Here is a 48,099-nt window from a genome sequence, read left to right as displayed (position 1 = left end):
TGTTCACCTGGGCCTATGCCCGCGACCCCGCCACCGCGGCGGTGACGATCGGCTCCTACAAGGATTGCACCGTCGAGAAGATCGACGACCTCAGCGTCCGGGTCCTGTTCGACAAGCCGACGCCGTACTGGTGCGATGCCTTCGTGGGCATCGTCGGCATGGTGATCCCCAAGCACCTGTTCGCCGCCTATACCGGCGCCAGATCCCGGGATGCGCCGCAGAACCTCGCCCCCGTGGGCACCGGGCCGTACCGGTTCCTCGAGTTCCGGCCCGGCGACATCGTCCGGGGCGAGCGCAACTCGAACTACCACCTGCCCAACCGCCCCTATTTCGACACCCTCGAGATGAAGGGCGGCGGCGACGCGGTCTCGGCGGCGCGCGCGGTGCTCCAGACCGGCGAGTACGATTACGCCTGGAACCTTCAAGTCGAGGACGAGGTGCTCAAGCGCCTGGAGACCGGCGGCAAGGGCCGGGTCGACGTCGTCTACGGCGGCAATCTCGAGTTCCTGCTGCTCAACACCACCGACCCGAACGTCGAGGTCGACGGTGAACGGTCCTCGCTCAAAACCAAGCACCCCGCCTTCTCCGACCCGAAGGTCTGCCAGGCGATGAACCTGCTGGTCGACCGTAAGTCGATCGAGACGTACATTTACGGCCGCACCGGCAAACCCACCGCCAACACGGTCAACGGCCCGGAGCGCTTCGTCTCCAAGAACACCAGCTTCGCCTTCGACTTGGCCAAGGCCAACGCGCTCCTCGACGAGGCCGGCTGGGCGAGGGGCTCGGACGGCGTGCGGGTCAAGGACGGCAAGCGCCTGAAGCTGCTGTTCCAGACCTCGATCAACGCCCCGCGCCAGAGGACCCAGGCGATCATCAAGCAGGCGGCGGCCAAGGCCGGCATCGAGATCGAGCTGAAATCGGTCACCGGCTCGGTGTTCTTCTCCTCCGACCCGGCCAACCCCGACACCTACCCGCATTTCTACGCAGACATGGAGATGTACACGAACAACATGACCCAGGCGGATCCGGCGATCTGGCTGCTCCAGTACGTCTCGTGGGAGATCGCCACCAAGGAGAACAAGTGGCAGGGCCGCAACGTCGTGCGCTGGCGCAACGACACCTACGACGCGGCCTACAACGCCGCTCAGAGCGAGCTCGACCCGGTCAAGCGGGCAGCGCTTCTGATCAAGTGCAACGACCTCGCGGTCTCGGAGAATGTGCTGCCACTGATCCACCGAGCGAAGGTATCGGCGGTGGGCGCACGACTCGCTGCCTTGCAAAGCGGTTGGGACAACGACCTGTCGTTCCTACCCGACTGGTACAGGGAGGCCTGAGCAGTAGGCGAGCGCCATGGGCACCTACATCCCGCGACGGCTTCTGATCGCGCTTCACAGCGCAATCCGTCGTCGCTCCACGTTTCCCGGGCTTGGACAGCTGCTTGTCATGAGCGGCTGGCGATGAGTGCCGCATGAGTGTCGGAAGCGATCCGGCGTGAGCCGCCTCGTAGCTTTCGGCGTCATGGCGCTGATCTGGGGAGTGACGTGGTTGCCGACGAAGATCGCCACGCAGGCCGTCCCGCCGATCTTCCTCGCCACGGCACGCTTCCTTCTCTCCGGCGTCCTGTTCCTCATCATCGTACGCGTACGGCGCCTACCACTGCGCATCCGGGGGTTTGGCCGGATCGTCGGCGCTTCGCTCCTCATCACGACGGGCTGCTATAGCTTCGTGTTCTGGGGTGTCGCTCACGCCCCCAGCGGCCTATCGGCGATCGTCAATCTGTCGCTGATGCCGATCTTCCTCGCATTCATCGGTTTCCTCTACGGCCAAGAGCGCCTCAGCGCGCGTCGGGTCGGCGCGATCGTACTTGGTATCAGCGGGCTCGTGCTCCTGTTCTCCGGCCGCGCTGAAGCCGCGCAAGATGGCGCCACGATGGTGCTCGCTCTCGCTTCGGTGGCACTCGGCACGGTCTGCTACGCCTGGGGCTCCGTGATCAGCCGGCCCTTGACGCAGTTGATGCCGCCGCTGGTTCTCGCTTTCTGGGAGACGATCATCGGCGCGATCGGGCTCGTGCCCGTGTCGTTGCTTATAGAGGGCTACGACCCAGGCCGCTTCGCCGCCCTGTGGGATGGGCGGGTGCTATTCTGCCTCGGCGTGATGGTCATTGGCGGCTCGCTCACCGGCTTCTCGATCTTTCTCTGGCTGGTGCGGGACTGGGGCGCCTTCCGCGCCGGCCTGTATGCCTTCGTCAGCCCGGTGATCGCGGTTGCGATCGGCGTTATCTACGCGCACGAGCCCTTCGGATGGGCGGAGGCATCGGGTATGGGAATCATGCTCGCAGCGACCGCGTTGGCGCTCACCGATCGGCCACGTGTGCAGGTCGACCGAGACACCTCTTAATCCGTTCGTGGTCAAGGCGCAGTCTGATTACTCCGAAGTTCGATCGCGCCGCCATCACGGCTTGTGCCGCAAGAACGCATTTGACTGCAGTGAGTCGGGAGCGGTCGACCGGGTCTCGCCGTAAGCAGAATCACAGTTCTGGACTAGAGGCGCCGGAAAAACGGACGAGCCCCTTTCGACCTAACAGGTCTCTGGCGACCTCACCGCAGCGTCAGGGCGCGGGGCAGGTCCGAGAGGGGTTCGGCCCCATGCTCGGTGACAATGACGGTCTCGGATGCGCCGACGGTCCAGGCGCCATAGCTGCGCAAGGTCGCTGGCAGGTGAAAGACCATGCCTGGCTCGATCGGCCGGTCGACGCCGGTGAAGAGGCTGAGCAGACCACCCTCGCCCCAGTCAGGCGCGAAGGCGATACCCATCGAGTAGCCGATGCGCTTGCGGAAGGCTGGGCCGTAGCCCGCCGCGTCGATGATGGCTTGGGCGGCCTCGTGAGGGACGGAGCAGGGCCGGCCCGGTCGTATTGCGTCGAGGGCCGCGTCGAGGGCTCGCAGCGCGCAATCCATCATCCGCCGCGCCTCGGACGGCGGCTCGCCGATCCAGACGCTGCGCATCATTGCCGCATGATAGCGGGCATGGCTGCCTGCAAGTTCAAGGAACACCGCGTCGCCCGCTTCCAGCCGGCGCCGGCGCCACGTCATGTGTGGCAGCCCGCTACGGGGGCCCGACGAGATCAGGGGCTCCATCGCCATCGCCTCGGACCCGGCCGTCGTGGCGGCAGCGAGCATGGCGGCAGCGACCGCATTCTCGTCGTTGCCTACTGTGCAGGCGGCGATGCCGGCCGCGAGCCCGGCCTGCGCGTAACGGGCGGCGGCCCGGATCGCCTTCAGCTCGACCGCTGACTTCACTGTCCGCAGGGGGCCAAGGAGGCCCGACCCGTCCGGAACCGGGTCGATGCCGAGCGCCATGCCGATCCGCGCCGCCAGGGCAGGCGAGACGAACCAGCCGTCCCGCTCCAGCGCCAGCCGGGCGAAGCCCCGGCGACGCACGAGAGCGGCCAGGGCGTCGGCCGGGTCGGTCCCGTCCGGATAGGCCTGGATGTCGTCGAGCCAGGTATTGGCCGCCGCCCCCGGCAATTCGAGCTGGCGCACCAGCAAGGCCGGCTCTCCCTCCACCGGCAGCACGAGGGCCTGAAAGGCGAAGTAGCCCGCCGTCTGGCGGCCGGTCAGCCAGTAGATCGCCTCCGGACCGGTCACCACCAGGGCATCGTGGCCGGCGGCGGCGATTGCAGCCCGTGCCGCCATCTGCCGCGCGGCGAACTCCGCCTCCGGGAAGGCCGCCTCACAGCCGCGCAGGTTCGCAAATTCATCCATCGCGCCGCCAAACCTTAGAATTCGCTCAGGCGGCGAATGATGCCCAGCTTGAAGTTTTCGAGATGAGCCGCGATGGCATCGGCGGCCGCCGCCGTGTCCCCGGCTCGCAGGGCGGCGACCACCGCCAAGTGCTCGCGATGCACTGCCTCGAACCGTTCGGGCATCCGGCTCAGGTTGAACATCTGCGTCTTGAGCCGCAGATCCTTGATCGTTTTGGCCAGGATCGCATTGTGACTGTGATCGGCGAACAGTTCGTGGAAACGGCGGTCGACCTCCCAGTTGCCCGGGGCATCCGGATCCCCCGCCGCCAGCAGCTCCTCGATCTGTCCCTGCAAATCCTCCAGCACGGCGTCGGCGATCCGGCCCGCGGCGAGCACGACGCTCTCCCGTTCCAGCAGACGGCGGACGTGCAGGATCTCGATCAGCTCGCGCAGGGAGAACTCCTTCACGACGAGCATCCCGCCGGGCTGCCGCTCGATCAGGCCCTCGGTCTCCAGCCGCGACATCGCCTCGCGGGTCGGCGTGCGCGAGATGTCGAGCATCTCGGCGAGGCGACGCTCGTGCAGCACGGTCCCGGCCGGCAGGTCGCGCCGCACCAGCATGTCGAGCAGCTTGTCATAGGCCATCTGACCCAGGCTCTGTTCGCGCCGGGCGTTGAGCGCCGTCGTGTACGACGATGCGTCAAGGGTCTTCATTGGTTCCTCCCGGAGCGGCCGGCCGGGCCGCCCCCGTCTTCTCGTCGGTATGCCGTGTCGCCGCGGCCTTTCACATGGCGTTCGTGCGGATCGGCTCCTTCGGCGCCGGGTCATAGCCGATCAGCGGGGTGATGAGCTTGGCATAGGTGCCGTCGGCGACCATCTCGGCCAGGGCTTTGTTGACGGCCGCATGCAGGTTCGGCTTCCCCTTCTTGATGGCAAAGCCCTTCTGGATGGTGCTGAGCGGGGTCTCGATCATCACCAGCGGCAGCTTGCGGGCCTTGATCGCGTAGTTGCCGGCCACCGCGTCGTTGATCACCGCGTCGATGTTGCCACCGACGAGGTCCTGCATGGCGTCCGCGGCGGTCTTGTAGCTCTTCAAGGTTGCGCCGTGGTCCTCGGCGAGCTTTCCGAAGGTCGAGGCCGAGAGGGCGCCCACATTCCGGCCCTTTAGATCGTCCGGACCCTTGATGCCCGTATCCTTGCGGGTGACGATCCGCGCCCCGGATTCGAGCCACCCGTCCGCGAAGGCGACCTGTTTCTGCCGGGCGGGCGTGATGTCCATCGACTCGCTGGTGATGTCGTACTGATCGGCCATCAGGCCGATCAGCAGGGCATCGAACTTGACGTTCACGGGGCTGTATTCGAGCCCGAGCCTGCGGCAGACCTCGCGCATCACCCGGACCTCCAGCCCGTCGAGCTCGCCGCTCGGCGTACGCATGCTGAAGGGCGCGAAGGTGCTGTCGGTCGCCACGATCAGCTTGCCGGGCTCGATCAGTTCCAGCTTGCCCTCGGCCCCGCGGACCGCGGGAGCAGCCAGCAGGCTGGTGCAGAGGGCGGCGAATGCGAGGAGGTGTCGGCGGTTCATGGCAATCTCCGATGTTGGGACGGGGCGAGAGGTGTGAGCCGCGGCCCGACCCGCGGCAGGCGCTGCTCAGGACAGACGGGCGTAGCGCCGCTCGAAGTAGGCGGAGAGCTGCGACAGGATCGACGTGAGGCCGAGGTAGATCAGCGCCGCCGCGATGTAGAAATCGAACGGGCGAAACGTGGTGGCGATCATGAGCTGGGCGTAGAGGGTCAGCTCGACCACCGTGATCGTCGAGAGCAACGACGTGTTCTTGACCGACGAGATCGCCTCGTTGGTGAGCGAAGGCAGGATCATGCGGAAGACCTGCGGCATTACGATCCGCGCCATCATGATCCGCGGGTTCATGCCCAAGGCCAAGGCCGATTCCATCTGACCCCGGGGGATCGCCGCGAGGCCGGCACGGATGGTCTCGGCTACGTAGGCGCCGCTGCTGACGCCCAGCGCGATGATCCCGGCGGTGATCGGCGACAGCTTCACGCCGATCTGCGGCATGCCGAAATAGACGATGAACACCTGGACAAGGGTCGGCGTACCCCGAATAAACCAGACGTAGAAGCTCGCCAGGGCCTGGAAGGGAGCGAAGGACGAGCGCTTGCCCAGCGCCCCGAGCAGGCCGCAGACCCAGCTCACAAGAATACTCGCCACCGTGACGCCGAGAACGACGATGGTCGCCGAGAGAAAGCCGGGGCCGTAGGTGACGACCTCTTCCGAGAGGCTGAGCCACCAGTCCTGAATTGCCGTGACGCTCATCACCGTCCGAACTCCCCGCTGGATATGCGGCTGCTCACGCCGAGTGCCCGAGGACGGTCGGCTCGTGCAGCACACGCCGGAGGAAGTGGCGCAACCGCTCGCTCCGAGGGGCACCGATGACTTCCTTCGGCGGGCCGTCCTCGGCGATCACGCCACCGTCGAAGAACAGAGTGCGGGTGCCGACGTCCCGGGCGAAGGCCATCTCGTGGGTGACGACCAGCATCGTCATCCCATCCGCCGCGAGGGAGGCCATCAGCGCCAGCACCTCGCCCACCAGCTCAGGATCGAGGGCCGAGGTCACCTCGTCGAACAGCATCACCTTGGGTGCCATCGCCAGGGCGCGCACGATCGCCACGCGCTGCTGCTGCCCACCCGAGAGCTTCGACGGGTAGGCTTGCCTCTTCTCGTAGAGGCCGATGCGCTGGAGCAGCGCCTCAGCTTCCTCCACCGCCTGCCGGCGCGGCATTCGTCGCACTCGGATCGGCGCCTCGACGACGTTCTCCAGCACGGTCATGTGCGGCCAGAGATTGTAGCTCTGGAAGACCATGCCGATCCGCGCCCGCAATTCGCAGAGCTGCTGCGGGGTCGGCTGACGACGGGCGCCCAGCTCGTAGTCGAAGGCGAATCGCTCGAAATCCATGAAGCCAGAGGTCGGCGTCTCCATAAGGTTCAGGCACCGCAGGAACGTGCTCTTGCCCGAGCCGCTCGCGCCGATGATCGACACCACTTCGCCCTCGTGGATATCAAGGGAGATACCCTTCAGGACCTCGTTGGCGCCGTAGCTCTTGTGCAGCTTCCTGATCTTCAAAAGCGGCGTCTTGGCGACTTCGATCTCCGTCATCGTTCACCCTAAACCGTTGTCATGGCTTCAATCTTGATTGCAATACTGTGACATGACTTGAACATATCGACATATTTGCTGTACCGCTCAAGAACATTGCCGTGCTCTGCTGATCTGTATTTGATTTTCATGTTGCCAGTATCGGGGCGATGCGATACACTCTTAGGTATACCACCGGCATTCAAGCGGTATTTATGAGCAGGGCTGCCTCGTACGTGTCCACTGAGCCTTCCTTCCCCAGTTCCCCCTCCGCGGAACCGTCGGGCGTCTGCCTCATCGTTCAGCCGATCCACGCAGCCGGGCTGGCCCGTCTCCGGGCGGCGGGGCTTGAGCACCGGATCGCCACCGACCTCGCCCCCGCGACTCTCGCCCGCGAGGCGGCCGACTGTGTCGCGGTGATCACGCGCAACGGCGGCTTCCCCGCAGAGGCGGTGCTGGCCGCGCCCCGGCTGAGGGTGATCGGGGTTCATGGCACCGGGACTGACCCGGTGGCCGTCCCCGAGGCGACGAGGGTAGGAATTCCGGTCGTCAACACGCCGGGGGCCAATGCCCAGTCCGTCGCAGAGCATGCGATCGGCCTGATCTTCGCCCTGGCGAAGGCGATCCCGCAGGCCGACCGGGCCATGCGGGAAGGCGACCACAATTTCCGCTACGGGGCGCGCCTCGTGGAACTCGCCGGGCTGACGCTCGGTCTCGTGGGGTTCGGTGCCATCGGGCAAGCGACCGGCCGACTGGCGGCGGCCCTCGGCATGGAAGTGCTCGCCTACGGCCCAACACGGCCCGACTCTGACTTCGAGGCCATAGGAGCCGAGCGCGCCGTCTCCCTGCCGGACCTCCTCGCCCGGGCTGACGTGGTCTCCCTGCACCTGCCGCTCACGCCCCAGACCCGTGGGCTGATCGGTTCGGGGGAGTTGACCCGCATGAAGGCTGGCGCTTTTTTGATCAACACCGCCCGTGGCGCCCTGGTGGATGAGGGCGCCCTGGCCAAAGCTCTCGCTGCTGGGACCATTGCTGGCGCGGGGCTCGACGTGGTGTCGGGGGACGCGCTGGCGCACGACCATCCGCTCCATGGGGAGCGGCGGGCGATCCTTACCCCCCATGTCGCGGCATCCACCGAGGCGGCCCTGATCCGTGCAGCCGAGCGGGTCGCCGGGCAGGTGGTCGACGTGCTCGCCGGCCGCCGCCCACCGAACCTCGTCAACGCGGAGGTCTGGAACCGGCGGCGGCAGGGTGAACCGTCCGCGGAGTTTCCGGCATGAACGGGTTAGGGGCTGCAACGGGCGCAGATTTGATCGCTATCGACCCGGACTTCTGCGCCGGACTGTTCGCGCAGCTCCTGTCCTTTAGCCACGACGAGCCCGGGGTCACGCGGGCTGCCTACGGCGAGGGGGAGGAGCGGGCCCACGCCCTTATGCGAGCGACCGGGCTCGCACTGGGTCTGAAGCCCGAATGCGATGCCGCCGGCAATCTCTTCCTGACAATGGTGGGACGCGACCCGGCATTGTCACCCTGGATGGTCGGCTCGCATGTGGATACGGTACCGCACGGTGGTAACTTCGATGGTGCGGCCGGGGTGATTGGTGGCCTCGCAGCCCTTGAAGCCCTGCGCCGGGCGGGCCTCGTGCCGGCGCGCCCGGTGACGGTGGCGGTGTTCCGAGCCGAAGAGAGCGTGTGGTTCCCCGCCTCCTATGTCGGCAGCCGCGCCGCCTTCGGCTTACTGCCGCCCGACGTGCTCGACCTGCCCCGCGCCGATTCCGGCCGGAGCCTGCGCGAGCACATGGCTGAGCTCGGCCTGCGGCCGGAGGCTGTAGCGCGGGGCGAGCGGCTGCTCGACCCGACGCGGATCCACGGTTTTGTGGAAATGCATATCGAGCAGGGTCCGGCGCTGGAGGCGACCGGGGTCCCGGTAGGCTTCGTCACGGCGATCAGCGGCAGCTTCCGCTACCGCAAGGCCGCCTGCTTCGGCCGCTACGGCCATTCCGGCGCGGTAGCGCGGTCCGAGCGCAGCGACGCCGTCTTCGCCCTCGCCGACCTGATCACCGGCCTCGATGCCCTGTGGGGCACGCTGGAGGCGGAGGGGCGGCCGGCCACGATCACGCTGGGCGAGGTCGGCACTGACCCGGTCCAGCACGCCTTCGCCAAGATCCCCGGCGAGGTCCTCTTCTGCCTCGACGTGCGCAGCACCGAGCCCGCCGTTCTGGACCGGATCGAGGCGGCCTTGGCCGAATTGGTTGCCGCCATCGAGGCCGCCCGCGGCGTGCGCTTCGTCCTGGGCGAGCGCACGGGCAGCACGCCGGCCCGAATGAGCTCAGCGTTGGTCGAGGCCCTGTCGGGCCATGCGCGCCGGCTCGGGATGCCGTTCCGGACCATGCCGAGCGGGGCGGGACACGACACCGCGACCCTCGCCGGCCAGGGCGTGCCAAGCACGATGATCTTCATCCGCAACCAGAACGGCAGCCATAACCCGCACGAGGCGATGCGGATCGAGGATCTGTGCGCCGCCGCGGCCTTGGTGGCGCACCTCGTCGCAGAAGCCTGACCCCGCAGACAGAACCCACGCGAAAGGATGCACCGATGATCGTCGATCTGAACTGCGACATGGGCGAGGGCTTCGGCGTCTATCACCTCGGCGACGACGCCGAGATGCTGACGGTGGCGACCTCGGCCAACATCGCCTGCGGCTTCCACGCGGGCGACCCGCTGGTGATGCACGAGACCCTGCGCGGCGCCGCCGCGAACGGCGTGCAGGCCGGCGCGCATCCAAGCTTCCTCGACCTCTGGGGCTTCGGCCGGCGGCCGATCCACGGCGAACGCCCGGCCGACATCGAGAAGGCGGTTCTCTACCAGGTTGGCGCCCTCCTGGCGCTCGCCCAGGATGCCGGCTGCCCGGTCCGCCACGTGAAGACGCACGGGGCGATGGGCAACATGGCCAACGAGGATGCCGACCTCGCCGTAGCGGTGGCGCGGGCGATCCGCACCCTCGACCGCGACCTGATCTTCGTGGTCATGCCGGGCCTGGAGACCGAGAAGGCCGGCGAGAAGCTCGGCCTGCTGATCGCCCGCGAGATCTACGCCGACCGCGCCTACGCGGATGATGGCTCCCTCGTCTCGCGCAAGCTCCCCGGCGCCGTGCTGCACGATCCTGCCTCCGTCTCGGAGCGCGTGATACGGATGTTGGAGGATGGGGCGATCACCAGCCTATCCGGCCGGCGCATCCCGACGCGGATCGACACGATCTGCGTTCACGGCGACACGCCCGGCGCCGTCGCCATGGGACGCCGCCTGCGCGAGGATTGCTCCGCCAAGGGCATCGGTCTGCGTCCAATGGCTGAGGTGCTTGGTGTCTGAGCCTGGCTATCGCCTCCTCGATTGCGGCGATCGTGCCCTGACGGTCGAACTTGGCAAGACGGTTGATCCTGCGGTCAACGCGCAGGTCATCGCCCTGGACGAGGCGATCCGCGGCGCTGGACGACCGGGCCTCTTGGAGACGGTGCCGACCTATCGCTCGCTCCTCGTCCTCTACGACCCTGACCGGTTGCCCCGGGTCGAACTCGCGGCGCTGATCGCCGCCCATTGGCCGCCCCCGGAAGCAGGGGCCGGCGCGGGCCGCCGCTGGCGGGTACCAGTCCACTATGGCGGCGAGCACGGGGCCGACCTCGCCTCGCTTGCGGCCGGGGCGGGCTTGAGCCCGGAGGAGGTGGTCGCCGTCCATGCCGGCCGCAATTACCGCGTCTACATGATCGGCTTCGCCCCCGGCTTCGCCTATCTCGGCGGCCTCGATCCCCGCATCCATGCGAGCCGGCGCACCGATCCCCGACCCAAGACCCCGGCGGGCAGTGTATCCATTGGCGGGAACCAGACCGGCGTCTCGCCGCCCCTGGAGCTGCCGAGCGGCTGGCAACTCATCGGCCGCACGCCCGCACGCTCCTACGATCCAGCGCGTGCCGAGCCGTTCCTGTTCAAGGCCGGAGATCTGATCCGGTTCGACCCCATCGGCCGCGCCGAGTTCGATTCTCTCAGCGAGGCCGCCCGTGCCGGTGAGACCGTCGCCACCTTGGAGCGAATCGATGGCTGAAGGTCTGCGCGTCGTTGCCCCTGGTGTCGCCTCGACCCTGCAGGATGCCGGTCGGCAGGGCTACCTGCGCTACGGTATCTCCGGGTCCGGGGCGATGGATCCCGATCTGCTGGCCCTGGCCAACGCCCTTGTCGGCAATCCGCTCGACACGGCCGTGATCGAGATGGCGATGGTCGGCCCCACCCTCGTCTGCGAGGCGGAATCTTGCCGCATCGCCCTCGTCGGGGCGCCCTTCGGGATGAGCCTAAATGGGCGCATACTCGACCTCTTCACCGCCCACGACCTACGGCGGGGGGATCGGCTCATCCTGGGCGCCCCACGGCAGGGCTTACGGGCCTTCCTCGCGGTCGCCGGGGGCTTCGCCGTGGCGCCGATGCTCGCCAGCGTCTCAACGCACAGCCGCACGCGCCTAGGCGGCCTGGACGGCAATCCTCTCGCTGCGGGAGACCTGCTACCCCTCGGCGCGCCCAAGTCCAGCGACCGACCGCTGACCCTGCCGCCGCTCCACCGGCCACGTTTAGGCGGTCCGATCCGGGTTGTTCTCGGGCCGCAGGCCGACAGCTTCACCGAAGAGGGTCTGCGAACCTTCCTTTCCGTGCCCTACACGCTCACCGCGCGGGCGGACCGGATGGGCTGCCACCTCGACGGGCCGCCGATCGCCCATGCAGATGGCTTCAACATAGTCTCAGACGGGATCGTGAACGGCTCGATCCAGGTGCCCGGACACGGACGTCCCCTCATCCTGCTCGCCGACCGCCACACCACCGGAGGGTATCCAAAGATCGCCACGGTGATCTCGGCCGATCTCGGTCGCCTGTCGCAGGTGCGGCCGGGCGAAACGATTGTGTTCGAAGCCGTCACCGTCGAGGAGGCCCAGTCCCTCGCCCGCGGGGCGAGACATACCCTTGCAGCGCGACGGGCGGCCCTCGTACCGGCCGGCGGCGCAGAGCTCGACAGCGCTTTCCTGCTGTCCTGCAACCTCATCGGTGGCGTCATCTCGGCGAGCACTCTCGAACCGGCCGCCTGAGGGCGCGACGGCCCCGTCAATACACAACGAAAAGGCTTATCGATGCTCACGCCATTCCACCTCGCCTACCACGTCACCGACCTCGACGCGGCGCGCCGCTTCTACGGCGGTGTGCTCGGCTGCCGGGAGGGGCGCAGCACGGAGACCTGGGTGGATTTCGAATTCTTCGGCCATCAGATCTCGCTGCATCTGGGTGAGCCCTTCGCGACGACCCGGACCGGAAAGGTCGGCACCCACATGGTGATGATGCCCCATCTCGGCGTGGTGCTGCCGCTCGACGCCTGGGAGGCACTGGCCGCCCGCATTGAGGCGGAGAGCGTTGCTTTTGACATTCCACCGGTAATCCGTTTCGCGGGGGAGCCCGGCGAGCAGCGCACGATGTTCTTCTTCGACCCAAGCGGTAACCCCATCGAAATCAAGGGTTTTAGGGATCTCAAGAGCGTCTTCGAACACTGACTTACATTCGCAGTTAGCCCTCACGCGCCTGAATGCCGGCTCGCTAGTTCCGTGGCGCGGTCGAGCAGGCGGAAGGCGGAGCATGATGGCGATTCGCTGTTGAATGTCCGCTTTGAAGCGAAGAAGAGAAGCGCCTGGATGACTGAAATGGGCGCAAAGCCGAAGGCACGCTTCTAGATGCGGACCCAATCTTCGCTCCACGGCAGAGCGAGCCTTAAAGTCAACGAGACTCTTCCAGCTACGATCGGGCGTTCAGGCGGACCTGTATCAGGGGCCCGGAAGGGGCAACCGAAGGACTAATCTTTTCCGTTTTATCTAGGGCTTCGAGCACATGGCGGGGGCTGAGCCCCCGCCATGTGGCAGTACGGACCGCTTAGATGAGCCGACGCAACATAGGCCGGTGAGGAACCTTGCCAGCGCTCACGTTGTGAAGGAGCAATCGGTCCCATAATGGCCATCGTTCTTGGAATAGATCTGCTTCGTCGGCGAAAGAAGGATGTAGGACATTGAATTTCGGTCGCTTATTGGATGGCATATCGTGGTCGTAACTTCGAGCAAAGATGCGATGCTTAAAATCGTAAGACAGCATATGAGGCTTATGTAGCACTGGATTGATACCGAAAGATTGACAAAAAGAGCTGCCGGGTTTGTATATATCGGTGATACGGTCGAAATTATCTTGAGTGATCGGGCCGGAAATAAGCACACAGCTTGAAATACGCCATAGTGCAGCTATTCTATCCCGGATGCCGAGGGAGACGTCGATACCACCGATTGCGACGGTACCTGGTATCGCTTCGCGCAAAACTTGTTTTTGATGATCGAGCAGCTTTCCAAGATCAAAATCGACGAGCAGGCCTTTCGCTACTAACGCACTGGGCGGAGTCCACCACAATTGGACCCATGGATCATTTTCCCCAAGGATATGCTCTGCTTGCGGAAGGAGTCGCAGCCGATATCGTAGTGCGCATACAGGGCAAACCCCAGAAAAGCATCGGCTGCCCTTTCGGCAGCTTTTCAGACGCTCAAGGATCCCTTGAGCCGCTCGGCCCCTGTTTTTTGCCAAGCGCTCTATGGTGCGATTGGCTGCTCGCCGGCAGATTTCGAATGATTCGTGGCGAGATAAATACGTTTTGAAGTCGGTCATAAGATGCCTCCAGATAATGGAGGTCAATACAAGCGACCGTATTTTGTTAGTGTCAAACCTCAGAAAATATCGTTATTTGTCCAGTAACGTCCATATTTGACCGCTACTATCCGGGTACGACTTGATCAAGTTTGCGTGATGGGTTTGATTTCTAAGTCATCATCATCGAATGAAACCACGCGTCGCTCGTAGTCGCGGCGAACGGCAGTTCGTTCTAAAGGCCGAGTTTCACCGAATGGAGCAGTTCCCTTGGTGACGAGGGCAAGGCAAGGGGCAACGTGAAACGACTCGTCCTGTCCCTCGCCAATCGGATACGGATCTCGGACCTATCGATGGCAAACGCGTCGCCGGTGAGGACAGCGACATTGCCCCTGTAGCCCTTCAGCCCCGATACTTAAGGTTGCCGCTGTTCCCAAGCCCGAAACGGCTTCAGCGCTTCATCCCGGATCGCCCGCGCGAGGGCGGTGCCCTCGCGGTTGCCGAACAGCAGACCATCGAGGGTGCGGCCGGCCATCACGTCGAGCAGGCGAACTCGATCACCGGTGCGCAGCCAATCCTTCTTGATCCGCCAAGCCCGGGTGTCGAAACCGGTCAACTCAGATTCCCTCGAGACAGCCCGCAGGAAGGCGGTGCGGTAGACCTTCTGCGGGCCCTTCAGAGCGTAGACGAACTGGCGCATGAGGTCGTCGTCGGGCACCTCCTGAACGTGCACCGAGGTAACCCCGTCCTTGATGCTGGCATGCCGCTCACGAAGCGGCTGGAGGATCCCGTTAAGTTCGTCCTGTGTAGCCCCCCAGGCGAGGAGGTGGCAGTGCCAAGACACTGAGTCGAACACGGCCCAGCCAGATGACGACCAATTCGGGAAGAGCGCGACCTCGACCATGCCGATGAAGGGCAGGTTACCGAACGCTTGTCGGGCCACTTGCTGCAAGTGGTGGATCTTACAGTGCGCGGCCTCGCTCATGCACCGAAGGTCGGATCGAAGCCCGCGCCCCGGCGCTAATCGATCTCGGAGGGGAAAGGCGAAACGCGCTGGGGTAATTGTCACGAAGCAGCGCGGACCATAAACGATGCCCTTCTCAGCAGCGACGTGCTTTAGGGCGATTTCAGCAAAGGCGATTCGGGAGTAGGCATTGTTGGCGTAGAGGGCGTGTGCGTTGGCCCGCTGAAGCTCGTCAAACGCATCCCAGCAGGCAACCTGCTTGTAGTTCCTGCGCGGGTATTCGAGGTAGTCCTTGATCCGGTCGTCGGTCCGCAGGTGAACTTCGGCAAAGGTTTCCATATCGACGATGGTGGGTAGGGGCGAGCGGGGGTCATATGGCCGGGGGGGTCGAATTTCAAAAACCTGCTTTGATGGCCTGTACGAGCGGGAAGGTGATAGGAAATGGGCATATTCAAGCATGAGCTGCCTGCCTTAATGAGGTGATAGGTGCTATAAGGCTTGTGTATAGTGTAGATCTCAAAGCATTCTGCCGGACAGTTTGCCTTTTCAAATCTTGTTTTGTCCTGATATCTAAGCCATGTCCGGCTAGTGAGGGACGAGTGTTCATCACTAGCCGGCCAGCTTTTACGGCTTGGGGTGTACTTCAGTTACGATGATACGAACGAAGCCTGAGGAAGTCTCCTCGCACTCGTAGTCAATTGAGCCGCGTTTGTAGGCAGGATCATTGAATACGCGAAGCGATATCTGATCCGTCGATACTAATCGTAGATCACTCAATTTAATTTCACGCTTGGAGGCATTGTTGCCTCGCGTTTCATTATTTTGAGATGCGGGATCAGACGCTGATGATTTTGCGGATTGTTCCTCATCGTCATCTTTTTCTTCATCATTATATATTGAATCACCTTTATTTGTACAACTGTAGTCTCCTTGATTGGCGGCAGAATGATCTGGTTCGGTATTCTCATGTCCTTGTCTTTCGGCTCTAGCTTCCTGTTCAAGTTCATCTAGACTCTTTTCTGAAAGAGCTTCTGTGACCTCGGCTTGGCTTGCTTGACGCATGAAAAACGGTCGGATCGCACGTTCGTAGCTCAGTGCCTGCCCGTAGTTGCTTCCTTCGAGGCTTCCGAATATATAGCACATAGTCATCCGAAGCAGACTCGACTCATCTAATTTGTATTTTCGTTTAAGAAAGAAGTCTTGGTTGTAGAACTTTTTGATAAGCCTTTTGCTTTTTTTTAGTTTTATGGCGCAAGCGTAAGCATGCGCAATAGTGTATTTCACGCGCTTGTGATGTCCCTTCAGCGATTTGCGATGAAACCCACGAAGTAGGTTGACAGCTTTGATCGGACTTTCATCGATCATGGGTCTAATCTCATCGAAGAATTCCGATTCGTTGTTCCAATTCTGACCAATTTTGGATTTCCCGCGCGTTTTTGACATGAGTCCTCCTTCGCCGCGTCTGGCGGCAATTTTTGGGATTCCGAATTTTTTGAAAACTGCCGAAGCTCACAAGAGCTTCGGCAGGTGGGATGATTGCCTGATTATGATGCTTCAGACATCAGGTTTGCCGTCGAAGAGATTTTGAATTTCCGCGGCACGCCAGCAGGTGACTCGTCGTGACAATTTTATCGGGGCCGGATAGATCCCGACTTTCACACCCGCCCAGAAGGCCGAGCGGCTGACAGGGATAGGCCCTATTGGTGCCAGGATCTGTCGAAGTCTTACTAAGCCCGTTTTTGGGAAGATCTGCTGATTTTCCACTTCAGATGATCTATTTTTACGTTTCATGTGCTCACCGTATCTCTCGAACCACTGTTGGTTCGATGAAGGACATGATGAGGCTTCTCCGCACATACTTGGACGCGAGAGCTTTCCGCGGAAGGATGCCAAGCTAAGTACCTGATTTTGCCTTGAAAAAATTCGCACCGATCCTTTTCAGTTTTGCCGTCTCGGCGGCATCAAAGGGCTCCGTTGGCAGTGCGATCGACGCGAGCCCATCAGGAAAATTCGGAAACCGGATGTGCTTTAGAGCTCGAGGGTGAAGTCGGGAGCGAAGCGTCTCGGTCGCCCAACGGCAATGCGCTAAATAGCGCTTAACGTGCACCACATTCTCAAAAATATCGTCAAATTCTTGATGAAATTCAGGCGATTGAGGCTCAAAGTTCCAATCAACTTTGTATTCGGGTTTGTTGTGCCTTTCGACAAATAAAAACGGAAATGTCGCTGCCCGTTTTGCCCAAATATCTTCGAATGTCCGTTTAGACATCACCCAAGTAGGGCCAAAAATTTCGCTTTGAATTAGATAATGCACTTCGGCGAGTTGAACATATTTATTTGATGATCCGCGCATCGCTAGCGGTGAAAGCATATATTTCGTGATGGCTCCAAAAAAATCGAGATCAGAATATCGAGCCTTGCCATGTGACTGGATGTTGAAGAAATCGAAATATGGGGCATTCGGCGTCGCAATTGAGCCGAGAAAATCCAGGTCGACGTATTTGTACAGAAATTTAAGCTCATCTCTATCCAGTTTTTGTAGATTTGGGGACGGGCAATGCTGTCTTAGGTAATTGCAAATGCATGTTATCAACATTGCCCTTTGTATATGCGGCTCGGTGGGCCATCTTATCCAAATTGCAATACGGAATAGAGCATCTCTGAGAGTCCAGCGGTCGGCGCTGTCGTGCCTATGAATTATATCTAATGCGTCATCAATATTGATATCAAAATTTTTAAATACGTCAAGCTGTATGATATCTTGATTTTGCTCCCTTTTCCAACGGTATATTGACGCTTTCGATACACCGTGTTTTTCCGCGATCTCCTCCACCGTCAGATCAGCGAGAAAATCATTTAAGAATAGCCGATTGAGTTCCAGTTTTTCCTTCGGGGTATAACGCTTGATCATCATTCCTCCAGTCGTTGATAATTGAGAATGACCTGCATCATATATAGTATTCGTGTAATAGATTGTCTCTGGGAGTAATTCTAGATTTGTTATCTGGCGACGCAAATGAGTTCTGTCAACGTGTACAACACAGCTAGATTGGCGGCAAATTTTCGTCCATCGTCTGTAGCATGATGCCTCGGCTTGTGTCGCTATAGGGCAGCTGGTGCCGATGATTGCCAGTGAAAGGCAATTCTCTAGCCACCAGTGAATCCGCAAATCTATGCCGTTGTCTAAATAATCCGCGAGTTGTTCCCGTCGTCAATCAATGATAAGTTCTAATTTATTGCTGTAACGAGCAATGTATCTAGAGATATTGCCTAAATCAACTGGACCACAACGACATGTGCGTTTGATTGCCGATCGGCGGAGTCTTAGTGATTTGTGATGCCGCTGAAATATTATGGCCCGAACAGACGCGGCGCGCCGTTCGCGATGAATTCTCGCTGCTTTGCGGCCAGAACTTTAGCGTAAGTCTTTTCGATCATCCGGACGCTCGTCCCACAATTCTCCGCCACCACGTTGAGCGGTACGACCACCTCAATGGCGCGGGAGATGTAGGAGTGCCGCAGTGCATAGAACGTACCCGATGGGTCCAGCTTGGCGCTGAGCAGCACCCGCTTCATCGGCCGCACTTGGTGACTTGCGCCCCAGGCACCTCCATTGGCGCGCGGTAGTAGCGGCGCGTCCTTAACGCGCCCATCCACCAGCCGTGAGAAAAACGCTACTGCCTCCGGTTGCAATATGACAATGCGGGCTCCTGTCTTGCCGTGCGGCACGTACAGCGTTTCGCCTTCAGCATCGAAGTGTCGAACTTGACACGCGGCAAGTTCGCCATAGCGCCCGCCTGTCAGAAACCCTGCCGTCAGAAGGTCTCGGAAGCTCATATCCTCGCAGGCATCCAACAGGCGCATCACCTCCGCGGCCGTGAAGTGTACCTCGCGCGCCCGGCCAACTCGCTGGAAGGGGCGGACTAGCCGCCAGGCGCTATCGTCGGTGAGTCCGTTCGTTGGATCGCTCACCGCGTGGTTGGCCTGCACGCTCGTCGGCGGCAGCCTCTTCACGGTCCATCTCGAGCGTTGGATAATGCGGACGCTCATCCATCGGCAGGGACCGTGTCCCGCCACGCCCGCTCAAACGGTAAGCCTTCCTCGCAGCGGTGGCTGATTTGGCATCCGAGTTGCTCATCCTTCCGGTACGCGTCCGGAAAACATTTATGGCTGAGCAGATCTCTTCACCCCTCCAGGCAGGCGTCAGAATTGGGCGCCCCCGGCTCGGCTTCGCCCTCACGGCGATCCTGATCGTCTTCTACTTCGGCTTCGTCGGGCTCGGCGCCTTCGCGCCCGCCGTCCTGGCCAAGCCCCTTGTCGATGGCGGTACGGTGACCGTCGCTTTCGCGTACGGTCTCTTCGTCATTGCGCTCGGCGTCGTGCTGACCGGGATCTACGTGCTCATCGCGAACCGCGAGGTCATCTGATGAGTGTTTCAGCGGCGCGCCGTACGCTGATCGGTCTCGCTCTCCTCGCACCAGCACCGGCGCTCGCGCAGACGGGGGGCGCCGGCGGTGGCCTCAACCTGACGGCGATTGCGCTCTTCACCACCGTCGTTATTGGCACGCTGTACATCACCTACAGAGCGGCAAAACGGACGCAATCGGCTTCCGATTTCTACACGGCCGGAGGACGGATCACGGGCTTCCAGAACGGACTCGCGATCGCCGGCGATTTTATCTCGGCAGGCGCCTTCCTCGGGCTTGCCGGCCTCGTCTACGGTAACGGCTTCGACGGCCTCTTCTATGCGGTCGGATACACAACGGGGCTGCCAATCGTGGTCTTCCTGATGGCGGAGCGGCTCCGCACGCTCGGCCGCTTCACCTTCACGGACGTCGCCTGTACGCGCCTTCAGGAGAAGCCGGTCCGCATCTTCGCGGCCTCGGCGTCCTTGGTCGTGATCGCATTCTACCTCATCGCTCAGATGGTGGGAGGCGGGCAGCTCATCCGTCTTCTTCTCGGCCTCGATTACATTTACGCGCAGTTCATCGTCGGAATTCTGATGATCTGCTACGTCCTGTTCGGCGGCATGGTCGCGACGACCTGGGTGCAGATCACGAAAGCGGTGCTGTTCATCATCGGCGGGACCGTGATCGCGCTGCTCGTAATGGCCCACTTCGGCTTCGATTACGGCGCCCTGCTTCGGCAAGCGGTCTCTCGTCACCCCCGCGGCGAGTCAATCCTGACACCGCAATTCTTGTCCCGTGATCCCATCTCGGCGATATCGCTCGGTCTCGCGCTGATGTTCGGGACCGCGGGCCTTCCCCACATCCTGATGCGGTTCTTCACGGTGCCCGACGCCCGCGCCGCCCGGGTATCCGTATTCTGGGCGTCTGTGTGGATGAATTACTTCTTCGCGCTCGTGTTCATCATCGGCTTCGGAGCGCTCGCCCTGGTCGCCAAGAACCCCGCCTACGTGAACGCCGCAGGTGGCCTGATCGGCGGCGGGAACATGGCGGCGATCCACCTCTCGCACGCGGTCGGCGGCGACCTGATGCTCGGGTTTATCTCGGCCGTCGCTTTTGCGACCATCCTCGCAGTCGTGGCGGGTTTGACGCTCGCTGGGGCGACCGCGGTGTCGCACGACCTCTACGCCAGCGTGTTCCGACGCGCCGGCGCGAGCGATGCGTCCGAGGTCCGCGTCTCACGCTACGCGACCGTGGTCCTAGGGATCGTCGCGATCGGGCTCGGCATCGCGTTCCAGAACCAGAACGTCGCCTACATGGTGAGCTTGGCGTTCTCCATCGCCTGCTCGTCGACACTGCCACTCCTGATCTTGGTCCTATACTGGCCAGGGCTCACCACGCGCGGCGCCGTGACCGGGGGATGCGTCGGGCTCGGAACCGCGCTCTTGTTCACCATCCTAGGCCGGCCGGTCTGGGTCGGCGTGCTGGGCTACGCGACACCGATTTTTCCAATCGATCCACCGACGATCGTGACCATGCCGCTCGCGTTCCTCGTCTGCTACGTCGTGTCCGTCATGGACAGGAGCCCGCAGGCGAGGATCGATCACCAGCGCAGCGCCTCGATCGGCCGGATAGCGACGCCCGTCTCGGTGCCCGCGGAATGAACCAGCTTAGGATTGCAGCACGATGAAGCTGATCAGCGCGACACCGAGCCCGTATGCCCGCAAGGTGCGGATCGCGCTCGCCGAGAAGGGCATCCCTTTCGACCTGGAGACCGAAGTGCCCTGGCACGGCACGTCCGTGACACCGCAGTATAATCCGCTCGAGAAGCTGCCGGTCCTCATCCTTGAGGATGGCAGCGCCGTCTACGAGTCGCACTACATCATGGAGTGGATCGAGGCGAAGTACCCGACGCCGCCGCTCGTTCCGGCGGATATCGACGGCCGGCTCCTGGCACGCAAGTTCGAGGTGTTATGCGACGGCACCTGCGACGCGTTCGTGCTCATGTTCTTCGAGCAAATGCGCGAGCAGGGGCGGCAGAGTCCGGAATGGATCGCCCGACAGCGCCGAAAGGTGGATGGCGGAATGCGCGAGATCGCCCGCCTGATCGGCGACCGTGATTACGCGGTCGGCGACAGCTTCGGGCTCGGGGACATCGCGGCCGGGACGGTCGTCGGGTATCTCACCGTTCGCTGGCCGGATTACGCATGGCGTGAGCAATACCCAAGCCTTGCCGCCTACAGCGATCGCATGGAACGCAGGCCTTCCTTCCAAGAGACGAAACCCACGCCGCAGCAGATCACCGAGAAGGTGGTGTAGTCTGCCATGCTTCTGTTCCGGCCGAGCACGTCATCGTGGGGAGGTAAACCATGATAGGCCATGGCCTTGAACAGGCCGCGCGGATCATCGCTGAGAACGTTGCCTCGGCCTTCGAGAGCCCACCGAATCGGAGATCGTTTCAGGTGGGCGAGCGCGAGATAGTCGTTGCTGGCCTGATTCGCGAATTGCTGCCCGTTTTACCGTTGGCGGAAAGCGATACCCTGGCCCAAGCATGCAACCGATATCTTGCGGTTATGGCGGAGGTTGGGATCTTCGGCCCACGTGTCGAGGCAATCGACCCCGGCGACGGATCAGTGACAATGCGGCGAGCGTGAACACGATCAAACCGAAAGCCGCCTGAGAATAGTCAGTCACTATTATTTGGTGCCAAGTCGCGCTCGACCTCGATCAACGCTGCCGTAGCCGAGTTGAGGCTTGTCAGATTATTGCCAATCAAGCGCAAATGTTTGCGGATACAAATTGGCAACATACGGGCAGACCCTTATGAAGAGCTCAAGTGCTTTCATTTCGCTTCTGCGGTCGTATTGATCAGATATGATGCGCAATGAGCACTAAGCCTAAAATTGTTGCTCGACTTGCAGATAGTATGGGCTAACGTTGCACTTTAGAACGGCGCCAATCAGGTGGTTCGATCGGTCAGGTTCTGGCCAGGTTCCTGCAGTTTGTGGTCGTCTTGTTCACTTCCCGGTCCGGGGATGGTTCGGGTGTTGGGATCCCGCGCGACCAGTAGGGAGGAGCCCCAAACAATTCCAGACAAGCAGATGTGGCGAGCGTCGCGTGGCCGATATCAAGATACGTATCCCATCGGGCACCTCTAGGCTGCCCTCAAACGAAGCAGATCCCAAACGTCATTGGTGAAACGCCTGCGGATGCGCTCCTTCAATGCGCTTCCCGCGTTCGCGGCTGCCGACACGCTGCCCCCGCTTTGTAGTCTGACGCCCTCTCCATCACAAGGACGAGGCGGGGCCGCGGCCCCGGAACTTTACCGAGGATCGAGATCATGGAATCTATCCCAAAGTTTCTTCAGGGCGTATTTGAATATTCCGGGGTCGGACTTGACCAGTCGGCCCTTCTAGCATCGACATTAATCTACACGGTTCCAAGTACCAAGCGGGCGCAGTTTGTCTATCTTCGCGCAGGCAATTCAGGACCCGAACTGGTCTGCCTCTCGCTGGTCATCGCCGGGAAGGCCGCCCGTTACCTACCGATCGGCGCTAAGGCCGGCATGAACGTGCCGCTGACGATCGTCGAAGATCTGCCGCCGGACACGCAGGTCGAGGTCCACTTCTCCGCCCCCGAGGGAGCCACCGGCCAAGTCGTGGTCGACGTCGGCCTTCTGGAGATCTGAACGGTCCGATCGCGCGAAGAACCGAGCAAGAGAGCCTTTATGAGCAAGCAGAGACTCGTGGTCGTCGGAAACGGCATGGCCGGCGCCCGTGCCGTGGAGGAGGTGTTGGCCCGGGGCGGCGCCGAGATGTTCGACATCGTCATGTTCGGCGACGAGCCCTACGGCAACTACAACCGCATCCTGCTTTCCGAAATCTTGAACGGGACTCAGGATACCGACGGGATCACCATGAACCCGCTGTCTTGGTACGCCGAGAACGGCATCACGCTCCATGCCGGCCACCGCGTCGAGAAGATCGATCGCGCCGCCAAGGTCGTCATCGCGAACACGGGCGTGCGGGAACGCTACGACAAGCTGATGATCGCCACCGGCAGCCGCGCCTTCATTCCGCCCATGCAGGGCGTACGGATGGAGGACGGTAGCCTCATGCCCGGTGTCTTCGGCTACCGCACCGTCGCGGATTGCCAACAAATCGTCGACTACGCCCGAAGCAGCAAAGTCGCGGTCACGATTGGCGGCGGCCTTCTGGGCCTTGAAGCCGCGCGCAGCATGACTGTGCTGGGCTGCAAGTCGCACGTAGTGCACCTCGCCGGCCATCTCATGGAGATGCAGCTCGATGTGGCCGCGGGTGGGCTCCTGAAGAAGACCATCGAGGGTATGAACATCCAGGTTCATACCGCAAAGCAGACCACTGAGGTAATGGGCACCAACAAGGTCGAGGGGCTGCGCTTCAAGGACGGCACGGAGCTGCCGTGCGACCTCGTCATCGTCGCGGCCGGGATCCGCCCTAACTCGGAGATCGGCCAGTTCTCGGGGCTGACGGTCGAACGCGCCATCGTCGTCAACGACCACATGCAGTCGGTGGACGACCGCGATATCTATGTGGTCGGGGAATGCGCGCAGCACCGTGGCCGGCTCTACGGCTTGGTCGCACCGCTTTACGAACAGGCGAAAGTCTTCGCCGAGCATGTCACCCGGACCAACGTAAACGCGGCCTATCACGGCTCGAAACTCGCCACGAAGCTGAAGGTGATGGGTGTCGAACTCGCATCGATGGGCATCACCGATCCGACGGACGACAACGACGAGGTCGTGCAGTTCACCGAGCCGAAGCGCGGCACGTACAAGAAACTGATCGTACGCGACGGCCGGTTGGTCGGCGGCATCCTGATGGGCGACATTTCCAAGGCGCCGTTCCTGATGCAGGCCTTCGCGCAGAACGCACCGCTGCCGGACGAGCGTCTGTCGTTGATGTTCGACCTCGGCACACCGTCCGCGAAGGTCACCTATGACGAGATGCCGGCGGAGACTCAGGTCTGTAACTGCAATGGCGTAACCAAGGCCGGCATCGCGGCCTGCGTTATAGCTGGCGCTAATAGCTCCAAAGCGGTGATGACCCAGACCCGCGCCGGCATGGGCTGCGGCGCCTGCAAGGGTGAGGTGACCGAACTTGTTTCGTGGCTCCTGGGCGGTGAGGTCGAGGAGGACCCGTCGGTCCACTACTACGTGCCGACTATCCCGCTGCGGAAACCGGAACTGATGAGAGAGGTGGTCGCCCGCGACCTCAAGTCGGTCTCCTCGGTGTTCCGCGAACTTGGGAACGGCGAGGTCGATGCCGGCGCTAAGCCGGCGCTCGCCTCATTGCTGATCACCGTATGGAAAGGCGAGTACGACGACGAGCGCGACGCGCGTTTCATCAACGACCGCGTCCACGCCAACATCCAGAAGGATGGCACCTTCTCGGTGATCCCGGAGATGCCTGGCGGCGTCTGCACGCCCGACGAGCTGGTCCGCATCGGCCAGGTGGCGCAGAAGTACAATGTCCCGCTTGTGAAGCTGACCGGCGGGCAGCGCGTCGACCTCGTCGGCCTCAAAAAGGATGATCTGCCCAAGATCTGGAGCGACCTGGGCTTCAAAGCGGGCTATGCCTGGGGCAAGAGCTACCGCACCTGCAAGAGCTGCATCGGCACCGATTTCTGCCGGTTCGGGCTGGGCGATTCCATGGGCTTCGCCCAGCGCATCGAGCGGCGCTACCGCGGCATCGACAGCCCGGCTAAACTCAAGCTTGCCACCGCTGGATGTCCGCGTAACTGCTCCGAAGCCTATGTGAAGGATGTCGGCTTCGTCGCGATCGGCGACGGTAAGTGGGAGATCTACGTCGGGGGGGCTGCCGGCGCCCATATCCGCAAGGGCGACCTGCTCACCACCGCCAAGGACGAGACTGAGGCGATGCTGATCGGCAGCCGCTTCATGCAGTTCTACCGCGAAAATGCGAAGTGGAAGGAGCGGACCTACACCTTCATGGAGCGAGTCGGCCTAGAGCGGGTCCGCGCCGTGGTGGTGGAAGACAGCGAGGGGATCTGCGCCGATCTCGACGCGGCCATGGAGGCCTCGATCGCTGCCTGTGTCGATCCCTGGCTCGAGGCGGTCGCCCCGAAGACTGCCAACCAGTTCACTTCGGTGATCCCAGCAAAGGAGGAAGCGTGATGGCGGCCGGCGAAGTGCTGCTCGGCGCGGTCGAGCAAATCCCGACCGGTGAGGGGCGCACCTTCCGCGTCGGCGAGCTGGAGATCGCCGTATTCCACACAGCAGAAGAACAAGTCTACGCGACACAGGCTCTCTGCCCGCATCGCCAGGGGCCGCTGGCAGACGGTCTCCTGGGCGGGACCACGCTGATGTGCCCACTGCACGACCGAACTTTCGACCTAAAATCCGGTTGCGGCACGAGCCACGAGCATCTCGGTCTCGTCACCTATCCAGCTTGGGTCGTCGACGGCCAGATCTGGGTGCGGCCGGAGCCTGTCCAGGCCGAGGCGGCGGAGTAAAATCGGCGACTTCTTTCCAAACAATCAAGGAGCCTCTGCCATGGTCTCGCAGAAAGCGATCCGCATCGAGCTCTTCAATTTTAGGACTCCGCAAATGCGGGCCTTTCACTTGACCTGGATGGCCTTCTTCGTCTGCTTCTTCGCTTGGTTTGCGACCGCCCCGCTAATGCCGATCATTGGCGCAGACCTCAAACTTACCAGCGGGCAGATCTACAACATCACCATCGCCGGCGTGTTCGCTACCATCTTGGCTCGAACGATCATCGGGCCAATGTGCGACAAGTACGGGCCACGGCTCACGTATACGATCCTTTTAGCACTGGGCTCGCTGCCGGTCTTTGGTGTCGCGTTCGCGTGGGACTACAGCTCGTTCCTGATTTTCCGCCTTCTCATCGGCATCATCGGTGCGAGCTTCGTGGTCACCCAGTACCATACCTCGGTAATGTTTGCGCCAAACGTCGTTGGGACCGCCAACGCAACCGTCGGCGGTTGGGGCAATGCCGGCGGAGGATTTACGCAAAGCGTGATGCCGCTCGTCCTCGGCGCGATCGTGGCCGCGGGTGTCAGCACAGGTACCGGTTGGCGCTACTCAATGATCGTACCTGGTGTGCTCATGCTTGTCATGGCAGGTCTGTACTGGCGGTTCACACAGGACACTCCAGAGGGCAACATCCCGGAACTGCGCCGCCAAGGGGTTTCGGTCGATAGCGGCAAAAAGGGCGGCTGGGAGGTGATGAAAACCGCCGCACAGAACTATCGAGTCTGGCTACTCGCGGCCTGTTACGGAGCCTCGTTCGGCGTCGAGTTGTTCGTGCACAGCATCGCGGTCACGTACTACTACGACCACTACCATCTCTCAGTGATCGATGCCGGGTACGCGGTCGGCGCGTTCGGACTGCTCGCACTGTTCGCGCGTGCGCTTGGCGGCCTGTTGTCCGATCGTGTCGCCCGCACCAAGGGACTCGACGGTCGCACATGGCTGCTGTTTGGCCTGATGATGGGCGAAGGTGTCTTCCTTGTAGCCTTTTCTCAGGCCATTGCCGTAAGCTTGGCCATTACGGCCATGCTCGTGTTCGGCCTATTCACGCACATGGCCTGTGGCTCGCTCTATGCGCTCGTGCCATTCATAGATCGGAAGGTCCTCGGTGGAGTTGCCGGCATTATCGGTGCTGGCGGCAACATCGGTGGCGTCGCGGCAGGTTTTCTGCTTCGCGGTACCGGCGACGTGCAGCTCTGCTTTCTTATCCTCGGCTGTGCCGCGATCGCGTGCGCGTGCGGAGCCGCCCTCATCCGATTCTCGATCAAACATAAGCAGGACGAGCAGGCGCTCTACGATGCGGCCATCGCACAGCGCTATGCCTTGATGGGCGGCAGCGCATCAGTCCTGACTTGATCTTCAGACATCCGTCGCGCGTCAAACGAAACCACACAGGCCGATACATTTCGAACGCAGATCTTTATTCTCATCAATAGATAATTCGATACAAGAACAGAATAAGTACTAGTAATTTCATCTGCACGCTTCACCGTAGTCAAAAATTATTATCATCAGGCGCTTGAGGACAGGGATCCGCCAATCTGAGCCTGGGGTGACATCTGAGATCAAATACTAATCAACGCACTTGATTTTTTAATGGCGACCGGCTGAGGTTCCCACCGAAAATCGGTGAGTAACTCGCCGCTGGCTGCGAATGTGCCTTGCCAACCCAGCTTGCCGACGATGATCGTGACCCGTGTGCTGGTAGCCCAGCTCGGGCAGCGCGGCTGCGAGTTCCTCAACTACACGGGCCAGACCGTGCCTTGGTGATGTTGGCGCTGCATGCAGCCTCGCGTTTCGAGCGCGTCGGCCGGGGACGAGCGGCTACATGAAAGGGCTTGTCAGACAGCCTCCAATCAGGGCCACCGCTACGGCGCCGCGAACGTAGTTAATTGAATGATGCTTAGCCGATGCCGGAACACGCTCAATTGTAGATTTACCATTTCAGACAACTTAAATGGCTTTGCCGAAACCAAATTCACTCAGTAATTTTTACTTAAGGTGTGCGGCTGATAAGTGGCAAACCTGCCGAATTTGCAAAGTCTCGCCGCCATGTTTGCGACGTGTCTCACCCTCTGGGTGACAGCAGTCTTACTGCTGCTCGCCTATTTGCACCTGCACGCTCGCGCCGCGACGCGGTGTCGTGACAAACTGGGTCCATACGCCGAACGCCTTGTCATCGAGAAGCGCTGGATGGAGCGGCACGCCAGAAGCAGAGCTGAGTTCGAGTCTCGCTGGGACCATGAGGTCCGGCAGCTTCATAAAGCCCACGTCTCCCGGCCAGTCCGCCTGATCTATCGCCTGAACAGCTTTAAGCGAACCCTCAACGCAACGTTCGCCCCCATCCTTAGGGATGAGGTCGCCTCGTGGACTTTCGCCGATCGGATGAGCTTCTCGCCTGCAAGCTACGAGAAGCTCATGCTGCGATGCATTCGGTCCATTGGCTGGCGGCTCGATTATCAGGACGGAGAGCACTTCGTTCTCATCCGCGATCGGAAGCGCGTCGTCGTGCACTTGGTGTGGGCGGATCGTGACCTTGAATGCCTCCCGGTTGGGGAGGTCGCGGCGGCTGCGAACCGAATTGGCTGCTCGGCCGCGTACGTGATCACGAACGGCCGTTTCAGCGGCGCTGCGAGCGCGATGGCCAAAGAGATGAACGTGGGTGCTCTGCACTGCTCGCAACTCGACCTGTTAGCGCCCCGAGCGGTAGCTCTCGCAGTAGTCCGGTCGACCGCCAGGGAAACCCTGCGCTTGGCGGCCTGATCGCACTTCATCCATGGCGCATTTCGCTCTGTCGTCGAACAGATAGCTCTTCGCGCCCTCGGCGTTGGACTTAGCGCGGAGCTTCCGAGCGATCGGCTGCATGAGTATGTTCATCGGTCGGCGAGGTCAGCGGCAGTGAAGCTCGTGTGCGCGATGGTGCCCGGCTCGACCAGGGCCGAGAGTTCCGGTGACCGACCCGGCATCAATCAGTAGACGCTGCTCGCCCGCTCGTGGGTGCTATCTATCGATACCGTCGTTATGATATACGACGCCTATCGATAGGAGTGATGCGTGATGCGTCTCGAACTTTGGCATCAGAACGTGTTTCTCGGCTCGACCGTTCGCTGCGGCGTGAGCGTCTACGCCTATGGGCCGGACTTAAGCGCAGGCCGAAAAGCTGCTCTGTCTCGTGCGGAGCGATCGCTGAGGAAAGTGCGAGCCCTCGCACACCGGTACGGCGTCTTGCTCAATCGGGATGACATGGAGGTCGCACCGGGCGGCCTCACCGATGTCCAGCGGCGTGCCTTGGCTCAGGCGCTGGCCGACCCGGTCTCGTGCGCCTTCCTCGCCAATGCCGCCCTCGCTCAGGCCCAACATGGGGGAGCCGTATGATGACGACGGTCGCTGGCCATCCGTCGTCGGATCATTTCCCAGGGAGAGGGATGGCGCGTCCGGTGATCCGGTTGGCCGATAGTTGGGGGCCGTTCGCGCCCGACCTCGAACCAGGGGAGCGCGTGGCTCGTCTGCGCATCCTACGAGCCATCGCCCACCTGTTGCTGGGCCCCCGCGGTCTCAATCTTCAGGGCTCCATCCGGGCCGCCGAGCAGCACCGCACGATGGGCCGCCTGTCCGATGTGCTCAGCGAGATCGACGCCCTGGCCGCCAAGGACCGGCGGAACGTCCTGACCAGCTACGCCGCGGTGACACGGCCGTAACCGGAGGAGCCCCATCCATGCCGGACCGGATCGTCGGCGAAATTCCAAAGAGCGCTCGCGAGAGCATCAGGGTGAGCCTGCGCGAGAAGGGCGGCAACCTCGGTTGCGATCTGCGCGTGGCCACCACCACTGGCCACGGGCCAATGCGTGAGACGCCAAAGGGGATCAGGATACCGCTGGCCCGCCTCGGCGATGTGATTGAGGCCTTGCAGGAAGTTCAGCGATTGGCAGGCCCACTCGATCAATAACGCCACCGTGGCATATAGCTTCGGGTGCCCCCCTTTGGGACAGCTGGGCCTGGTATCTCAAGCGCCTACATCTCGACCTGGGTCCCGAGTTCGACGACCCGAGGGGGCGGGATCCGGTAGTAGTCCGGCGAACGCACAGCATTGCGGGCCATGAAGGCGTAGAGCGGCTCCTCCCATGAGCTCAGCTCTGGGCGCAGCGACGGGACTGGCTTCTCCCGCCCGATGAAGAACGAGGCGGTGTCTGGATCGACCCCGACCTCATTCCGATGCAGCCGCAGCGCCGCCATGACATCGGGTTTCTCGGCGAACCCGAAGGTCAGCCAGACCAAGCTGAAGCCGGACGGTAACGGCTCGACCTTGATGCGCTCCGTCTCTGGGACCCGGGGAGCCCGTTCCGTCGTCACCTTCAGCATCACCACGCGCTCGTGCACCACCCCATTGTGCCGAACGTTCAGCGCAAGCGCCGCGGGGACGATCTCGGTCTGCTTGGTGAGGTAGATGGCGGTGCCACGCATTCGGAGCGGCGCGTCCGGCCGATCGAGGCTGGCGATGAAGTCCGTCATCGTGGCGGCATTCTTATCGCGACGGTCGAAGGCGACAGACCGGCCCTTTCGCCACGTGAGCATCAGCGTCAGCGCAACGCTCCCGACAAGGAGCGGAAACCAGCCCCCTGCCGGGATCTTATGGATGTTGGCTCCAACGAAGGTCAGGTCGAGCACCAGGAACAGACCGGCGACCGGGAAGACCAGGTAGGGCGGCCATCGCCATAGGCCGTAGGCGACGGTGGTGACGAGGAGCGTGGTCACCATCATGTCGCCCGCGACCGCGATGCCGTAGGCGTTGGCGAGGGCATCCGACGAGCGGAAACCGAAGACGAGACCGAGCACCACCGCAGCCAGCAGCCAATTCAGCTGCGGCACGTACACTTGGCCGATCGATTCCTCGGAGGTCTGCCGTATGTCGAGCCGAGGAATGGCGCCGAGTTGAATGGCCTGCTGCACTAGGGCGAAGGCACCCGACAGCACCGCCTGGCTGGCGATCACTGTGGCCAATGTCGTGAGGCCGACGAACGGAGCGAGTGACCAGCTCGGAAACAGCAGGAAGAACGGATTGGCTGCCGCGGCGGGATCGCTGAGCACGAGGGCGCCCTGTCCGAGGTAGTTGAGCAGGAGGGCGGGCAGCACGAAGGCGAACCAGTTGATCCGGATGGCGGCGCGGCCGAAATGGCCCATGTCGGCATAGAGCGCCTCACCGCCGGTGAGCGCCAAGAAGACCGACCCGAGAACCGCGAAGGTAACTCCCGCCCCCGCATGTCCGACGTAGGCCAGCGCGTATCGGGGATCGAAGGCGAGCAACACACGTGGCTGCTGCAATAGGTGGTACAGCCCGAACAGGGCCAAGGTGAGAAACCAGGCGGCCATCACCGGGCCAAACAGAAAGCCGACGCTTCCGCTGCCTCGGCTCTGAATCGCGAATAGCCCGATCAGGACGACTGCGGCGATGGGCACGACGTAGGGCGTGACGACTGGGGTCACGAGCTGGAGGCCCTCGATCGCGCTGAGGACCGAGATCGCCGGGGTGATCATCGCGTCACCGAAGAACAGCGATGCGCCAGCCAACCCAATGACGGCGAGGATGGGCCGCAGCCTCCCGGCGACCGGCAACGCCAGCGATAAGAGCGCCATGGTGCCGCCCTCACCCTGATTGTCGGCCCGCATGACGAAGACGACGTACTTGAGGGCGACGATCAGGATGACGGCCCAGAACACCATCGAGAGGACGCCGAACACGGTCGCCTCGGTGGCGGTTTCGCCGGCGGCCTTGAGCGACTCCCGGAAGGCGTAGATCGGGCTCGTGCCGATGTCTCCGAAGACCACACCGAGCGCACCCAGGAGCAATGCCGGTCGGACGGGATGCTCAGCGGCAGCTGGTGTCGAGACAGCGCCAGCGGATGAGGTCATCGAGCTTCCTGTCAGTGCCCGCTGCTACGATGCCATCTCGGTCTCGATCGCCGGCGCGAGCACTATGCAGTGGGACAGCTGAATACGCGATCAGGAACGAGCGGATCCGGAGACAGCACGACAGGCTTGCGACCCGTGCGGCCGCGTCCTTTCAGCCTGGGCTGACCTGGATCCTCGTGAACGGCGTTGCCGATGTTCAAAGGCAGCGCGAGATCGATCATGGAAGTCAGCGACATGAAGAGCCCGCCGTTCTGCGTGTTCACCTACCGCGACGGCCAGCAGGTCCTGGCGGAGGATGTGGAGACCGACATCGCCGCGCGTACCCGCTTCGCTTCGGCGATCGATCTGTGCCGGACGCGAGATGATGGCCACGCCCACCGTGTCGAACTGTGGGCCGGTTCAGACCTGCTGGACTCGTGGCCTTCGAGCCCGAAAGACGCCGCTTGATTCGAGACACGGTTTCACGATACGTTCTCGTGTCGCCATCGGCCTAAGCCGAGGTCGCGACATGCCATAGGGCCACCCGAGATAGGGTTGGCCGCGGGCCCCTCGATCCGGATCAACCGGTGGAGCCCGCCCGCATGTCGCCTGACACTGCCACCCGTGTGAAGCCTGGACGCAAGCCGAGCATCGCCAGACACCCGGCATGCGTCGAGATCGAATTCGCCTGTGCCCGTGGCATCAGCCTACGTCGCGTCGCCGAGCAGTTCGGGGTCTCGCGGGCAAGCATCAATCGGCATTGGCACGCGCTGCCAGCAGATCATCGCGCCCGCCTCGTCGGTCTGGCCACTGAGTTAGATCGGTACGAGGCCCGAATCCGCGAGGTCTACGCGGCGCTCGCCGTGATGGCGCCCCCAATCCATCGCCTCAGGAACATCGGCGCTGTGGAGCACGCCCATGCCGCGTGAAGCCATCGCCAATTGCCCGAATGCCGGAAGGGATAGGGGGTCTCGATTAAGGAGTCCAATCGAGGGAGCGGCAACCGCATGGGAAACCTTTTTCCGAGACGCGATCCGAAAAAAAATCTGCGGTGAAACAGCCCTGGGCCGCCCGGCATTCGCAAACGCGGAGCGTAACTGATGGCAACGGTCGTCACTCAGCTCATCGTAGATAGCAGCGGCGCTGAATCAGGGGCCCAGCGCTATACCAGCGCGATGCAGCGATCATCGTCCGCGGCGGATCAGGCGACGAACGCGCACGCCAAGTTGCAGGCAAAGATCGACAGCCAGTCGGCTGCCATGGATGCCAACGCGCGTGCTGCAGCTGCATGGCAGGCGCAGACCGATCGGGTCGCACAGGCTCAGACACGGGCGACGGATGCCTACGCGGCCAGTGCCCGCGCCGCGAACGACAACAGCGCCGCCCTGCAGAAGCAGACGAGCGTTTACACCGAGGTAGGGAAGGCTGCAGCTGCTCACCCGCTCTTGGTGATCGCGGGCAGTGTCGCGGCACCGGCTGACGACGGCCTGTATTAGCCCTGGCCGCTGCCCGACACGGCGGCCGGGGCTGCGCAGGAGGTGCCCGATGCTTATTGCCCTCGCTACAGCGGCCAGCGTCGCCGCGGTGTTCACGCTGGGCGGCATCGCAATCACCCGGGCGGGCCAATACGCGGGCCAGGCCACCGTGATCCTATTCACAGTCGCGACGGGGCTTGGAATGCTGGCTCTGATCGGTGGGCTCGCCCAACTCGATGCCCGCGGGCCAGCGGTCTCTCGCGCCGAGGCCCGCCCCGATCACGGGATGAGCTGGCGACCGCCCGCGCAAGCCCCGTCAGAGCGCTGAAGGCTCGGCTTCAGCTGGTGCCAGATCGGGACGGAGCCGAGCGGCGGTGGCGCTGCCGAAAAGCGGGCTGTGCTCGCCGAATACCGCACGCTGATCCGATCGGCCCCGGACCGGACTGGCCCGCGGGGCCTGGCCATGCAGCGCTTCGACGAACTCTGCCACCGCGCCTATGCCGGCCTATTCCAGAATCCGAAGTTCGAGCGAGGCGTGGACGTGTCGAAGGGGCTGCCGGGCGTGCCGGACGATCGCTGCGATGGTCTCGCCGAGATGCAGCGCCTGTCCGCCCGCATCGGCGAAGAAGCCCAGGCGCTGTTGTTTCATCGAGTGTTCGAGCGGCGCACCTTCACCGCGATGCGCGACATGGGCATGGGCGGGGAGCGCGAACTCGCGGTGCTGTTTCTGCGAGCGGTGGATGCAGTGGCGAGGTTTTACGGCCTCAGCGGTCAGTCGCCGGTGGTGGCAATGATGGAGGAGGCTCTTCTACGGGCATAGCGCCGTCGTATTCAGCGCCGGAGCTTAACGCTTTTACAGATGAGACGGCGCGCAAACGTTTTTCAAGATCGTCCTTTAGTTGTTTGTAGGTGGAAAAGAAGATAATTGGATAGTCTTTCAGATCAAAATGTAGTTTTGTCCCAGATCGCGCGATATAAATAGGTATCTTACCTTTTCCCTGTGCGTATCCGGCCTCATAGAATACGTTTGGCCGCTCAAGCGTAAGATCCACAATGACGTGTTCGGCAGCATCTATAGACTTCAAGATACGATCCGTAATGCGGTCGTTTGATTGCTCTTCATCGACCCGTTCAGCTTGAATGCCGCACCGGGTGGCCGCTTCTTTGATGGCATCCAAAGTATCGACCAGTTCGCCCTTCGTGTCATCAATAGCCATCGCTACAAAAGCATAGCCTGAGCGTACTTCATTTCTTACAATAGTCTCATCCGGTTTGGGTTTCGGTCTTTTTCTAATGGAAGGATCCGAAATGACCGCGATGGTTTTGTCTATTATGTCCCCAACGTTTTCGGTCAGATCAAGCCCATAGGTATTGTTGAATAGCGCATCAAACGGATCGACATTGCGCATCAAAAGGCCTCCGACTGCAGGAGGCGGGGAGATTGTGAACGTTGCGTACGTCCCGTTCTCAATCGTTACTTGCCTAACCCATACTGAATTTCGGACAATTTTAGACCGAGTTTCCGGAGATGCGTACCGCGTATCCTTGTAGCGCTCGATTGCGGCTTTGAACGCCTCAAGTCTATCGACGGTGGATTTCCTTTCGTCATCAAGTTCGCTCACGATTATGCTCTCTCCAAAGATTCGATCTATCGGACTTACCAAGTTATAGATTTAATTAGCAATTATTATTCATGGTGTCTCTCGCACATCATGTGCATGATCGTCCGCCCATTCCCGTGCGAGCGCGAATGCCCGAGGCTCGGCCTGCCAGACGAACAGGCTGGATTGGACGTGAGGCGGCACATCCTCACCAGTCAGCATCTTGTCGATCCGGTCCGAGCGAATGCCGGTGAGGCTGGCTTGTGATAGATCTAGGGCGGACCTCATGGATGGCAGATCACGCGCCCCTGATTTCAGCGAGCCCAGCGTCCGAGGCGCCGCTTCCACCGTTCGCCCGGTGCAAGGTTCGTGGCCGGCTTGATCTGGAGAGCGCGAAGCGCCGGTGCTGTAACCATCACAGGGTGATCCACATCCGCCTGAAAAGCAGCAGCGACTTCAGGCGTCGGCACAGGCGCGACGTCGACAAGGTCTTCGAATGACGCGCACGGGGCAGGAGCAGTTTTGCGAGGCCGGCCGCGCGGGCGCTTCACGCGGATCTCATCAGCGACCGGCACCAGCTCGACCTCGATCTCGACCGCCTCGGGTACGATGAGGCTGGGGAGGACGCGGCGCTGCTCTGGGACCGGTGCTGGCGGCTCGGGAGAGACGACCTTGCTGAACCATGGCGAGGTGACTGCTGGCGGGGCCGAGCGCCGAGGGATGATGGTCGCATGCCGACGATCGGTAGACTTGATCTCGACGGTGAACGAGCGCCGTGAATCTCTGCGCATATGGATCCAAAATTGTCACGCCGATCCAATTCGGCTGTCGCGGCAGGCTGACCATACGACGCTTAACGAAGCGATACGGCCGCTCATGGAAGCGGCGGCGGATCGGACGAATCGCCGATCACTGTCTGGATTGGAGTGTGGGCAGCATTCGCTCGCCGCCCACGTCCTGGATCCGCCTACAGCCTGGATCGATAGGCTGTAGGCGCCGAGCACCCTCACTCGGCCGCGACGGCCGCTGAAGCCTTCTTGCGGCCCTTGGTCGGCTTCGCTGCCGGCTCCGCAGCCTTCTTCGATCGGCCAGCCTTCTTCGGCGTCTCGGCGATGGTCTCGTCGGTCTGAGCGATCTTTGCCGCCGCCTTCCGCCGCTGCTGACCCAGCCCGAGACTTTTGGCGAGCGCCGAGCGCTGCGCTGAGTAGCTCGCGGCCGTCGAGGGGTAATCCTTCGGCAGACCGAAGCGCTCGCGGTATTGCTCGATCGTCATGCCGTTCCCGCTGAGGTGCCGCTTCAGCGTCTTGTATGGCTTGCCGTCGAGGAAGCTCACCAGTGCGTCGTCCTTCACGGACTTGCGGATCTGTGCAGGCGTAGGCTTCTCGACCGCCGATGTCTCCGGGGCGCCACCCTGGCCGAGCCCGGACAGAGCGGAGTAGATCCCGGAAAGCAGGGCAGGGAGTTCGGCAACCGGAACGCTGTTGTTCGACACGTAAGCCGCCACGATGTCGGCACTCAGCTCGATGTGGTTATTCTGCGGGGCGGGCGTGATCTCAGTCATGTCAAAGTCCTTCTGGGGCAATCCACACGAACGACCCAAAGCGATCGTCAAGTCAAGACGTCGCAACATATCATCCGATCTCCGACCAATTTTATTCATGCATTTCTAGTCCGGCCGATCAAAAAATGATTTTCCATTCCGTAGCTCGCTCAAACTGCTGCGGCAGAGGTCAGGGTCGTCCCTGCGTGCGAAAGCTTCACTTCTACCGGCATCGCCAGCGACCGCGGCTGCGCCGGCCTCGCAGGTAGAGGCGCACGTCAGACTTCGCGTCGGTGGGGTTCTCGGACGACATCAATATAGGCATGGGGATGATCTTGCTGACCGCGCAAAAACATTCGCCTGATCTGCAATATTCTTGCGATCGACTGTTGACGACGAAATAATTTACAAGTATTACATAGCAATCGGCAGCGAGGAACCAAACAGATGACCAAGTCCTTCCAGATCGTCGACACCAAGACCGGCAAGGCGATCATCCGGTGCAGCGAGCACGAGGCTCACAAGCGGGTCGATCTGCTCAACGCCTCCGGGATCGTCCGGTACAAGGCCCGGGCAGCCTGAACGGAGGGCCTCCGGGCCCTCCCCCCTCCGCGGGGGAGGGTGGCCTTCAGGAGGCTTTGCGATAGGCTGCGGATCGCGTGGGAGCCCAGCCATGAGCGAGCCGACCGAAGACGAGGTGCTGGCACGTGCCAAACGCACCTTCATCGAGAAGAACCACGACGATCGGGCTTGGGATGAGGCTTTCACTGATCGGGAGGCCCGCCAGGGCCATACCGTCGCCTGCCTGACGGAGCTTGAACGTCAGGAGTACCTCGATCAAGCACGCCATGAGCTTCGAACCAGTTCGCCGGCTGAGCGAACTGACCGCTGCAAGACAGGCAGGCGGGTGGTCGATTAGCTGGGCGTGCTTGGGTGCAACCCCGCGACAGCCTACTGCCGGTAGCCGACAGCCTGCTGGGGCCAGTGCCCTGTCCGGTTTTTTCATCAGCGTGCGGTTATGGTCTATCTCGACGCCTCGCTGCCATACGGGACGTCCGCTTCTCAGCCCCGCCGGCAACCGCCGCGCGGGGCTTTCTTCTTGCGCCGATCGCGGTAGAATCCTTCCGGGCCCGGCCTCCTCCTACCAGAATGGCTTGGCCTGGATCAGCCCGCCCGGTTCGCCGGCGCGGGCTTTTTCATGGCCGGTCACCCTTACTTGAGTGCGGCCACTCCTAGATCAGCAGCTCAGCTTCCGGCCTTCCGCCATCCCGACCTTCCGGTAGTGTTCAAGCCCAGACTTGATCGCTCGACCTATGACCGCCCGGCGCACGTCCGGATTGCACCGCAGATACTCTTCCTCATTGAAAGCGTAGTCGCCCCGCCCGCCTCGCGAACCTCGGTCAATGTCCCGATCGTAATCGCGGCGATCACGGTCACCGTAGCCTCGATCGCCATAGCCGCGATCTCCGTAGCCCCTGTCGCGGGAGCCATAGTCGCCGCGATCGTAGCCATAGTCGCGCCCGCCATAGGGTTGCGCAAAGGCCGGAGCTACTCCGCTTAGGAGCGCCAGGCCGAGGACGGTTGCCGAGATTACCTTCATGTCGCGTTCCTTGCCGCTGAAGAGTCGGGAACGCTTTCGACGAGAGGTGGTTCGCTGCTGCCCACTTTGCCTAGGATGAGGGGCCCGACTTCAGCCACCGGCAACCTTTTCCGCGACAACGTCCAGAACCATGGGAGGCAGATGGCGAAGGCTGTGTAGGCAAGCCGCGCCTATGCAATGGCGGCCAACAGCGGAGAGGAATGTGGTAGGGAATAAAATTACAAATCTCGCTGGAAATCACCCAAAGAGCGGCGTGCCACTTGATGGCCCTCCTAAGAGCCGCTCGATTGAGCAGCCAAAACAATAATGGGAGGGAATAATGAATACCTTAGTGAAGATGTCTCTCGCAGGCGTGGCAATTCTACTGACGGCTGCGTCCGCAAATGCCGGCCCGTGCGATAATGAATTGACTATGATGCGCTCGGATCGGCCAAATCTTTCTTCTGCTGGACACGTTGCTTACGCAGAATGCGTCAACAAGAACAAAGTAAATCTCACCGTTGATGCGCCTGCTAAACATGCGTGCGACTCCGAGTTGACCATGATGCGTTCTGATCGCCCAAATCAAGCGATGGAAGGGCATCGGCGCTACGCAGAGTGTGCTGCTAAGAACAAGATCGTAAGCGACGCTGGTCCTGCCGCAGCTAAGCATCCTTGTGACGCCGAACTCACCATGATGCGGTCGGAGCGTCCCAACTTATCCTCGCGCGGCACTCAAGAGTACGTATCCTGCATGCAGCGCACCGCTGGGCGCTGATCAACTTGCAAGAGAGAACCCGCTCGGTTAGCCGGCGCGGGTTTTTTCATGGCTGACCTACACGTCTTGTGGCCGCGGGCTGATCGTCTCGCCGCGTCTCAAGCTCCAAACCAAGCGCTCGTCGATGTCCGTAAGCTCGATCCCGACGAGATCCTGATGCGGCTCGGCGACCACAGCTTGGGCGATCTGAATGGCTTCGCCGTCGCTTGCTGCCTCAATGTCCCGGGTCTCATCGGTGACAGAGCCGTCGCCTTCGGTCGAGCGCAGGAACTGGCGAAGCGTGTAGGCGGGCAAGGTCATGATCCCGAACGGCTGATGTTCGGTCGAATGAGTCCTGTGACCGTGAGTTCTGAGCTGTGGCGGCACGCCACAACTGATTCGGTGATCAGCCTCCTGTCGATGGCTGGCGATCGCCTTTTGGCTCGATGGAGCCGGTGATTTCGACTTCCAGCTTCTCGACCGCGACGACGACGCGCTCCAGCCGGCTGGGCAAGCTGTGCACGTAACCGCTAATGCCGGCGACGAGACCTGCTGCGATGCCGATCAACGCGACGCCGTCCAATATGAAGCCCCGGATCCTGACCATGTTGGTCCTCCCCTAATCCGGGTACAACACGATCCTTAACGATCGTGGCGAGGTGGTTCGGCTCGACCGCCGGTGAGATCGGACGCCCCCGCCCCGTGAGCAGATTGGGGCGGGGCCGAGGAGGTGAGCAGCGCAGCGGCGCGCAGATGCGGAAGGCGGATTGAGCGCCTGCCACCAGCAACCTGTTCAAGGACGTGGTGCTGCGGCGTTGGTGGATGATGGCTAGAGCGGACGGCGGGTCGAAGATGTTCATCTGCCTCGATGTTTCGCAGGTACTATATTCAGCTTGTCCGCGCCATTTCCACGTCTGATTGTACGGCGTGCCTAGTGGAAGGTCCATAGGCATACGTTTTACTAGCGGAACCTTGTAAATCAACTTTTGTTGCACTGCGCGCAACTCTCACGCGAGCCACCTTAAAACCAATCATCCGCTGAAAATGCCACAAACCAGCCGGCAAATTATTTGCGCTATCGGTGTCGAGAAGATATTTAACGCCTGATGCAGATAATTTTTCGACTACTACTTGAGTAAGATAGTAACGTGCATCGGAATGGATCTGTGTTTCGCCGAGTGTTACAAATAAATCTATTATCGCCCATTGACCATCATGTGGCGTGACTGCGATTATTAGAGGCTGGCCATCCGGTCCATACCCGACCGTCCATGATTTGGACCCTACTAAGCCGCCCCAATCATTGCCTTCCAACCGGATGCGTGTTTTAGCCGGCACGTAAGCATGGAGCGTGTTGATCAATGCTCTTTGCTCTACAAGATCTGTGACCGAACGCCAAGTCACGCCTACTTTACGGGCCGCACGCACTTTCCGCCGGAGCGTCTGCTTGCTTGATCCGGCGCTGTAATCGGCGGCGTTAACAGGGATATGTAGAACGCAGGCCCCAAAAAATCCAAGCGAAACTGTTCCAAACAAGATTTTTCGATTAATTACATCTTTGATCGTCAAGCCGATCCGCGTTTGACCCAGTTCGGCAGTCAATCTCGGAATGAAAAGGTGTCCAAAAAAAGCCTTTAGGGCTATAGTAGGATTTTGAATTGCGAATTTTCTTATTCGAAGCTTCGACTCTTTGTGTTTGCGCCAGAAGTGCGACACGCAGCCCGACCAATAGTCTTCGTCGAAAACTATTTTTGAGCGCAAGCTGAGTTGGCGAAGTTTGATTTTAAGAAGCATTTGCAGAGCCGAGCTTCGAAAGGCATGGATGTCCCTTACTTCGAGAAACTGCCCAGAAACAATTCACGCATAAGTAGTATGTTTCGGTAGCCATTGAAAAACGTGCGATCGGATTGGCGGTCGGTTGAATGACAGCGCGAGCGGGCCGCTGAAGGCCTCCGCGACGTCGTGCGGAACCACGGGCGGCAGATGGCGAAGGCGGAGTGAGGCCCTGATGTCATCCAAACGGGCGAAGCGAATCAGTATCGGCCGAGCCATGCATAGTGCTCGAAGCCCAATGGCAACTTCAGCCCCGCCGGCAGCCGCCGCGCGGGGCTTTCTTTTGGTTTGGACCACGGTATGGTCCCCGCGATTTTCGACTCCCCCAAAGCTCGATGTCACAACCTTCGCCCGCCCGGTTCGCCGGTGCGGGCTTTTTCGTGCCGAATGCCGGCTCGGGTTGCTTGAGTTCGCAGACCAGCACGGCCCGGTAACCACCGTCCGCCATCCTGTCTCACGAGCCATGTTGTGTATCAGCTCATACAGGTGAGGCAATCGTGGCCCATGCCGCCGCATAGCAAGCCGCTAGCTCCCATCGATCGAGGCGAAAAATCTGGCCGGCTTGCAGCGAGCGAGATGATCAAGACGCTGAGCCCGGAGACAGGCAGCGTTGAGGGCGTCGTGCGCCGGATCGAGCAGGTCGGGATCATTGTAGCCCGAGAGCATCAGGAATCCGGCATGCGAACTGCCGACGTCCAGGCATGGCACATCGGCTTTCAAGCGGGGATGCGCATCGAACTCGGAGATTTTATGCGTCGCTTTTGATCGGCCGACTTCCGCCCCGCCCGGTGAGCGGATCGGGGCGGGGGCGAGCGGATGATCAGCGCGGAGGCTGCGGCAACTGAGCCTGCGCCCCATCGGCAGCGACGACGAAGGCGAGCGCGGCGAGGGCGGTGCGCAATATTATCTACCTATCTCACTGGATCAGTCTTCGGCGATTGATGGCAAATTTGTTATACTTAGCTCATAGCGGACACTGCCGTACCTCATCCTCTCGGGCGGAATCCGGACTACTCCGAATTTAACCTCGCCAAAATTCTCAGAATTATTATCAAACAGCTGGACCAAAACTTCCTCATACAGTGTTGCCAAACTATCGATAATTTGGACTAAAAATGATGGCAATCCAACTTCGGGATGAGCAACACTGGGATGAATGAGTTCAAAAGTGGGCCCGCCTATGTCGCCGCTCGGTAGCAAGCGATAGTTTTGAATCACCATTATTTTGTTTAATTTAGGGTGCTCGATAGCGTTTCTCACCTCGCGAAGGAACTTTATGAAGTTGAGATTTCTTTTCAGGTAATCAGAAAATACTTCATCTTTCCTTGAATGCTTAAGATGATCTCTTAGGCCCTCAAAGTACCCCTTCTTGCACCCATCGCCGTAAAACAACGCCGAAATATCCAAAAGAGATTGGAGGCAGTGAATCGAGCTTTGAAAAAACGACTTCACCCTTGCTTCAAGCCCATCGTGGTACGGCACGATGACTGAAACGCCGATAGGGTCTATTCTATCAATATTATCTACAACAGACTGCTCGAAGGCAGATATGGCATCGGAATCGTCATCCATGGACGATAAGCAGAGAGCGCCATTCATAGCCAGCCCAAGCAGCGCCTCTCTATCAAGCTCTCTGATGAATCCTGGCTGTGATAAAACCTCGGCGGTCAATATCGTTCTCGACACCGATGGCGAGGAAGCGCCCCTCTTCGATATTTTCCTTTGCATGTTATTAAGGCTGGGATTTGTACGCTCAGGGTCTATCCAGTCCGCCATTTTTACGTCGTACAGCGCCGCATCAGAGACTGCGATCACCCGCTTGTTCATCCCGAACAACCCAAGCATCTTTGAGTTCGGGCTGAGACCTAGAAGCTTCATCTCGCTTGGAGCCTGCCGCTTCCGAGCAATCTCAGCTGCTAAGTTCTTTGGCGGCGAGTTATCGGGCATTTTCTCAACGTGCGCGCGAGCGACCTAGGGCAAATCTGCTACGTCAGTGGGCGCGGCGCTTGAGGTTGCATCGGACGCGGTCTTCCGCAACCGCACCCCAGGCCCCTCACCGTTCTCCTTGATGAAGATGACGCCGATAGCGATCAGAATCGCCGAGATGGGGCTGCTGATCGCTTTGGCATCGCGGCGCTGGCCCATGGGTCCAGTGGGCATACTTAGCCACCGCCCCGATTATTCATCTGAACGAGCCGGGTCAGGATTTCTTCAAAGCTCGGATCTCGTTTGACGCCATCCACAACGGCGGCTGTTGCGATTAAATCGTGCTGCAGGTCGGGATCTAATAAGGGCCACGCCAGGATCACAGCTGCTCCTAATTGGGCCAAGGCCACATTATCTTGTTCGCCGTGCGTGTCGATGAGTGCACGATCTTGATCGGCCATGGGAGCCTCCTGTTTGTCGTCAAACATACGGCAGTGGAATTGGACGTGCGAACGTACGAGACTGAGCCGAGGAGGGTGCAGAACCAGGCTCAGACTTCAAACTGAGACACTGCCGGACTTCGAGTCGACGCTGCTTTGCATAGCTAGTTCATCCACGATGGCCCTATCGATTGCCTCGATTTCGGCCTGAACCTTCTGGATACTCTCCTGCTGATCCACCGATCTGCGGCGATCCATCACCATTTCTTCGCGCAGCTTTCGCAGGGCTTCAACCGGACTCAGCATGAATTGCTCCTGTCAGGACGCGCCGCTTCGGCTCTTTGCCGTTCTTCTCGATGATGACGACACCGGTGGTTCCGCGGGCGGCCTGACAGGCCGCCCCATATTCCGCCAATCAGCCGCTGACTTTTGCGGCGGGTGTCACGAGCGGAGGCGTTTGCTGGTGCTGCACGACGCGCCAAACCTCGTGCTCCAGACGGCGGTACGTCGATGTGCAATGTGCCTCGTACGTTTCGCCGTCGCGGCTCGCCTCTGCATGATAGGCGATCACGATGAGCCCTTCCTGCGGACGGCTGATCCGCTTGTCCGAGATCTCGATCTCGGCCCACCGCGGCGTAGAGGCGACCGCCTCGATCGCCTGCGTCCCACCAAGGACGAATGGCGGTTGTGGAAGGACCATAAGACATTCTTCGTCGATGAGCTCGCGGTAGTGATCTGCGTCGCAGGTCCACAGGCTCTTCTCGAACGACCACACGCGATCATCGTCCACGGCGCTCTCCCTGGTTCTTCGAATTGTCGAGGAAAGCGGACCGCCGACACGTTCGTTCCGCCTGCGACCTGGCACAGACGCGGTGGACACCGGGCCGAACCGGAATGGCGTGATCTCGCGCTGGCCGAACCTACGCGGCAAAGCTGGACGATGCCGACCGCCTCCTACCTTTCCCGTTGCGCGCTCGCCGCCGAGCTGATTATCAGCGAGCGGCGTTGACGAGCTCGTTCGCAGCGGTCTCGCGCTGCCCGGGATGACGTGATGCTTTTCGCGGGAAGGTAGCTGCAACCTTCCTTCGCCAGGACGGCGGCAGTGATCGAATCCGGCTGGGAAGGGCCTGAGAAATGGTGACGGACTGATCGGGACTACCGTCCGGACCCATCAAAGCCCAGGCTGGACCGATCTCGTGTAAGCTCTGCCTTGCTGCAAACCCAAGGTAGGCCACGATGGATGACGATCAGGACCGGGTCGTTGACCCTAACGGACCGCCGCCTTGGATTCACCTGCTCACGCAGCAGCAACGCGATTGGCGGGCAAGGCAACACATGATGGGCCGCAATCCCGACTCATACATTCTGGGGCAGTTGGATGATGTCGGCGCTTGGCCGCCGAGAACCAAGCATCGCGCCCGTCGCAAACCCGCGGCCCCCGGCCGTTCTCCTCGATAAAGATGACGCCGGCCGCTTCGAGGGCGGCTGAGAAGCTTGGTGGGCCCGGCAGGACTCGAACCTGCAACCAGACCGTTATGAGCGGTCGGCTCTAACCGTTGAGCTACAGGCCCTCTCGGAGGCTATGACGGCAAGCCGACAGCGGGCGCAAGCACGTTGCCCCTTCGCCTCATGCAGCACGGAGCATGAATGACAGGAGCGCCATGGTATCCGAGCGACCCGCTATGCGACCAGCTCCTGCAGGGGCCTCCCTTTGTCGACCACGTAGACCGACAGAACCTTGATGGTCCTGTTGCCGATGACGGTGTAGCCCGAGTGATGGGTGCCGCGCCGGATGATGCCGTGCTCGCCGGGGATACGTTCCCGAGGAGGCTGGCTGGGCTCCTGCACTGTGCCGCCCTCCAGCACGTAGAACGTCTCTTCGCCGTGATGGAAGTGGCGTGGCGACGTCGCGCCTGGCGGAAACTCCACCAGCTGCGTGATGATCTCCAGGTGATCGCTACCGGTAACGGGCGATCGGCCGAGTTCGGTGCGCTTCACCTCTGGCGGCATAGGCTGTCCAGTCGCGGCCAGAGTACCATCCACTCTCATATTGAAGGTGCAGCCTGATCAGGCAGCTTGTAGCTGAGGCTCGATCGCCGTCTCCCGCCGCGATCGGATGAACAGGTCGGCGCCCAGCACGGGACCCGCGGCCCTTGCGAGCATAGCTTCATCGCAGGTCCTGGCTACCTTGAGGCCCAGTTCCTCCAGCCGTTCGTTCACTGCGCAATAGGCGGCGATCCTTGCCCTGCCATACGAGGGCATGCGGGCGAGGAGGTGGTCGCGTTCCTCATCGTCCGCACGGAATAGCCCCGAGATGAGCTCAATCGGGACCGGGTATCTCGCGAGAGCACCTGGATGCGGTCGGTTCCCGTCGAGCGCCATGGGTGCCTCGCTGCTTCGATACAGCACCAAGGTCGGGCAGCTTTGGTTAACGATCGGTTGATGCTGAGGCGGTTCGCGCACGCCTCCCTGGTCGCGGGTTGCAGCGACGGCCTCGATCAGGGACGCCAAGCGAGCTGTGTCCGGCATCAGCGTAAGAGGAGGGGCAGCATGAATGCTGTAGCCGATCCGCCAGCGATAGCAGCGTCCGAGAAAGCTCCAATCGGATCATCGGGCAACAGGAACGTCCAATCCGCCAACCCAGCCAGCACAACGATAACGAGGGCCATCAAGGTCAAGTTGCTCGGGAGAGGCGGCACGATCATGGGCTGGGTCGCCTTCTTCAACGAGGCGGGACGACTGCGCTGGGGGGATAAGCGCAGTCGTCCCTAACCAGCCGCATGACCGGGTATGACGGGACGCAGTTGGCTCAAGAGCGAGTGCAAATGGATTGCCAACTCCGCCATACGCCTACCAGGCGCGCAGCACGTGACCGCCTGCCAGTACGATGATCACGAGGGTCACCACCGAGGTGGCGAGCCCCATCGCCGCTCCAGACAGCCTGTAAGGACGACGGCGGCCGTCAGGCGTCTTCGCGATCTTGCCCTTCGGATCGGATAAATGCCGTGTGAGGCTTTCAGGGAGCGAGCGGTTCGACAGTTCACGTCGGCCCTTGGGCATCTGCTCGCTTTCCTCAGAGCTTTGGCCTGTAGCTGCTGCAGCATATTGGCCGTCAAGGCTTCTCGCCAGCCTGGGCCAGCCGCTTCGCCCGCAGCTGCGCCGTCCGCTCGTCCAGCGCTCGCTTTTCGGCTTCTGCCTCTGCCCGAGCTAAGTCCCCACTTGTCTGACGCGCCGCATCCCTGACGGTCGGTGTCGTGAGTTGGCCGCGGTGATTGAAGGGCAGTGCGGGCATGGTGGCCTATGGCTTTGCCGAAGTGGGTGAAGATCGCCTTCAGCGTCTCTTCCACGAGGCGGCGGATGGGGCGGGATCAATCTTTTTTGGCAGTGTCGAGTCTGTTTGCCGATTGATTTCTGACCAGCTTGTGCTTGCGGCTGATGGCGTCGAGGCGCGGGCTGCCTGCAAGCAGGATATGGAAGCGATCTCTCCCCGGGAACACCGGTGGTCTTTTGGGATTGCCCCGTTTCTGTGGACGGTTCAGGGGGCTTGGCTGAGCAGGGTCTCGGGCAACGGGTCCGAGCGGGTTTTATTCTCGTAGACGACGGGCGAGCGGTAGCCGAGCGCCGAGTGCCGGCGCAGCGGATTGTAGAAGCCCTCGATATAGCTGAAGCAAGCCATCCGAGCCTCGGCCTGCGAGCGGAAGCAGCGGCGGCCGAGCAACTCACATTCGAGGGTCGAGAAGAAGCTTTCGGCCATGGCGTTGTCGTAGGCATCGCCGACCGATCCCATCGAGGGGCGTACGCCAGCCTCTCGGCATCGATTGCCGAAGGCCAGCGACGTGTATTGCGAGCCCTGATCGGAGTGGTGGATGACATCGCGGGGCCTGCGCTGGGTGACGGCCATCTCCAGAGCGTCCATGACGAGTTCCGAGCGCAGGTGAGTCGCCATGGCCCACCCGACGATCCGGCGGCTGAAGGCGTCGAGCACCACCGCGAGATAGAGGAAGCCGGCGGCCGTGGGCACGTAGGTGATGTCGGCTACCCAGAGCCGGTTCGGGGCGGTGGCCGCGAAGTTGCGGTCGACGAGGTCGGGGGCCGGTCGCGCCTTTCGATCTCGTCGCGTCGTGACAGGCCCGCCGCGCCGATGGCTGGTTCCGACGAGACCGGCTTCGCGCATCAGCCGGGCGATGCGTTTGCGGGAATGCCGTTCACCCTGGTCGCGTAGATCGGCGTGGACGCGCGGTGCACCATAGGTCTCATGCGAGCCGAGATGGACGGTGCGGATCCGCTTCAGCAAGGCCGTGTCTGCCAACCGTCGCGCCGATGGCTGCCGGTCGACCCAGGCATAGTACCCGGCCTTTGATACGCCGAGCGTGCGCGCCATGGCGGCGATGGGGAAATCGGCCTGGTTGGCGCTCATGAACCGGAAGACCCCGAGGGGAGAACCCCGGTCTCCCGAGCGAACCAGGCCGTCGCGCGAGAGAGGATATCGCGCTCCAGCTTGAGTTGTCGGTTCTCACGCCGAAGCCGGACGAGTTCGTCGCGCTCGGCGGCCGTCAGGCCCGGATCGGCAGGCGGCGGCTTCGCCTCACGTCGGCCTTCGCTGCGATCGGCCTCGGCAACCCAGTTGCGGATGGCCTGAGCGGAGGGCTCGAACTCGCGAGCCAGATCGTTCGGATCACGCCCGGCGCGGACCAACTCGACCATCTGTCGGCGGAACTCGATGGGGTAAGGGGGACGACTCTTCGGCATTGGACAAACACCTCACGCGAAAGCGCTCTCGGTGTCCACCAAACAGGGGCAATCCCATTTCGTGCCTTCAGCACGATACCCCGCAACGACAGCACGCATGGTCGCGCATGATCCGCTCTTCGATCCTCGCCCTCTTGCTCGTTGGGTGCTCAGCAATGCCCGGTGACGCTGCTGATGCTCGGGTCGGTCCCGACGCGCTCAAGCCGATGCTGCAATCGGACAGCCTGTGACCTGACCGGTATTTTGGACCGAGCCGATTGAGAGGCTACTGCATGGTGGCAGCCATGGGTAGCCGGAAGGCCAGATCCGGGTAGCTGACGGGCGCGGGCGGCCGATAGCCCAGCGACGAATGCGGTCGGACGCGGGTGTAGGTGTTTTGCCACAGACCGATCACGATCTGCGCCTCCTTTAATGAGTAGAAGATCTCCTGGCGTAAGCACTCGTCACGAAGCTTGCCGTTGAAGGTCACACAATACCTGTTCACCCACGGCGATCCTGGTGCGATGTACTGGATCTGTGAGCCAGTTTTGGCGACCCATTTGCGCAGCGCCTTCGAGATCATCTCGGGACCAGTGTCGCAGCGGATGTGTTCCGGGATGCCGTGGGAGAACGGGTATTGTGAGAGCTTCAACGGCAAGCTTCGTGACGAGTGCCTACGCCAGGAGATCTTCTACTCATTAAAGGAGGCGCAGATCGTGATCGGTCTGTGGCAACACACCTACAACCGCGTCCGACCGCATTCGTCGCTGGGCTATCGGCCGCCCGCGCCCGTCAGCTACCCGGATCTGGCC

General features: G+C 61.5%; 53 protein-coding genes, 1 tRNA gene and 2 pseudogenes. 29 read left to right on the top strand and 27 right to left on the bottom strand.

Features of this window, described 5'->3' with window-relative positions; all coding sequences use genetic code 11:
* Nucleotides 1-1,334 (top strand): peptide ABC transporter substrate-binding protein (locus tag MKL09_RS06565; protein WP_244019027.1); only part of this gene is annotated, 1,334 nt, incomplete at its 5' end.
* A 157-nt stretch (nucleotides 1,335-1,491) separates the two neighbouring features.
* Nucleotides 1,492-2,397, top strand: coding sequence for a DMT family transporter (locus MKL09_RS06560; RefSeq protein WP_244019026.1), 906 nt, complete (start codon nucleotides 1,492-1,494; stop codon nucleotides 2,395-2,397).
* Between the two features lie 200 nt (nucleotides 2,398-2,597).
* On the opposite strand, the gene MKL09_RS06555 is transcribed toward MKL09_RS06560, so the two are convergent.
* From MKL09_RS06555 to MKL09_RS06535, 5 genes are all read right to left on the bottom strand, one after another.
* Nucleotides 2,598-3,764 carry a M24 family metallopeptidase gene (locus MKL09_RS06555; protein WP_244019024.1) on the bottom strand — a complete coding sequence of 389 codons (1,167 nt, stop codon included), beginning with the start codon at nucleotides 3,762-3,764 and terminating at the stop codon, nucleotides 2,598-2,600.
* Between the two features lie 14 nt (nucleotides 3,765-3,778).
* Nucleotides 3,779-4,459, bottom strand: a complete 681-nt coding sequence (locus MKL09_RS06550) for a GntR family transcriptional regulator (protein ID WP_244019023.1) — start codon at nucleotides 4,457-4,459, stop codon at nucleotides 3,779-3,781.
* A 70-nt stretch (nucleotides 4,460-4,529) separates the two neighbouring features.
* The gene (locus MKL09_RS06545) at nucleotides 4,530-5,327 is read right to left on the bottom strand and encodes a transporter substrate-binding domain-containing protein (protein WP_244019022.1); all 798 of its coding nucleotides are present in this window, start codon (nucleotides 5,325-5,327) and stop codon (nucleotides 4,530-4,532) included.
* A 66-nt stretch (nucleotides 5,328-5,393) separates the two neighbouring features.
* Entirely contained in the window at nucleotides 5,394-6,077 is a 684-nt protein-coding gene (locus MKL09_RS06540) for an amino acid ABC transporter permease (protein WP_244019021.1), read from the bottom strand.
* Between the two features lie 34 nt (nucleotides 6,078-6,111).
* The gene (locus tag MKL09_RS06535; protein ID WP_244019020.1) at nucleotides 6,112-6,918 is read right to left on the bottom strand and encodes an amino acid ABC transporter ATP-binding protein; all 807 of its coding nucleotides are present in this window, start codon (nucleotides 6,916-6,918) and stop codon (nucleotides 6,112-6,114) included.
* Between the two features lie 215 nt (nucleotides 6,919-7,133).
* Here MKL09_RS06535 and MKL09_RS06530 point away from each other — a divergent pair, with 215 nt between their 5' ends.
* Genes MKL09_RS06530 through MKL09_RS06505 form a run of 6 tightly spaced genes read left to right on the top strand, consistent with a single transcriptional unit; the run spans nucleotide 7,134 to nucleotide 12,476 of the window.
* Nucleotides 7,134-8,177, top strand: a complete 1,044-nt coding sequence (locus MKL09_RS06530; RefSeq protein WP_409566905.1) for a hydroxyacid dehydrogenase — start codon at nucleotides 7,134-7,136, stop codon at nucleotides 8,175-8,177.
* Nucleotides 8,174-9,457, top strand: coding sequence for a Zn-dependent hydrolase (locus MKL09_RS06525; RefSeq protein WP_409566904.1), 1,284 nt, complete (start codon nucleotides 8,174-8,176; stop codon nucleotides 9,455-9,457). Before MKL09_RS06530 ends, MKL09_RS06525 begins: the two co-directional genes overlap by 4 nt.
* A gap of 35 nt (nucleotides 9,458-9,492) precedes the next feature.
* The gene (locus MKL09_RS06520; protein ID WP_244019015.1) at nucleotides 9,493-10,266 is read left to right on the top strand and encodes a LamB/YcsF family protein; all 774 of its coding nucleotides are present in this window, start codon (nucleotides 9,493-9,495) and stop codon (nucleotides 10,264-10,266) included.
* Nucleotides 10,259-10,993, top strand: coding sequence for a 5-oxoprolinase subunit PxpB (gene pxpB, locus MKL09_RS06515; RefSeq protein ID WP_244019013.1), 735 nt, complete (start codon nucleotides 10,259-10,261; stop codon nucleotides 10,991-10,993). The genes MKL09_RS06520 and pxpB overlap by 8 nt, the downstream gene beginning before the upstream one ends.
* On the top strand, nucleotides 10,986-12,020 hold the full coding sequence (locus MKL09_RS06510; RefSeq protein WP_244019012.1) for a biotin-dependent carboxyltransferase family protein: 1,035 nt from the start codon (nucleotides 10,986-10,988) through the stop codon (nucleotides 12,018-12,020). Before pxpB ends, MKL09_RS06510 begins: the two co-directional genes overlap by 8 nt.
* A 42-nt stretch (nucleotides 12,021-12,062) precedes the next feature.
* The gene (locus MKL09_RS06505; protein WP_244019011.1) at nucleotides 12,063-12,476 is read left to right on the top strand and encodes a VOC family protein; all 414 of its coding nucleotides are present in this window, start codon (nucleotides 12,063-12,065) and stop codon (nucleotides 12,474-12,476) included.
* 373 nt (nucleotides 12,477-12,849) lie between these two features.
* Here the strand turns inward: MKL09_RS06505 and MKL09_RS06500 are convergent, their stop codons facing one another.
* The 5 genes from MKL09_RS06500 to MKL09_RS06480 form a co-directional block, all read right to left on the bottom strand.
* On the bottom strand, nucleotides 12,850-13,623 hold the full coding sequence (locus MKL09_RS06500) for a hypothetical protein (protein ID WP_244019010.1): 774 nt from the start codon (nucleotides 13,621-13,623) through the stop codon (nucleotides 12,850-12,852).
* Between the two features lie 394 nt (nucleotides 13,624-14,017).
* On the bottom strand, nucleotides 14,018-14,905 hold the full coding sequence (locus tag MKL09_RS06495) for a hypothetical protein (RefSeq protein WP_244019009.1): 888 nt from the start codon (nucleotides 14,903-14,905) through the stop codon (nucleotides 14,018-14,020).
* A 285-nt stretch (nucleotides 14,906-15,190) separates the two neighbouring features.
* Nucleotides 15,191-16,009 (bottom strand): hypothetical protein, encoded by an 819-nt coding sequence (locus MKL09_RS06490; RefSeq protein WP_244019008.1) that lies wholly within the window; start codon nucleotides 16,007-16,009, stop codon nucleotides 15,191-15,193.
* A 451-nt stretch (nucleotides 16,010-16,460) separates the two neighbouring features.
* Complete coding sequence (locus MKL09_RS06485; RefSeq protein ID WP_244019007.1) at nucleotides 16,461-17,480, bottom strand: transposase; 1,020 nt, start codon at nucleotides 17,478-17,480, stop codon at nucleotides 16,461-16,463.
* 437 nt (nucleotides 17,481-17,917) lie between these two features.
* The gene (locus MKL09_RS06480) at nucleotides 17,918-18,580 is read right to left on the bottom strand and encodes a tyrosine-type recombinase/integrase (RefSeq protein ID WP_244019005.1); all 663 of its coding nucleotides are present in this window, start codon (nucleotides 18,578-18,580) and stop codon (nucleotides 17,918-17,920) included.
* 152 nt (nucleotides 18,581-18,732) lie between these two features.
* Between MKL09_RS06480 and MKL09_RS06475 the strand changes: the two genes are divergently transcribed.
* The 11 genes from MKL09_RS06475 (at nucleotide 18,733) to MKL09_RS06430 (ending at nucleotide 29,468) form a co-directional block, all read left to right on the top strand.
* A complete protein-coding gene (locus tag MKL09_RS06475) occupies nucleotides 18,733-18,993 on the top strand; it encodes a DUF485 domain-containing protein (protein ID WP_244019004.1) in 261 nt (86 codons plus the stop codon).
* On the top strand, nucleotides 18,993-20,636 hold the full coding sequence (gene actP / locus MKL09_RS06470) for a cation/acetate symporter ActP (RefSeq protein ID WP_244019003.1): 1,644 nt from the start codon (nucleotides 18,993-18,995) through the stop codon (nucleotides 20,634-20,636). The genes MKL09_RS06475 and actP overlap by 1 nt, the downstream gene beginning before the upstream one ends.
* Nucleotides 20,637-20,658: 22 nt before the next feature.
* On the top strand, nucleotides 20,659-21,291 hold the full coding sequence (locus MKL09_RS06465; RefSeq protein ID WP_244019002.1) for a glutathione S-transferase family protein: 633 nt from the start codon (nucleotides 20,659-20,661) through the stop codon (nucleotides 21,289-21,291).
* A gap of 1,021 nt (nucleotides 21,292-22,312) precedes the next feature.
* Nucleotides 22,313-22,660: a molybdopterin oxidoreductase gene (locus tag MKL09_RS06460; protein WP_244019001.1), complete on the top strand. Its 348-nt coding sequence runs from the start codon at nucleotides 22,313-22,315 to the stop codon at nucleotides 22,658-22,660.
* A gap of 39 nt (nucleotides 22,661-22,699) precedes the next feature.
* Nucleotides 22,700-25,147 carry a nitrite reductase large subunit NirB gene (nirB, locus tag MKL09_RS06455; protein ID WP_244019000.1) on the top strand — a complete coding sequence of 816 codons (2,448 nt, stop codon included), beginning with the start codon at nucleotides 22,700-22,702 and terminating at the stop codon, nucleotides 25,145-25,147.
* Complete coding sequence (locus tag MKL09_RS06450) at nucleotides 25,147-25,485, top strand: Rieske (2Fe-2S) protein (RefSeq protein WP_243948472.1); 339 nt, start codon at nucleotides 25,147-25,149, stop codon at nucleotides 25,483-25,485. Before nirB ends, MKL09_RS06450 begins: the two co-directional genes overlap by 1 nt.
* Nucleotides 25,486-25,525: 40 nt before the next feature.
* The gene (locus tag MKL09_RS06445) at nucleotides 25,526-26,878 is read left to right on the top strand and encodes an MFS transporter (protein ID WP_244018999.1); all 1,353 of its coding nucleotides are present in this window, start codon (nucleotides 25,526-25,528) and stop codon (nucleotides 26,876-26,878) included.
* 660 nt (nucleotides 26,879-27,538) lie between these two features.
* Nucleotides 27,539-28,285: a hypothetical protein gene (locus MKL09_RS06440; protein ID WP_244018998.1), complete on the top strand. Its 747-nt coding sequence runs from the start codon at nucleotides 27,539-27,541 to the stop codon at nucleotides 28,283-28,285.
* Nucleotides 28,286-28,765: 480 nt separating this feature from the next.
* A complete protein-coding gene (locus MKL09_RS31930; protein WP_279605708.1) occupies nucleotides 28,766-28,897 on the top strand; it encodes a hypothetical protein in 132 nt (43 codons plus the stop codon).
* Between the two features lie 50 nt (nucleotides 28,898-28,947).
* On the top strand, nucleotides 28,948-29,220 hold the full coding sequence (locus tag MKL09_RS06435; RefSeq protein WP_244018997.1) for a hypothetical protein: 273 nt from the start codon (nucleotides 28,948-28,950) through the stop codon (nucleotides 29,218-29,220).
* Nucleotides 29,221-29,237: 17 nt separating this feature from the next.
* Nucleotides 29,238-29,468, top strand: coding sequence for a hypothetical protein (locus MKL09_RS06430; RefSeq protein ID WP_244018996.1), 231 nt, complete (start codon nucleotides 29,238-29,240; stop codon nucleotides 29,466-29,468).
* Between the two features lie 65 nt (nucleotides 29,469-29,533).
* Here the strand turns inward: MKL09_RS06430 and MKL09_RS06425 are convergent, their stop codons facing one another.
* Nucleotides 29,534-31,429: a potassium transporter Kup gene (locus tag MKL09_RS06425; RefSeq protein WP_279605707.1), complete on the bottom strand. Its 1,896-nt coding sequence runs from the start codon at nucleotides 31,427-31,429 to the stop codon at nucleotides 29,534-29,536.
* Between the two features lie 219 nt (nucleotides 31,430-31,648).
* On the opposite strand from MKL09_RS06425, the gene MKL09_RS06420 reads away from it, so the two are divergent.
* The 5 genes from MKL09_RS06420 to MKL09_RS06400 all read left to right on the top strand — a co-directional run bounded on the left by MKL09_RS06420 (nucleotide 31,649) and on the right by MKL09_RS06400 (nucleotide 33,703).
* Nucleotides 31,649-31,876 carry a hypothetical protein gene (locus tag MKL09_RS06420; protein ID WP_244018992.1) on the top strand — a complete coding sequence of 76 codons (228 nt, stop codon included), beginning with the start codon at nucleotides 31,649-31,651 and terminating at the stop codon, nucleotides 31,874-31,876.
* 134 nt (nucleotides 31,877-32,010) lie between these two features.
* Nucleotides 32,011-32,337, top strand: coding sequence for a helix-turn-helix domain-containing protein (locus MKL09_RS06415; protein ID WP_244018990.1), 327 nt, complete (start codon nucleotides 32,011-32,013; stop codon nucleotides 32,335-32,337).
* A gap of 171 nt (nucleotides 32,338-32,508) precedes the next feature.
* A complete protein-coding gene (locus MKL09_RS06410) occupies nucleotides 32,509-32,904 on the top strand; it encodes a hypothetical protein (RefSeq protein ID WP_244018989.1) in 396 nt (131 codons plus the stop codon).
* A gap of 49 nt (nucleotides 32,905-32,953) precedes the next feature.
* Entirely contained in the window at nucleotides 32,954-33,211 is a 258-nt protein-coding gene (locus tag MKL09_RS06405) for a hypothetical protein (RefSeq protein ID WP_244018988.1), read from the top strand.
* Nucleotides 33,212-33,280: 69 nt separating this feature from the next.
* Nucleotides 33,281-33,703, top strand: a complete 423-nt coding sequence (locus tag MKL09_RS06400; RefSeq protein ID WP_244018987.1) for a hypothetical protein — start codon at nucleotides 33,281-33,283, stop codon at nucleotides 33,701-33,703.
* On the opposite strand, the gene MKL09_RS06395 is transcribed toward MKL09_RS06400, so the two are convergent.
* Both MKL09_RS06395 and MKL09_RS06390 read right to left on the bottom strand, forming a co-directional pair.
* Nucleotides 33,648-34,292 carry a hypothetical protein gene (locus tag MKL09_RS06395; protein ID WP_244018986.1) on the bottom strand — a complete coding sequence of 215 codons (645 nt, stop codon included), beginning with the start codon at nucleotides 34,290-34,292 and terminating at the stop codon, nucleotides 33,648-33,650. The genes MKL09_RS06400 and MKL09_RS06395 overlap by 56 nt on opposite strands.
* A 1,198-nt stretch (nucleotides 34,293-35,490) precedes the next feature.
* Entirely contained in the window at nucleotides 35,491-36,045 is a 555-nt protein-coding gene (locus tag MKL09_RS06390) for a MucR family transcriptional regulator (protein WP_244019028.1), read from the bottom strand.
* Nucleotides 36,046-36,471: 426 nt separating this feature from the next.
* On the opposite strand from MKL09_RS06390, the gene MKL09_RS31925 reads away from it, so the two are divergent.
* Nucleotides 36,472-36,606: a hypothetical protein gene (locus tag MKL09_RS31925; protein WP_279605706.1), complete on the top strand. Its 135-nt coding sequence runs from the start codon at nucleotides 36,472-36,474 to the stop codon at nucleotides 36,604-36,606.
* Nucleotides 36,607-36,697: 91 nt separating this feature from the next.
* Nucleotides 36,698-36,943: a hypothetical protein gene (locus MKL09_RS06385; RefSeq protein ID WP_244018985.1), complete on the top strand. Its 246-nt coding sequence runs from the start codon at nucleotides 36,698-36,700 to the stop codon at nucleotides 36,941-36,943.
* A 318-nt stretch (nucleotides 36,944-37,261) separates the two neighbouring features.
* On the opposite strand, the gene MKL09_RS06380 is transcribed toward MKL09_RS06385, so the two are convergent.
* Entirely contained in the window at nucleotides 37,262-37,624 is a 363-nt protein-coding gene (locus MKL09_RS06380; protein WP_244018984.1) for a hypothetical protein, read from the bottom strand.
* 319 nt (nucleotides 37,625-37,943) lie between these two features.
* On the opposite strand from MKL09_RS06380, the gene MKL09_RS06375 reads away from it, so the two are divergent.
* Nucleotides 37,944-38,381 (top strand): hypothetical protein, encoded by a 438-nt coding sequence (locus MKL09_RS06375; protein WP_244018983.1) that lies wholly within the window; start codon nucleotides 37,944-37,946, stop codon nucleotides 38,379-38,381.
* 57 nt (nucleotides 38,382-38,438) lie between these two features.
* Here MKL09_RS06375 and MKL09_RS06370 read toward each other — a convergent pair whose 3' ends face one another.
* The 3 genes from MKL09_RS06370 to MKL09_RS06360 form a co-directional block, all read right to left on the bottom strand.
* Nucleotides 38,439-38,675 carry a hypothetical protein gene (locus MKL09_RS06370; RefSeq protein ID WP_244018982.1) on the bottom strand — a complete coding sequence of 79 codons (237 nt, stop codon included), beginning with the start codon at nucleotides 38,673-38,675 and terminating at the stop codon, nucleotides 38,439-38,441.
* A 91-nt stretch (nucleotides 38,676-38,766) separates the two neighbouring features.
* Entirely contained in the window at nucleotides 38,767-38,967 is a 201-nt protein-coding gene (locus MKL09_RS06365; protein WP_244018980.1) for a hypothetical protein, read from the bottom strand.
* Nucleotides 38,968-39,248: 281 nt separating this feature from the next.
* Nucleotides 39,249-40,154 carry a hypothetical protein gene (locus MKL09_RS06360; RefSeq protein ID WP_244018978.1) on the bottom strand — a complete coding sequence of 302 codons (906 nt, stop codon included), beginning with the start codon at nucleotides 40,152-40,154 and terminating at the stop codon, nucleotides 39,249-39,251.
* A 615-nt stretch (nucleotides 40,155-40,769) separates the two neighbouring features.
* Between MKL09_RS06360 and MKL09_RS06355 the strand changes: the two genes are divergently transcribed.
* Nucleotides 40,770-40,958, top strand: a complete 189-nt coding sequence (locus MKL09_RS06355; RefSeq protein ID WP_244018977.1) for a hypothetical protein — start codon at nucleotides 40,770-40,772, stop codon at nucleotides 40,956-40,958.
* A 159-nt stretch (nucleotides 40,959-41,117) separates the two neighbouring features.
* Here the strand turns inward: MKL09_RS06355 and MKL09_RS06350 are convergent, their stop codons facing one another.
* From MKL09_RS06350 to MKL09_RS06305, 10 genes and pseudogenes are all read right to left on the bottom strand, one after another.
* A complete protein-coding gene (locus tag MKL09_RS06350) occupies nucleotides 41,118-42,140 on the bottom strand; it encodes a hypothetical protein (protein WP_244018975.1) in 1,023 nt (340 codons plus the stop codon).
* A 215-nt stretch (nucleotides 42,141-42,355) separates the two neighbouring features.
* Nucleotides 42,356-42,580 carry a DUF3684 domain-containing protein gene (locus MKL09_RS06345; RefSeq protein WP_244018974.1) on the bottom strand — a complete coding sequence of 75 codons (225 nt, stop codon included), beginning with the start codon at nucleotides 42,578-42,580 and terminating at the stop codon, nucleotides 42,356-42,358.
* Between the two features lie 96 nt (nucleotides 42,581-42,676).
* Nucleotides 42,677-42,865, bottom strand: coding sequence for a hypothetical protein (locus MKL09_RS06340; RefSeq protein WP_244018973.1), 189 nt, complete (start codon nucleotides 42,863-42,865; stop codon nucleotides 42,677-42,679).
* A gap of 109 nt (nucleotides 42,866-42,974) precedes the next feature.
* Nucleotides 42,975-43,349 carry a DUF4440 domain-containing protein gene (locus MKL09_RS06335; RefSeq protein ID WP_244018972.1) on the bottom strand — a complete coding sequence of 125 codons (375 nt, stop codon included), beginning with the start codon at nucleotides 43,347-43,349 and terminating at the stop codon, nucleotides 42,975-42,977.
* A 705-nt stretch (nucleotides 43,350-44,054) separates the two neighbouring features.
* Nucleotides 44,055-44,130, bottom strand: a tRNA-Ile gene (locus MKL09_RS06330).
* Between the two features lie 109 nt (nucleotides 44,131-44,239).
* Nucleotides 44,240-44,569, bottom strand: a complete 330-nt coding sequence (locus MKL09_RS06325) for a cupin domain-containing protein (protein ID WP_244018971.1) — start codon at nucleotides 44,567-44,569, stop codon at nucleotides 44,240-44,242.
* Nucleotides 44,570-44,626: 57 nt separating this feature from the next.
* A complete protein-coding gene (locus tag MKL09_RS06320) occupies nucleotides 44,627-45,070 on the bottom strand; it encodes a hypothetical protein (RefSeq protein WP_244018970.1) in 444 nt (147 codons plus the stop codon).
* A gap of 339 nt (nucleotides 45,071-45,409) precedes the next feature.
* Nucleotides 45,410-45,619 (bottom strand): hypothetical protein, encoded by a 210-nt coding sequence (locus tag MKL09_RS06315; RefSeq protein WP_244018969.1) that lies wholly within the window; start codon nucleotides 45,617-45,619, stop codon nucleotides 45,410-45,412.
* A gap of 475 nt (nucleotides 45,620-46,094) precedes the next feature.
* Nucleotides 46,095-47,308 (bottom strand): IS3 family transposase gene (locus MKL09_RS06310; protein ID WP_244018968.1). Its coding sequence is split into 2 segments (ribosomal slippage): nucleotides 46,095-47,029 and nucleotides 47,029-47,308, totalling 1,215 coding nucleotides; the frame shifts between segments, so codons are not numbered across the junction.
* A 265-nt stretch (nucleotides 47,309-47,573) separates the two neighbouring features.
* Nucleotides 47,574-47,915 (bottom strand): annotated as a pseudogene (locus tag MKL09_RS06305) (integrase core domain-containing protein); the annotation flags it as partial.
* Here MKL09_RS06305 and MKL09_RS06300 point away from each other — a divergent pair.
* Nucleotides 47,902-48,099: pseudogene (locus MKL09_RS06300) on the top strand (integrase core domain-containing protein); the annotation flags it as partial. The pseudogenes MKL09_RS06305 and MKL09_RS06300 sit on opposite strands and share 14 nt — an antisense overlap.

The organism is Methylobacterium sp. J-048 (assembly GCF_022829515.1).
Lineage (GTDB): Bacteria > Pseudomonadota > Alphaproteobacteria > Rhizobiales > Beijerinckiaceae > Methylobacterium.
The sequence above is the reverse complement of the archived record's forward strand: the minus strand, read 5'-3'. Positions and strand labels throughout refer to the sequence as shown.

Excerpts from the sequence above, each read along its gene's own strand:
- MKL09_RS06445 (WP_244018999.1), top strand. The coding sequence starts at position 25,526 with ATGGTCTCGCAGAAAGCGATCCGCATCGAGCTCTTCAATTTTAGGACT.
- MKL09_RS06365 (WP_244018980.1), bottom strand. The coding sequence starts at position 38,967 with ATGGTCAGGATCCGGGGCTTCATATTGGACGGCGTCGCGTTGATCGGC.
- MKL09_RS06385 (WP_244018985.1), top strand. The coding sequence starts at position 36,698 with ATGAGCGAGCCGACCGAAGACGAGGTGCTGGCACGTGCCAAACGCACC.
- MKL09_RS06390 (WP_244019028.1), bottom strand. The coding sequence starts at position 36,045 with ATGACTGAGATCACGCCCGCCCCGCAGAATAACCACATCGAGCTGAGT.
- MKL09_RS06420 (WP_244018992.1), top strand. The coding sequence starts at position 31,649 with ATGGAAGTCAGCGACATGAAGAGCCCGCCGTTCTGCGTGTTCACCTAC.
- MKL09_RS06315 (WP_244018969.1), bottom strand. The coding sequence starts at position 45,619 with ATGCCCAAGGGCCGACGTGAACTGTCGAACCGCTCGCTCCCTGAAAGC.
- MKL09_RS06355 (WP_244018977.1), top strand. The coding sequence starts at position 40,770 with ATGATCAAGACGCTGAGCCCGGAGACAGGCAGCGTTGAGGGCGTCGTG.
- MKL09_RS06500 (WP_244019010.1), bottom strand. The coding sequence starts at position 13,623 with ATGACCGACTTCAAAACGTATTTATCTCGCCACGAATCATTCGAAATC.
- MKL09_RS06520 (WP_244019015.1), top strand. The coding sequence starts at position 9,493 with ATGATCGTCGATCTGAACTGCGACATGGGCGAGGGCTTCGGCGTCTAT.
- MKL09_RS06405 (WP_244018988.1), top strand. The coding sequence starts at position 32,954 with ATGCTTATTGCCCTCGCTACAGCGGCCAGCGTCGCCGCGGTGTTCACG.
- MKL09_RS31930 (WP_279605708.1), top strand. The coding sequence starts at position 28,766 with ATGGAGGTCGCACCGGGCGGCCTCACCGATGTCCAGCGGCGTGCCTTG.
- MKL09_RS06460 (WP_244019001.1), top strand. The coding sequence starts at position 22,313 with ATGGAATCTATCCCAAAGTTTCTTCAGGGCGTATTTGAATATTCCGGG.
- nirB (WP_244019000.1), top strand. The coding sequence starts at position 22,700 with ATGAGCAAGCAGAGACTCGTGGTCGTCGGAAACGGCATGGCCGGCGCC.
- MKL09_RS06475 (WP_244019004.1), top strand. The coding sequence starts at position 18,733 with ATGGCTGAGCAGATCTCTTCACCCCTCCAGGCAGGCGTCAGAATTGGG.
- MKL09_RS06450 (WP_243948472.1), top strand. The coding sequence starts at position 25,147 with ATGGCGGCCGGCGAAGTGCTGCTCGGCGCGGTCGAGCAAATCCCGACC.
- MKL09_RS06535 (WP_244019020.1), bottom strand. The coding sequence starts at position 6,918 with ATGACGGAGATCGAAGTCGCCAAGACGCCGCTTTTGAAGATCAGGAAG.
- MKL09_RS06465 (WP_244019002.1), top strand. The coding sequence starts at position 20,659 with ATGAAGCTGATCAGCGCGACACCGAGCCCGTATGCCCGCAAGGTGCGG.
- MKL09_RS06340 (WP_244018973.1), bottom strand. The coding sequence starts at position 42,865 with ATGCTGAGTCCGGTTGAAGCCCTGCGAAAGCTGCGCGAAGAAATGGTG.
- MKL09_RS06380 (WP_244018984.1), bottom strand. The coding sequence starts at position 37,624 with ATGAAGGTAATCTCGGCAACCGTCCTCGGCCTGGCGCTCCTAAGCGGA.
- MKL09_RS06395 (WP_244018986.1), bottom strand. The coding sequence starts at position 34,292 with ATGCGCAATGTCGATCCGTTTGATGCGCTATTCAACAATACCTATGGG.
- MKL09_RS06505 (WP_244019011.1), top strand. The coding sequence starts at position 12,063 with ATGCTCACGCCATTCCACCTCGCCTACCACGTCACCGACCTCGACGCG.
- MKL09_RS06430 (WP_244018996.1), top strand. The coding sequence starts at position 29,238 with ATGCCGGACCGGATCGTCGGCGAAATTCCAAAGAGCGCTCGCGAGAGC.
- MKL09_RS06375 (WP_244018983.1), top strand. The coding sequence starts at position 37,944 with ATGAATACCTTAGTGAAGATGTCTCTCGCAGGCGTGGCAATTCTACTG.
- MKL09_RS06545 (WP_244019022.1), bottom strand. The coding sequence starts at position 5,327 with ATGAACCGCCGACACCTCCTCGCATTCGCCGCCCTCTGCACCAGCCTG.
- MKL09_RS06435 (WP_244018997.1), top strand. The coding sequence starts at position 28,948 with ATGGCGCGTCCGGTGATCCGGTTGGCCGATAGTTGGGGGCCGTTCGCG.
- MKL09_RS06410 (WP_244018989.1), top strand. The coding sequence starts at position 32,509 with ATGGCAACGGTCGTCACTCAGCTCATCGTAGATAGCAGCGGCGCTGAA.
- MKL09_RS31925 (WP_279605706.1), top strand. The coding sequence starts at position 36,472 with ATGACCAAGTCCTTCCAGATCGTCGACACCAAGACCGGCAAGGCGATC.
- MKL09_RS06325 (WP_244018971.1), bottom strand. The coding sequence starts at position 44,569 with ATGCCGCCAGAGGTGAAGCGCACCGAACTCGGCCGATCGCCCGTTACC.
- MKL09_RS06495 (WP_244019009.1), bottom strand. The coding sequence starts at position 14,905 with ATGGAAACCTTTGCCGAAGTTCACCTGCGGACCGACGACCGGATCAAG.
- MKL09_RS06350 (WP_244018975.1), bottom strand. The coding sequence starts at position 42,140 with ATGCCCGATAACTCGCCGCCAAAGAACTTAGCAGCTGAGATTGCTCGG.
- MKL09_RS06555 (WP_244019024.1), bottom strand. The coding sequence starts at position 3,764 with ATGGATGAATTTGCGAACCTGCGCGGCTGTGAGGCGGCCTTCCCGGAG.
- actP (WP_244019003.1), top strand. The coding sequence starts at position 18,993 with ATGAGTGTTTCAGCGGCGCGCCGTACGCTGATCGGTCTCGCTCTCCTC.
- MKL09_RS06485 (WP_244019007.1), bottom strand. The coding sequence starts at position 17,480 with ATGATGATCAAGCGTTATACCCCGAAGGAAAAACTGGAACTCAATCGG.
- MKL09_RS06540 (WP_244019021.1), bottom strand. The coding sequence starts at position 6,077 with ATGAGCGTCACGGCAATTCAGGACTGGTGGCTCAGCCTCTCGGAAGAG.
- MKL09_RS06425 (WP_279605707.1), bottom strand. The coding sequence starts at position 31,429 with ATGACCTCATCCGCTGGCGCTGTCTCGACACCAGCTGCCGCTGAGCAT.
- MKL09_RS06550 (WP_244019023.1), bottom strand. The coding sequence starts at position 4,459 with ATGAAGACCCTTGACGCATCGTCGTACACGACGGCGCTCAACGCCCGG.
- MKL09_RS06345 (WP_244018974.1), bottom strand. The coding sequence starts at position 42,580 with ATGGCCGATCAAGATCGTGCACTCATCGACACGCACGGCGAACAAGAT.
- MKL09_RS06360 (WP_244018978.1), bottom strand. The coding sequence starts at position 40,154 with ATGCTTCTTAAAATCAAACTTCGCCAACTCAGCTTGCGCTCAAAAATA.
- MKL09_RS06415 (WP_244018990.1), top strand. The coding sequence starts at position 32,011 with ATGTCGCCTGACACTGCCACCCGTGTGAAGCCTGGACGCAAGCCGAGC.
- MKL09_RS06510 (WP_244019012.1), top strand. The coding sequence starts at position 10,986 with ATGGCTGAAGGTCTGCGCGTCGTTGCCCCTGGTGTCGCCTCGACCCTG.
- MKL09_RS06490 (WP_244019008.1), bottom strand. The coding sequence starts at position 16,009 with ATGTCAAAAACGCGCGGGAAATCCAAAATTGGTCAGAATTGGAACAAC.
- MKL09_RS06525 (WP_409566904.1), top strand. The coding sequence starts at position 8,174 with ATGAACGGGTTAGGGGCTGCAACGGGCGCAGATTTGATCGCTATCGAC.